Genomic DNA, 56,227 nt, shown 5'->3' on the forward strand with positions numbered 1-56,227 from the left:
AATACCTGCTGCGTGGCAATATCTCGCGGGCCCACCCCGAGTACCGCTACGCCCTGCAACAACTTGGCGGCTATGCACAGGCGTTTGCCGATGACAACGTGCTTGGTGAATGGTTGCGCGACCAACCGGTAGCTCTGAAGCTCGGCCGCGTGTTGTTCACCCACGCAGGCATTTCGCCGGAGGTGGTGAATTCCGGCCTTTCGGTCGACGCACTGAACCATGCGATGCGCGATTACTGGCGTACCGCCGGCTCGGCTGCCGAAAACCATTCCGCTGCACTGGACGCAGTACTGGGGCTCGAAGGCGTCACCCAGTATCGGGGTTATTTCCGCGCATCCAAGGACAAGTACCCGGCCGCGACACAGGCGGAGGTGGAGCAGATGCTCACGCACTACGAGGCCGAACGGATTGTCGTCGGCCACACCCTGGTCGAAAAGGTCACGTACCCGTACGACGGACGGGTTGTCGCCGTCGATGTCAATGATCCGGATGCGCAATCCGAAGTACTGGTGTTCAGCCATGGCGAGCCGCGCGCCGTCGACATCGGCATCCCGCGTGGGTTGCAACCGGACGCCTCCAGGCGACTGCGCGGGTTCAGCCTGTTCGACGCAGGCGATCGCCACCTGCTGGCATCGATGTATCGCGCCAACCGTGCACTGTCGCGCATCCCTTATCCGTATTGACGCGTGTAGCGAGCACGCCTCAATCCGGTAACAATGGCTCGATACCCCCACAGGAAGCACTCCATGATCCAGCGTTTCGATACCGGTCCCCGCATGTCCAAAATAATCATCCACAACGGCGTGGCCTATCTCTCCGGGCAGGTGCCCAAGGACGCCAGCGCCGACATCACCGGGCAGACCGAACAGGTGCTGCAGGCCATCGATGATCTGTTGCAGCAGGCTGCGACCGACAAGGCGCACATACTGCGTGCGGACATCTACTTGGCGGACATGGCCGATTTCGGTGCCATGAACGAAGCCTGGGAGAAGTGGGTACCGCAAGGCGCGACGCCAGCGCGTGCCACGGTGCAAGCCGGGCTCGCCAGGCCGAACCTGAAAATCGAGATCGTGATCATCGCCGCGGTGCCGTGATCAAGCGGATCCACACTGTCATTATTCACGGCCGCGTCGCGGTCGCGCCGCCACCAACCCAGGGCAACTCCAATGGCCATGTCGGAAAGTGATATCCAGGCAGGCTGGATCTACCAGACCAGCCACCAACAGCAACGATTGGTGCTCGGCTGGGACCGTGACGGTCGCGTCGTCTACTGCTCCAAGGGCAAGGACGCGGAGGCGCCGTTCCAGAACTGCCACGTCCGCATCACCACCCGGAAGTTCGCCCAGCGCGCCATTGGAAAGCTGCGCCAGGTCGACGACGTGCAGCCTTATATCGTGGCCAACAAGGCGACCACCGTGGTGGTGCCGCCCGCGCGCCCACGCCCCGGCAACGTCAACCCGGGCGTGTGAACAGGCGTTCGGGGCTATGACAGGACATCGCAAGCATCGATAGAACGCCTGCCGAGTGTATGTAAAAATTACTTGACATGCTTTCGAGGCAAGCCTAGGCTCTCGCATGTAATGTTTCTTTGACATTACGCGTTCGCCTCACTGGAGCCTAGTCATGAGCATCACGTTCCGCGAAAAGAGCCTGTGGCTCTTGCTGGTCAGCCTTTGCGCCGCGTTTGGCATCTACTTCGCATTCGCTCTGCCGAATCCGTCGCCGCAGGTCAAGCCCACGGAGATTGCGGCGTTCATTGGCATAATTGTTGTGCTCGTTGTCGTTCAAATCATTGGCCACGCCCTGCTCGGAATTGCGAGCCGTCGCGAACTCGCAGCGAACATACAGACCGACGAAAGGGACGCATGGGTTCGTCTCAAGGGTACCCAGCTGGGTTCCTACGTGTTGGCGGTTGGCGTTTTCTTCTCGCTCTGCGTGGGGGTGTTCGTAAGGGGCAACTTCGCCTTCGTCCATGTGTTGCTGGCGTTCTGGGTCCTGGCACAAGCTACGGAGTACGCGACCCAGCTGGTTTTGTACCGGCGGAGCTGACCCATGGGAAAAAAGACACGCAAGCTCAGCAACAAACTGCGCGAGCTGCGGCAGAGTCATGACGATATGACGCAATTGGACCTCGCAAACCGCGTAGGCATCACGCGCCAGACGGTCATCTCCATTGAGGCAAATCGCTACTCACCGTCCTTGGAGGTGGCATTCATGATCGCTCGAACTTTGGGGCTAGGAATCGAAGATGTGTTTCAGTTTGACGGCGATGCGGGCGAACATTTCGCTGCAGCCGACCGCCATCCCACTACGCGGGCTCCCGGCGGCTGAGACCAGGCGTTAGGCCTCATCTCACTTTGGTAGCAACCATGAAAAACAATCAGTTTTCTATCATTGGCTTAGTTTGTTTTGCTGCCGTAGCAACAGCATGCTCGGCCTCTGAGCCGAAATCTATTTCTGAATGGACTGTTCGACCTTCTTCTGAATTATCAATACCTCGTGCAGCTCATCAAACCACAGCCATATCCCCGACTCTAGTGCTGGTGACTGGCGGATGCAGCGGTAGTGGATGCACTCCGGTTGAACGGTCTGCCGAACTGGTTCATATCGAGACTGGGCGTTCTGAAGTTACGCAACCTATGAACGAAGCCCGAGTTGCACACGCTGCAGCGTTACTCAAGGATGGCAGAGTCTTAGTTGCCGGAGGATGGACTGGCGACATGGCAACCGCTTCCGCCGAAGTGTTCGATCCACAACATCGTTCTTTCTCGCCCGTTCAAGCAATGGCAACAGCAAGAATGGACGCTACTGCGACACCGCTACTCAACGGGCCCGTACTGGTCACCGGCGGCGCAAGCGCTACCAATCTTCCTATTTCGCATGCAGAGGTTTTTGACCAGACACAAAACCGATTTGTCGCAGTAGGCGCCATGCATGAGGCCAGAGCGCGTCATGCTGCTGTCCGCATGCAAGACGGACGCGTGTTGGTTGTTGGCGGTCAACGTGGACGCAACCTCGCGACCAACTCGGCTGAGATCTACGACCCGGCCACAGAAGCATTCACTCTGTCAGGATCCATGCGACTGCCAAGGTGCAAACATGCAGCTGTTCTACTTAAAGATGGCCGTGTGATGGTAATCGCGGGATCCAGTGATTGCGATGATCGCCACCGCCTCGCACAAACGGAAATCTATGACCCAAGCACAGGGCAGTTCACCGCCGGGCCACCCCTATTGAACCCTCGGTACAAGATAGTTGATGCCACCACTGTACTGCCTTCCGGGGAAGTTGTTGTAGCGGGCGATGCAACCGACGTTGAGATATGGACACCTGGAACACCCGCATTCATAAAGGCAGGCGAAAGTATCGACAATGGTCTTGCCTTCAGTACCGCAACCCATTTACCCAATGGGAGTGTGCTCATACTAGGTGGCTACGACAACGACATTCGCCCGACCGCACAGGCATGGGTCATCAGTCGCACCAGAGCAGCGGATGATCCCAATTGATGCTTAACAATTCATTCAAGCCGAAACCGCTTCGCGGTTCGGCTTAACTCAGGCGCTAGGTAGCAGGGGAAAGCATGTCGCGAACTGATGCACGACGCAGGCTGATATTTGCTTTTTCACCACTCGCACTTGTCGCTATCTGTGCTTCCATTCAGCTCATAGCGGGACGCTACGTCGGTGTATGGGCATGGGTTCCAACCATGCTTGGCTTCTGGCTGGTCATTGCGTTTCTGCTGCACAATTACCCAGGCTCGCGGCCGCGGCAGAGATTTCAGCGCGCTTCTGGTTCACGGTTTTGGTCAATTCTCGCACTGTTGGCTGGCTTGCTCTCCTTGCATGGCTTTCTAGGCAGCTGGACCCTACTGGACAACACCCAGCTAATTGCCGCATGGCTTGTATTCGCTTTAATCAATCCGTGGCTCGAGGAGTCATACTGGCGTGGTCTGCTCATTGACTCCACGGCTTCGTGGGGCAAACTCGCTAGCTTGCTGTATTCATCGGTATGGTTCGCTGCGAGTCACCCGCTCGTCTGGGGGATCTACTCACTCCCACTTCGCAAGCCCGAGGCAGTTGGGGCACTCTTGCTCGTTGGGCTAATCTGGGGCTTGGCGTATCAGCGCACTGGCAGTTTGCGTTGGTGCGTGGCCGGGCACATCCTAGCCAACCTGCTCGGGCTTGCCGCACTCGTTCTGCTCAATATATATGATCCAACCATTAGGTAGCGAGCTGCTGCCTAACAATTCGTTCAAGTCGGGTTAACTCATTTAGGGCTTATCGGGGGCGCCGCTGGTGCTGCACTTACTTTTTTAACCCGCGGTGCCTAACGCCTGAGTTAAGCCATAGACGGAACTCTACGTTACTGCGTGTGTGCCGACGCTGACGCAATCCCGACTGGCATCCATTGCGGGTCAAATGTCCACCGAAGAGCAATCGGGGTTGCCAGCTCCGCATTATTTCCATGCACAGCTCCCAAGGTTAGCTGAGAGCGCCAACGTAGCGCGGGCGGCGCGTGGATTTTCAATACTTCTACCGCGCGTCGGAACGCATCCTTCATCTTGTCATTCTCGTTGCTGCCGAGGCTGAGGAACAGATCGTTCTTCAACGATGGGCTTTCCTGCAAGAAGTGATCGAGCCGTATCACCATTTCACTATCATCGCGCCACAAGGCCGGACTATTTGCAAAGTATGCATTGAATAGCGGTGGATTTTCTGTAAGCGCGTACACGACGAAAAGGCCACCCCGCGAGTTTCCCGCAAGTATCCGTGTGGATGAGGTGCGATAGCTTCTGTCGATTTCCGGTATAAGCTCGCCCCTCACAAATGCAAGGAATTTATCAGCGCGTCCTTCGGGGCTATTTTTGTCATCAAGGTCTTGCTGCATTCCAGGAGGCGTGTAGTCGCGCTGCCGTCCTTTGCCGCTGATGTTTGGAATGCCGACAACGATAACTTCCGGTGTTACGCCAATCCGTGCCATCAAGGCGGCCGATGCTGCGGTGTGCAGATCCTCCGAGGATCCATCGAGAACATAGATCACCGGGTAACGCTGTTTGGGCGCGTGATTATAAGATTCTGGCAAGTGCACCAAGTATTGGCGCTGCTCTCCAAGCGTATCCGATGAGATGGTCTCTTGCTCAACCGACGCATCAAATACTGGGCGTTCAAATACATACAAACTCGCAAACCAAGTGATGACCGCGGTAAGAACCGCCGTTAACGGCAAGGCCGCAAATATCCATTTCTTCATGAGCTTGTGTCTCGATATTGCGAATGACGGAGCAAGCCTAGTGCCGGCTAAAGTTAGTTGGCTACCAGCGTGCGACAAAATGGCCGAGCGGATGGATAAAGCGGTGAATACGGCGACGAAGGGTCGTGCTGCCTAACAAATCATCCAAGCCGACGCCGCTTCGCGCCGCGGCTTAATTCAGCAACTGTCTTGTGATTAGTCGGGTCAAGCCATAATCAGACCCTCCGCACGCCGCTCCAGCGATAGCCCGTGGCTGCAGCCGACGGTCGGCGCAATGGCTTGTGCACTTTGCGTCCAGCCCTCGTCGACCCTAGGCTGGCAGGAATCCCCCTGCCGGTTTGCCTGCCATGTCCCACCAGCCCACTCCCACGTTGCTCTCGTTGGCCCTGTCCGCACTGCTCGCCGTCGGCCTTCCCGGCTGCTCGGCCGAGCAACCGGCAACCGACGCCACCACAGACGCTGCCAACACGGACACCGCAGGTGCCGGGGCAGCCGCCCAGACCGATGCCAAGGCCCCGGTGTTGGGCCGCTTCGGCTTTGATGCCGCTGGCATGGACCGCGAGGTAGCGCCGGGCGACGACTTCTTCGAGTTCGCCAACGGCACCTGGGTCGACACCACCGAAATCCCGGCCGACCGTTCCAGCTTCAACAGTTTCACCCGCATCCTGATCGACAACGAGAAGAACGTCCGCAAGATCATCGAGGACGCCGCCGCCGACACCGCGGCCACGGGTGAAACCCGCAAGATCGGCGACACCTACACCGCGTTCATGGACCAGGCCGGAATCGAGGCCAAGGGCGTCTCGGCGATCCAGCCCCGGTTGGACGCGATCGCCGCGATCAGCGACAAGCTCGCGCTTGCGACCGAGCTGGGCAGCCAGCTGCGCGCCGATGTCGACCTGCTCAACGCCACCGATTACTACACCGACCGACTGTTCGGCCTGTGGGTATCGCAGGACATCCACCAGCCCGATCGCACCGCGCCCTACCTGGTGCAGGGCGGACTGGGCATGCCCGACCGCAGTTTCTACCTGGGCGATGGCCGCATGGTCGAGCTGCGCAAGGCGTACCAGGCGCACGTCGCCAAGGTGCTGGAGCTCGCCGGGATTGATGAGGCCGCCGCCAAGGCTGAGCAAATTGTCGCGCTGGAGACCGCGATTGCCCGCGCGCACGCCACCCGGGAGCAATCCAACGACGTCGAGGCCGGCGCCAATGCCTGGACCACTGCCGACTTCACTGCCAAGGCGCCGGGCCTGGACTGGGAGGCGTTCCTGCAGGCCGCCGACCTGGGCGAGCAACACGACTTCATCGTCTGGCAGCCGGACGCGGTTGCCGGCATCTCGGCGCTGGTGGCCTCGCAGCCGCTGGACACCTGGAAGGACTACCTCGCGTTCCATGCGCTCGACCGGAATGCCGCTTACCTGCCCAAGGCCTTCGGCGACGCGCACTTCGCGTTCCACGGCAAAACCCTCAATGGCACGCCGGAGCAACGCGCGCGCTGGAAGCGCGGCATCAGCGTCACCAACGATGCACTCGGCGAGGCGGTCGGCAAGCAGTATGTCGAACGCCATGTCAGCGCCGCGACCAAGACCCGCGCCGAGGCGATGGTCGCCAACATCATCGCCGCGTTCGGCAAGCGCATCGACGCGCTGGAATGGATGAGCCCGCAGACCAAGGCCGAAGCCCGCGCCAAGGTCGCCGGCCTCACCGTCGCAGTCGGCTACCCGGACACCTGGCGCGACTACACCGCGCTGGAGGTGAAGCCCGACGACGCGCTGGGCAACGCACAACGCGCAGGCCAGTTCGAGTACCAACGCAACCTGGCCAAGCTCGGCCAAGCGGTCAACCACGACGAGTGGTACATGCTGCCGCAGACGGTCAATGCGCTGAACGTGCCGCTTGAAAACCGGCTGATCTTCCCGGCCGCGATCCTGCAGCCGCCGTTCTTCGATCCCAATGCCGACGACGCGGTGAACTACGGCGCAATCGGTGCGGTCATCGGCCATGAGATCAGCCACAGCTTCGACAATCTTGGCGCGCTGTTCGACAAGGACGGCAAGCTGCACAACTGGTGGACTCCGGACGACCTGGCCCGCTTCGACGACGCCGGGCAGGCACTGGCGCAGCAGTTCAGCCAGTACCAGGCGTTCGACGATCTGTCGGTCAATGGCAAGCTGACCCTGGGCGAGAACATCGCCGATGTCGCCGGCCTGGCCACCGCCTACGACGCTTACCACCTGTCACTGGATGGCAAGCCGCCGCAGACGCTGGAAGGCTTCAGCCCCGACCAGCGGTTCTTCCTCGGCTTCGCGCAAGCCTGGCGCGGCAAGTACCGCGAGCCGGCGTTGCGCAACGCCATCCTCACCGACGTCCACGCCCCCGGCCGATTCCGCACCCAGACCGTGCGCAACCTGGATGCGTGGTACCCGGCGTTCGAGGTCGAACCAGGCCAGGCGCTGTATCTGGCGCCGCAGGACCGGGTAAAGATCTGGTGATCGGAAGAAACCAGATGAACTTCGCCAGAAAACTGCTTGCCCGTTTCAAGGGCAATGCGCGTGCGGCCTTCGTCGCCGGACACGCTGCCCAGGCTTCCCGCGCGGGCAGCGTCGAGCCAGCCGCCGCCCGCGCATCGGTCACCCCCGGGCTGGCAGGGACATTCACCAGCCACTCGTTCACCAGCGACGCCGGCACCCTTGACTACAAGTTGTACATCCCCAGTGGTCACCTCGGCGCCAATGGTCCACCGGCGCCGCTGGTGGTGATGCTGCATGGTTGCAGCCAGTCGCCCGATGATTTCGCGGCAGGCACACAGATGAACCGGCTCGCCGATGTGCATGGCTTCCTGGTCGCCTATCCGGAACAGTCGGCCGCGGCGAACATGAACCGGTGCTGGAACTGGTTCCAGCCCGAGCACCAGAAATACGGCCGCGGCGAACCGTCACTGATCGTCGGCATCACCGAACAGGTCGCATCAGACCATCACGTCGATCCGGAACGGATCTTCGTCGCCGGCCTGTCCGCGGGCGGCGCCATGGCCGTGATCCTGGGCGAGTGCTATCCCGACATCTTCGCCGCGGTTGGCGTGCATTCCGGCCTGGCGTTCGGCGCCGCCGATGGCTTGATGTCCGCGTTGTCTGCGATGAAGTCCGGCGCCAGCGGGTCGCGCAGCGGTTCAGCCGTGCAACGCGATGCGCACCGACCGGTACCGACGATCGTGTTCCAGGGCGACGCCGACCACACCGTGGCCCCAAGCAACGCCGATCTGATCGTCCGCGACGCGACCGCATCCGCCATCGAGCCGCTGACCGCGACCACCGAGAAAGCCCTGATTCCCACTGGGCGCTCCTACACCCGCGAGGTGTTCAGCGATCCCGCCGGGCATCCACAGGTCGAGTACTGGCGCATACACGACGCCGACCATGCATGGAGTGGCGGCAGTCCGCAGGGTAGCTATACCGATCCCGCCGGGCCCGATGCCTCGGCGGAGATGGTGCGGTTCTTCCTCCAGCAGGGCTGAGATGGCCTGAATAAATAGATTCGGAAGAACACGCTTTTCACGTCGTCAAACCTATGGATGGGAGACTGGGTTGCGCTCCCTAGATCTTGAAATCGTCATAGGCGACTTGCTCCTCGGCAATGCCCAAACGGGTCAGCAGGCTTCGGGTGGCAGCAAGCATCGCCGGGGGCCCGCAAAGGTAGAACTCGCAGGACTTCAGATCAGGATGCTTTTGCAACAGCCCTTCATCGGTGGCTTCGTGCACCAACCCCCTGATCAAGCCTGCGCCATGCTCTGCGGCTTCGGACAGCACCAGGTGCCATGTGAAGTTTGCATGCTTCCTGGCCAGCGTCTCCATCTCCTCGACATAAGGCGCCTCCCGCATGTTGCGCGCGCCGTACCAGAAATGGATGCGCTCTTCCGCGCCGGCTTCAAGCAGCGAGTGCACCATCGCCCGCAGGGGCGCCATCCCGGCCCCGCCGCCAATGAATACCTTCTCCTTGGCGCCTGGCTTTATCGCGAAGTCGCCGAATGGACCGCTGAAGCAGACATGGTCGCCCGGCTTCAGTGAGTAGAGATAGGTCGATCCCTTACCGGCGGGCTGTCGCCTCTTGTCCTGTCGCCCGGGGCTGAACCGCGCAAGCAGAGTCACATTCCCGGCCGTCTTTTCCATTGGAAGAGACAGTGAATACGAACGGCGAACCGGTTCCTTGCAGACCAGATTTTCGGGCAGGTTCAAACCGGACCAGTCCTCACGATGGTGCTCCGGATGATCCAGGTTGTTCCGTTGCAGGCGGTAACCGGGAACATGGACCTGCAGATACGCGCCAGGCTGGAACTCCGGTCCCAGCGGCACCTCCGGCGCCAGTACGAACTCACGCAGGAAGGGAGTCACTGCCGTGACGCTGACCACCTTGGCGACGCGTTCGGTCCATAGTGCGGCGCCCCCGGCCACCTCGATCTGGCCGTCCGATTTCACCGGCAGGTTGCAGGCCAGCCGATAGCCAGACCTGAGACGGCTCTCATCAATATGCATTCGATCGGCACTGGTCGGAGGCGGTGCATGGCCACGCACACGCACCACGCACAGCCCGCAACTCTGGCCACCCCCACAGTTGGAGGGCAGCTGCAGTCCGTTGCGTCCCAGCGCGAGGTACACCGTGTCACCGGAGTGCGATTCCACGGAGCGCAACTTGCTCCCGTCGGCGCCGTACACCGTCAGCTCGCGCCGTGGCCGCCAACGGGCCGGAATGAACTCGCCAAGACGGAAGCTGGCGATGAACAGCCAGATGCCGGACAACGCAAGCCACAGCCCGCCCGCACCAGCCATCACGATGAGCGGGTTATTGAAATCCTGCTGCCTCGTGTAATCCATGAAGTGCAGCATCATGGCGAAATCAAACAATCGCCACGTGTCATTCCGTCGCTCCAGGATGGCTCCGTCCTGGCCTGACAGATACAACGTGGTCGCATCATCATCGGAGAACGCAACGCGCCATATGGGCCTGGTGTGACCACGGACCTCCCAGGTGACTTCCGGCATGAGTTCCGGCAACGCGGCGTGTCCATCACCCACGTAATCCCGGGCGGCAATGGCGGCGACATCCGCCGCCGTCACCGGCACCGGGCTTCCGTCCCGGATATCCGCAAGCCAGCTGCTGGTGCCGTCGCTCAGGCGATAGACCGGCTGCGCGGCCAGCCAGTGGGACTCGACCACCTGGACCGGACGATTTTCCCCGGCGACGATGATTGCCGGGGAGATCGCCGCTTCCGGCCACGGTCGCGACTGGGCCGCGGGTGCCAGATGGTGCAGGTTGTTCACGGTCGCGGTGTCCAGCAGGCTCATGACTAGCGCGCTTGCGGTCCAGATCACGAATTGCAGACCGATGATCAGGCCGACCCACTTATGCAGTTTCTGGATCCAGGGAGTCATGCCGCCGACCTCCTGCGAAAACTGTAGAACAGCAACCACACACCGCTGAGCATGAACAGGAGCCCCACGGATGCAGCAACGCGAAGCAACGTGTTGTTGACGTCCGAGCGCTGCTCATAGTCCATGATGTGGAGCATCCAGAGGAAGTCGAACACCCGCCAATAGGTGTGCCGGGTGGCCAGCAGTTCTCCCGTCTGTGGCGAGAAGTACAAAGCGGTGTTGCCGCTGTCTCCGAACTTCGCCTGCCACATCGGCACCGGTCGAGTACCCACCTCTTGCGGCGCCTTGTCGAGCAACTGCAGCGATTCCAGCAATCCATCGCCCTGATAGGTCGACAGCGCCAGTTGCCGCGCCTTTTCCTCGTCAATCGGACCGAGCAACCGGCCAGTGCCTGCATCGACCAGGTCCACGCCTCCGGCATGGTTGACCTCGTAGACCGACTCGCCAAAAAGCTGCTTGAGACGAAAGCCGTTCATCGCCGGGTACCGCGCGGCAATGACGGCGGGATCGATCAGGGTGCTCTGTTTCGGGAGCGGCTGGACCGCCACGTGATTGAGGTGGTCGCCATGGATGAAGTCGATCGACATGGCGGTCATGTACAGCCCGCCTATCGACCACAGCAGCGCCTGCACGCCGATGACCAAGGCGATCCACTTGTGGGCCCGACGGGCCCAGAATGCGGGTTTCATAGTTGATTCCTGACGGATGCCGCGAAGAAGGGAACGTCACCCTCTCCGGCTTGTTCGCCGGAGAGGGCTGAGCTGATCACCAGCGGTAGGTGAACTTCGCGTTCCAGCGACGACCGAGCAGGTCGTAGCTCATCGTGTCGGTGTTCGCATCGGTGTAGCTCTGGATGAACGGAGCCTGCTTGTCCCAGAGATTGTCGACGCCAAAAACGATGTCGGAAGACTTGTTGAACGAATACTTTGCCTGCGCGTTGTGATAGCTCACGCTCGGCGCATGGTCTCCGATATCTCCCTTCGAGGCGTTGATGTCATCCGCCTTGCCGATGTACTGGATGCTGTAGGAACCCGACCACGGCCCCTGCTCCAGGGTCAGCGAGCCGAACGAGCGCCACTGGGTATAGCTGCCGCGACCCCCGGTGATTTTTCCGGCGTACTGGATCTCTTCCGCGGAGGGAAACGGACGCACGTCGTAATTCTTCAGGTAGGACGTATCCAGGCTGAAGCTCGCCCGCAAACCCGCCAGGTCGAACTGGTAAAGGGCCCCCATATCGATGCCTGAAACACGCTCACTGGCCGCGTTCACCGGCTGGGCAGACAGGTAGTTGATCTCGCCGGTGAGCGGATTGCGGGTGAAGTTGGACGCGCTGCAAAACTGATGGGCAAGCCCGAGCGTGTTGTAACAAACTGCCAATTTGGTGGATCCGGGAATTCCCTGGATCGCGTTGTCAATCTTGATGTTGAAGTAGTCCAGCGTAAGGGTGAGGTCGTCCACGAATGTGGGCATCCAGACCGCACCAACCGTCAGCGTTTCCGCATCCTCCGGTTTCAGATTGGGATTGCCGCCAACCGTGGTCTGGATCGCTTTGCCCAGTTGCGTATAGCCCGCTGGCACGCCCGATGCTTGGCAATTTTGATAAACCACCGAGGAGGAAGGCAGGCTGGCCCATCCGCTGCAGGGATCGGTGGTAGTCAGGCCCCCTTCCGAAACGCCGCCAAACAGCTCCGGCACATTGGGAATTCGAAACGCCGTTGAATAGTTCGCGCGCATTTTCAGCGATGGCACGAGCTCCCAGTCCAGACCGACCTTGTAGTTGGTGTCTGCTCCGAAGATGTCGTAATCGGAGTAGCGAAACGCCGTGTTCAACGTCACAGACTGCGCGAGGAACTTGTCCTGGAGGAGCGGGATCGCGATCTCCACGAATGCCTCTTTCGCGGTGTACTCACCAGCGATTGGATCCTGCCGGTTGGTGTTGGCCATGCCAAGCACGGTCAGCGGATCCGGGTCGCGCCACCCGCTTTCGCGGCGGACTTCCACGCCAGTCGCCATGCCCACCCAACCGGCAGGCAGCTCGAACAGCTGGCCGCTCACGTTCGCGGTGAAGCTCTTCTGCTCGTTTCCACCTACGTCGCGCGAGGTGTACAGAATGTAGTCGAGCACCTCTTGGGAGACATCGCCGTACCCCAGGTAATCACCGCACGGGACGGCTGCACCCGGTGCATTGCTGCACAAGGACGTGTCCATGGTGTTGTCGAAGCGATCCAGGTTGGCGACGCCGGTGGAACCGTCGTCGCCCGTGTTGCGGCCCCAATTGATCGCCATCGACCAGTCCCAGTAGGTCCCGATGCCACCCTCCACGCCGAGTACCGTGCGAAACGTGTTCACGTCCTGATAGAACTCGCGGTTGCCGCCTTCTTTCAGGCTGCGCCGCTGCAACAGGATGTCCTGTCCGGTGGGGTTGGTCGGATGATTTGCTGAGATATTGATTGGGCGGTAGATCCCGAGCGTGCCGGGCGTCGCCAACTGATCTGACTGGCGGTTGGTGTACATCAGCTCGGCAAAGCCCCGGACATTGTCCGTAAGTGCGTAGTCGCCGAACGCGCTGAAGCTCAGGCGCTTGATCGGATTGACGGCATTGAGCGCCGGATAGGAGTTCTGGTTGTGCTTCTCCGGCGAATAGGCCTCGTAGAAGTCACCGTCACCGTTGGGGTCCTGGTTGAAGTTGATACGCGTGCCATCGGGCAACAGCGCACGACCACCGATGGTGCTCGAGCTGCCCACGCATTCGAGCTTCCCGTTGACTTCGCCCAAGCCGCACGGGGCGCGGTCGGCCATGTTGACCGCGCCACTCTCGGAATAGTTGATAGCAGCCATCAACGAGCCTCGATCCGAGTTCACACCCCACGCCACATCCACGGCGCCTTCTTCGCCGTCCTGCTGGAACGTTTGGCCATAGCTGACGGATGCTTCGACTCCTTCGAAATTCTTCTTGGTAATGATGTTCACCACGCCAGCCACGGCGTCGGCACCGTAAATGGCGGACGCGCCGTCCTTGAGCACTTCGATGCGCTCGATCAGCGCCACCGGAATAATGTTGAGGTCGACCGAGCTGTTGGCTCCGGTGCCGCCATTCACGATCCGGCGGCCGTTCAACAGGACCAGCGTGCGGTTAATGCCCAATCCACGCAGATTGACCTGCGTCGTCCCGTAACCGTTGCCGGCCCAGTACGCGTTGGTCTGGCTGCCGGCAAATCCGGCCGATGCAGGCAAACGCTGCAACAGGGTTTCGACGGAAATGGCACCCGAGCGTTCGATGGTCTCGGCATCGATGACTGTTACCGGGCCGACGCCCGAAATCGCCGCACGCTTGATGTGGCTACCGGTGACCGTGACGGCATCCAGTGTGGTCGCTGATGATGGCTTCCCTTCGTCTGCGGACTGGGCGGATGCGGTGGCGACGATGCCGGCGGACAGCAACGCGCCGACCGCCAGCGCGAGATGATTGCGCTTACAGAACATGGTGAACTCCCAAACGGTAATTTTCAGAACTTGTCGGCAAAAGGTTGGGGCGGCGTTGAGAACCAGGACCCGCAACAAAGAGGCCGCCACGAAGGCAGCCGGACAAGATCAACCAATGGGAGGTCGAAAGAGCGAGGACGATGCACCTTGAGCGACCGTTGTCAGGTTGCCAGAGACCTGCACGAAACCGATCCAGAAGGCGTCGGTCGAGATACCTCTGGCCAGTGCCAGGGTAACGAAGCCGCAAGCACACTCACACCCGTTATCGCTGCAACCGCAGTCTTCGTGCGAAGCGTCGGAAGGAGTGGTCGAGGTGCTGTCTTCACAGTCCGACACGGCAACCGCGTCCGGTGCGTGATCTGCCCCTTCATGCCCCGCGCTGGGGACATAAGCGTCGGCATGGTGGACAGCAGCGACCGCCATCGTGCTCTTTTGCCACGCCATTGCACTGCCGTCGAGGCAGAACGCCAAGACGACCATGCAACGAAGCAGTAGCGAAAAATTGCGCATCGGAAGTAGCGGAACCTCAGTTGTCTATACCACCAAGTACCACGACCCAAGAGAGGGTGTCAACCAAACTCCACATGAAGTCTCCAAATCCGTGCGATTGGTTTCTACGTGTCTTCCACAAGATGTATAGACATGCCATGCTGAGTTCATGGAAAAGCCACAACCCGAATACGCAAAGCTGAAGCAGTACATCCTCGGCCAGATAACGAGCGGTGTCTGGCCACCACACAGTCGGATCCCGAGCGAAAACGACCTGGTGCTCCAGTTCGGTGTTTCACGGATGACCGTGAACCGCGCGATCCGCGAGCTCAGCGATTCCGATGTGGTCATCCGGGTGCAGGGAGTCGGGACGTTTGTCGCCGTCCCGAAAGTCGAGTCGCCGATGTTCGAAGTCCGGTCGATCCGCGACGAGATCCGCGCGCGCGGGCAGCTCCATGTGGTCAGCGTTCTGGTGCGCGAAACCATCGAAGCACGGGCACCGTTGGCGCGGGAATTTTCCTTGCCGGCAGGCACTGAACTGTTTCATTCGCGGCTACTTCACCTCGCGGACGGCAAGCCCCTCCAGCTCGAGGATCGCTTCGTCAATCCCGCCAGCGCGCCGGAGTACCTGGAGGTCGATTTCACGCTCGAGACCCCGCACGAATACCTGACCCGCACGGCACCGCTGGAGCGGACCGAACACACGATCGAAGCCGAGCTGGCCAACAAGGGCACCGCCAAATTGCTGCAGATCAGCGCCGGCGATCCGCTGCTGACCTTGAGCCGGCGGACCTGGTCGCGCGGGCGGGTGGCCAGTTTCGTACGTCTTGCGCATCCCGCTGCCAACTACCGCTTCGTTGGCACTTTCCACGTGGGCAACGCGCCCCATTCGTGATGGAGTTATCGATGGATACTGGTCTCAGCCCGGCTGTCTCGGGCCCGCGCACTGTGCGCAGTCCCCGGGGCACCACGCTGTCCTGCAAGTCATGGTTGACGGAAGCGGCCTACCGGATGCTCCAGAACAACCTGGACCCTGAAGTCGCCGAGCGTCCCGACGAGCTCGTGGTCTACGGCGGCATCGGCAAGGCGGCACGTGATTGGCCCAGCTTCGACCGCATCCTGTCCTCTCTGCGGGCACTGGAAGCCGACGAGACCCTGCTGGTCCAGTCGGGCAAACCGGTAGGCGTATTCCGGACCCATTCCGACGCGCCACGAGTCCTGCTGGCCAACTCCAACCTGGTCCCGTATTGGGCGAACTGGGACCACTTCAATGAGCTCGATCGCAAGGGACTGATGATGTACGGCCAGATGACGGCCGGCTCGTGGATCTACATCGGGTCCCAGGGAATCGTGCAGGGAACCTACGAGACTTTTGTCGAACTGGGACGTCAGCACTACGAAGGAGACTGGTCGGGAAAATGGATCCTCACCGCTGGCTTGGGGGGGATGGGCGGTGCCCAACCACTGGCGGCGACCCTGGCCGGCGCGAGCTGCATCGTGATCGAGTGCGAGGAGGCGCGGATCGATTTTCGATTGCGCACCCGTTACCTGGACCGAAAGGCCCATTCCATCGAGGAGGCGCTGGAGATCGTCGAAAACGCCACGTCGCCGGTGTCGGTGGGTCTGCTCGGCAACGCAGCGGAACTGCTGCCCCGCTTTGTCGAACTTGCCCGGCTAGGGCGAGCCACACCGGCGGCGGTCACGGACCAGACCTCGGCGCACGATCTGATCAACGGATACCTTCCCTCCAACTGGTCGACGGCGCAGTGGCAGGCCGCACGCACCGATGCTTCCGCGCACAAGGCATTGCAATCAGCCGCCGCCGCTTCGTGCGCCGAACACGTGCGCGCAATGCTCGATTTCCACCGCATGGGCGTGCCCACGATCGACTACGGCAACAACATCCGCCAGGTCGCCCTGGAGCAAGGGGTCTCGGACGCGTTCGACTTCCCGGGCTTCGTCCCGGCCTGCATCCGGCCGCTGTTTTGCCAAGGCAAGGGACCCTTTCGCTGGGTGGCGTTGTCGGGGGACCCCGAAGACATCTATCGCACGGATGCCAAGGTCAAGGAGTTGTTCCCCGACGATGCCCACCTGCACCACTGGCTCGACCAGGCGCGTGAGCGCATCGCATTCCAGGGCTTGCCGGCACGCATCTGCTGGCTCGGCCTGGGACAGCGCCATATCGCCGCCCTGGCGTTCAACGAGATGGTGCGCACCGGCGAATTGAAGGCTCCCGTGGTGATCGGCCGGGACCATCTCGACTGCGGCTCGGTGGCCAGTCCGAACCGGGAAACCGAAGCGATGCGCGATGGCTCCGACGCGGTCTCCGACTGGCCGCTGCTCAACGCGATGCTGGCGGTTTCGGGAGGCGCTACATGGGTGAGCCTGCACCATGGCGGCGGCGTCGGCATGGGCTTTTCCCAGCACTCCGGCGTGGTGATCGTCTGCGACGGGACCGAGGAGGCCGACAAGCGGCTGGCCCGTGTGTTGTGGAACGACCCCGCCACCGGCGTCATGCGCCATGCCGATGCCGGCTACGACGAGGCACTGACGTGCGCCCGGGACAACCACCTCAACCTGCCATCGATCACGGGATGACCAACGCATGCCCATGCTGACCCCCGGACAGATTCCGCTGTCCCAGTTGCGTTCCATCGCCCTGCAGTTTGCTCCGGTTTCCCTTCCGCCGACGGCAAAGAGCCGGGTCGACGAGGCGGCCCGCACGGTCGCGGCCATCGTCGCCGCCGGCGCGCCGGCCTACGGGATCAATACCGGATTTGGCCTGCTTGCCAGCATCCACATTCCGCCCGACCAGCTGGAACAACTGCAGACCAACCTCGTGCGCTCGCATGCCGTCGGCGTCGGGCGCTTGCTTGACGACGACACCGTCCGCCTGATCCTCGCGCTGAAAATCGCCTCGCTGGCGCGCGGGCATTCCGGGGTGCGCTGGGAACTGCTGGAAAGCATGGTTGGGCTGTACAACGCGCAGGTCTGGCCATGCATCCCGGCCCAGGGCTCGGTCGGCGCCTCCGGGGATCTGGCCCCGCTGGCCCATCTGACCCTGGCCCTGATGGGCGAGGGATCGGTCCGCATCGACGGCGAAGTCGTGCCCGCCGATGAGGGTTTGCGCCGCGCCGGTTTGACACCGATCCGGCTGGGCGCCAAAGAGGGCCTGGCGCTTCTCAACGGCACCCAGGTGTCCACCGCCATCGCGTTGGTCGCCCTGTTCCAGGCGGAACAGGCGTTCGCCGCCGCGGTGCTGGCCGGCGCCTTGACGGTCGATGCCGCCCGCGGCTCGGACACGCCATTCGATGAGCGCATCCACGCGTTGCGCGGCCAGCCCGGTCAGATCCACGTCGCCCGCCTGTACCGCGACCTGCTCCATGACAGCGCCATCCGTGAGTCCCATCGAACCGGTGACTCCCGCGTGCAGGATCCTTACAGCCTGCGCTGCCAGCCGCAGGTGATGGGCGCGTGCTGGGATCTGTTGAAGCAATCGGCGAACACCTTGTTGATCGAGGCCAATGCGGTTTCCGACAATCCGCTGCTGTTTCCGGACACCGGCGAAGTCCTGTCCGGCGGAAATTTCCACGCCGAGCCGGTCGCCTTTGCGGCCGACCAGATCGCCATCGCGACTTCCGAGATCGGCGCGCTTTCAGAGCGCCGCATCGCACTTCTGGTTGACGCCCACCTGTCGGGCCTGCCGGCATTTCTGGTCGAAAACCCGGGCATCAACTCCGGTTTCATGATTGCCCATGTGACCGCGGCAGCACTGGCCAGCGAAAACAAGACCCTGGCGCACCCCGCCAGCATCGACTCGATCCCGACATCGGCCAATCAGGAAGACCACGTCAGCATGGCCACGTTCGCGGCCCGCAAGGCGGGCGATGTGGCGATCAACGTGCGCCGCATCGTCGCCATCGAACTGCTGGCGGCATGCCAGGGAATCGACTTCCTGCGCCCGCTGCGCTCCTCTGTCCGGCTAGAACAGGCGTTCGACCTGATACGCACGGTCGTCCCCCGGTATGACGAGGACCGCTACTTCGCCCCCGAGATCGCGGCGGCGGACACGCTGATTGCCAGCGGCCAGCTCGCTGAGCTGGTACGCACCGAGTTTCCGGACGAGCTGGGCTGATGGACTTATGAACTGATGGAAAGCTGGCACGGTCGCATCGATGACGAAGCGGACCCCGAGACCTTCCGCTGGCACCAAGTCGTGCGTCCAATGGAACGCCACGCCGCCCCGGGCGTCGCTCTGCTGGGATTTGCCAGCGACGAAGGCGTGCGCAGGAACAACGGCCGGACCGGCGCGGCACAAGGCCCATCGGCATTGCGACAGGCCCTGACCAACCTGCCTGTCACCCACTCGCGCCCTCTGTATGACGCAGGTGACATCGCCTGCACCGACGGCGATCTCGAAAGCGCGCAACAGCGCTACGCCGACCGCATGACTGAACTGCTCGCGGATGGCCACTTCCCGGTCGGCATGGGCGGTGGGCACGAGATCGCTTTCGCCAGCTATCTGGGATTGGCGAACAGCCGCGATCCCGGTCGCATCGCCATCGTCAACCTGGATGCGCACTTCGACTTGCGCGACAGCCCGATCGCCACCTCCGGAACCCCGTTCCGCCAGGCCATCCAGCACGCCGAAAAGCATGGCATCGCGCTGGATTACTTCTGCCTCGGGGTCAGCAACGCCGCCAACACACGTCGCCTGTTCCACACCGCACGGGAGACCGGCACGCGGTTCCTGATGGATCAGGACATGACAGCGGCCAACTCCGCCGCGCAGGTCGAACAACTCCTGCAGTGGCTACAACCGGCCGACTCGATCTATCTGACCCTTTGCCTCGATGTCCTCCCGCACGCGGTGGCGCCCGGCGTCAGCGCTTCCAACGCCCGGGGCGTGGCCATGGAGGTGCTGGAACCGTTCATCGCCGCCATTGTGGGAACGGGCCGGGTGAAGGTCTGCGATATCGCGGAACTGTGCCCGCCACTGGACCGGGACAATGCCACGGCCCGGGTCGCTGCCCGCCTGATACACGGACTGGTGCAGTGAATACCCATTCACCGGCGGCTTCGCTGAGTGTTCTGCGATCCTCCCAGACCGCCGTCGACCGGCGGTTCATGAAATACCCAGCAACGCCAGCGTGTTCTGGTTAAAGTAACCGACCATGTCGCTCCAGCACCTACTACTGCGTGTCCTGCTCTGCATCGCCCTGATCCTCAATGGATCGGGACTCGCGGTGGCGGCGACACAGATGCAGGTGCAACATGCGGCCACGGTCGCTTCGACGACGCCGGATTCAGCGTCCACTCCGGACGAGCACACGACCTGCGCAGAGCACTCGGCACCGGCAACTGCTGCGACCGAGGCACCGCTTGGAGACCACCCTGCCACGGCGGATTGCTGCACAGGTACGGCATGCGATGTCGCCTGCCCGGCAGGGTTGCTGGCGACGCTGACGGTACCGGTGCAGGAGTGGCGAATGGCGCCGCACGTCCTGGCAGCTCGGCCGGCCCTGGCCGACCATCCGGCCCCCGCGCTTCACAACCGATACCGACCTCCGATCCGTTGAGTCCGGGTGCCCTTGTCCGGCGCCCGCTTCTGCCTGCCTGACGACGCGCTATCTATCGATGCCGACGCGGCAGATGCCGAGATGTTCCGCCCTCCAGCGGAGCTCCGACTTCCCCGAATTCACGGAGTGTTTCCATGTCCACCGATTCTTCCGGGCTCCCCCCGGCGGCGCCCTCCCGACGTCGTTTTGTCACCGGGCTGGCCGCTGGCGGCCTCGCTGCCGGCATGGGGCTTTGGCGCTTGCCGGCGCTTGCCGCCAGCGGCGCTGCCCAGACCCTGCAGACCCTGAGCGGCACCGACTTCGACCTGTCCATTGGCGGCTCGATGGTCGATTTCACCGGCCGCGCCCGCCCGGCCGTCACCGTCAATGGCACGTTGCCGGCGCCGCTGCTGCGCTGGCGCGAAGGCGACACCGTGACCGTACGCGTGGCCAACCGCCTGCGCGATGCGTATTCGTCGATCCACTGGCACGGCATTTTGCTGCCGGCCAACATGGACGGCGTGCCCGGCCTGAGCTTCGACGGCATCGCGCCGGGCGAAACGTTCACCTACCAATTCCAGCTGCAGCAGTCCGGCACCTACTGGTACCACAGCCACTCGATGTTCCAGGAGCAGGCCGGGCTGTACGGCCCGATCATCGTCGAGCCGCGCGCGCCGGCCCCCTACCACTACGACCGCGAGCACGTGGTGCTGCTGTCGGACTGGACCGACATGGATCCGACCGCGCTGTTCCGGCGCATGAAGAAGAACGCCAGCTACGACAACTACTACCAGCCCACCGTCGGCGACTTCGTGCGTGATGCGCGCAGTGAAGGTCTGTCGGCCACGCTGCGGGACCGGATGATGTGGGGGCAGATGCGGATGACGCCGTCCGACATTTCCGACATCAACGGCCACACCTACACCTTCCTGATGAACGGCACCGCGCCGGCCGGCAACTGGACCGGCCTGTTCCGTCCGGGCGAGAAGGTCCTGCTGCGCTTCATCAACGGCTCGGCAATGACCTATTTCGACGTGCGCATCCCGGGCCTGAAGATGACCGTGGTCGCCGCCGACGGGCAGTACATCCACCCCGTCACCGTCGACGAGTTCCGCATCGCTGTGGCCGAGACTTTCGATGTACTGGTCGAGCCTTCGGGAGCGGATGCCTTTGCGATCTTCGCCCAGGACATGGGCCGTACCGGCTACGCGCGCGGCACCCTCGCAGTGCGCCAGGGCCTGCAACCACCGGTGCCGCCGCTGGACCCGCGCCCGTTGCTGACCATGGACGACATGGGGCATGGCGGCATGGACCACGGCAGCATGGGTCACGGCAGCGCGGGTGATGCCGACACAGGGCATGCGGCCATGGGGCACGCCGGCCACGACATGCAGGCGATGTCCGGCATGGACCACTCGGCGGGCGGCATGCAGCAACACCCCGCCAGTGAAACCGGCAACCCGCTGGTCGACATGCAGGCGATGTCGCTGGCACCGAAACTGGACGACCCCGGCATGGGGCTGCGCGACAACGGCCGCACGGTACTGACCTACGCCGCGATGAAGAGCCTGTTCGACGATCCGGACGGCCGCGAGCCCAGCCGCGAGGTCGAGCTGCACCTGACCGGCCACATGGAGAAGTTCGCCTGGTCGTTCAACGGCCAGAAATTCGCCGATGTCGAACCGCTCCGCCTCAACTACGGCGAGCGCATGCGCATCGTGCTGGTCAACGACACCATGATGGGCCACCCGATCCACCTGCACGGCATGTGGAGCGACCTGGAGGACGAGAACGGCGACTTCCATCTGCGCAAGCACACCGTCGATATCCCGCCGGGCACCAAACGCAGCTATCGCGTCCGCGCCGACGCCCTCGGCCGCTGGGCCTTCCACTGCCACCTGCTGTACCACATGGAAGCGGGAATGATGCGCGAAGTGAGGGTCGAGGAATGAGTCGGTCTCTTTTCACCTCCACCACGGTGATGGCGCTCGCGCTGGGTCTGGCTCTGCATGGCACTGCCGCTGCCCAGGATCATCACGACCACGCCGAGCCGACGCCGGTTGACCATTCGGCAATGAACCACGGCGACGATGCCAGTCAAAAGGACATCGACCACGCGGCCATGGATCATGCCGCGATGGGGCATGGCAGCACGGATCAATCCCCACATCACCCGGCCACTGCATCACCTGCCAAGACTTCCGATCACTCGGGCATGGACCATGGCGCGATGGACCACTCGACCATGGATCACGCCGCGATGGGGCATGGCGCGCCACCACAGACGGAACCGATCACGCCGATTCCCACGGTAACCGATGCCGACCGTGCGGCCGCATTCCCGGTGCTGACGCTGCCGATGAATCATGCGCCCGAGATCAACCGCTACGTGGCGTTCAACCGTCTGGAAGCCTGGGATGCCCAGCCAGGCACGGGACAACTCTGGGAAGCTCAGGTCTGGGTGGGCAGCGACCTCAACCGGCTGTGGCTGCGCACCGAGGGCGAGCGCATCGGCGGCAAGACCGAAGCGGCCGAACTGGAAGCCTTCTACGGACGCAGCGTGTCGACCTGGTGGGACGTCCTGGCGGGCATCAAGCACGATTTCAACCCGGGTGGCTCGCAGACCTGGGCGGCCTTCGGAGTGCAGGGCCTGGCACCCTACAAGTTCGAGGTCTCGGCCACCGCCTACGTCGGCGAGTCGGGCCAGACGGCGGCCAACGTGGAGGTCGAGTACGAATTGCTGCTGACCAACCGGCTGATCCTCCAGCCACTGGTCGAGGTAACGGCCTTCGGCAAGGATGACCCGGCACGAGGAACCGGTTCCGGGTTGAGCACTGTGGAGGCCGGTATACGCCTGCGTTACGAGATCGACCGGAAATTCGCCCCGTATATCGGCGTGGTCCACGAACGCGTGTTCGGCAACACCACGGACTTCCGTCGCAGCGAGGGCGAGGACACCCGCGATACCCGCCTGGTGGCAGGCGTGCGGATCTGGTTCTAGCCGCGGCGAACAACCACTGCAGCCTCCACCCACGAGCCTTCACCTATCACGATACAAGTGAGAAACACCCATGAAACGCAACCGACTCGTATTGACCATCATCGCGCTAGCCTCTGCGCATGCTCTCACCGCATGCGCGCAAGCGCCCGACAACAACACTGTGCCGGCATCGTCGCCGACACTGTTCACCCACTCCGCATCGGACGTCTCCGCGCAAAGTCCGGTGCCCGCCCAGTCAGCCCTGCCGTTGATGGTCGTCAGCAAGAGCCCCAATTGCGGCTGTTGCCAGTTGTGGGTGGAGCACATGGAACACGCCGGATTCACGGTCCAGGTCGTGAATACCCACAACGTGAATGCGATCAAGGAGCGGGTGGGCGTTCCGTATGGCAAGGGCTCCTGCCATACCGCGGAAGTGGACGGCTATTTCGTCGAAGGCCATGTCCCGGCGGATGACATCAAGCGGCTGCTGACGGAGCGGCCGGAAGGCAAGGGGCTGGTCGTGCCCGGCATGCCGGCCGGCTCACCGGGAATGGAGCTGCCCGACGGCCGCGTCCAGCCCTATGTCGTCGAACTCGTCGCCCACGACGGCAGCACGTCCGCGTTCGCCCACCACGCGGATTGACACGCTCAGTCGATTGCAGCGCGCTGCCTCGGCGGTCCCTGACCGGAGTCCGCCGCAGGCTCGTGCTCGCGGTCGAAACAATGGCGACCGGCCGCGTGATTCCACTCGACCCCGCCCCGTGGCTGACCGACTGCAGTGCGGGCGGTGTCGGTGCTGAAGTTCGCGCAGAGACGATAACCGCGCTCACCGGTGACCTGGTAGTCGTACGTCGCGCCGTCCACCGGGTCGCGCGGGACCTGCTGTCCCGGCAGGCTTGCCAGGGTAGCGATATCCGGTGGCAGTGCGTCGTGCTGCCGTGCATACAAATCGACCAGTTGGACGATTTGCTGCAGGTCCTGCACCCGCTTGCTGTCCAGAGTCACCTCGCGCTGCGCCGAGGGTGAGCGCATCACCGTGATCGCCGCCCCCACGGTCAACACAACGACGACGGTGGCGACGATCGCCAACCAGCGACCCGCCCGCGGCTGCCCGCTACCCACTTGCTGGCCCGCACTCATGACGGCTTCTCCTCGCGGCGCAGATCCAGCAGGTAATAGCCGAAGATGGTGCCGGAAATCACGCCCACCACCAGCACCTTGAGCACGAAGCGCACCGACAGCTCTCCGCTCAGCAGGCTGTAGACCAGGGTGATCAGGTCGCCGATCAGGATCCCGGCCGCGAGAAACAAGGTCAGGTAGGTCAGCCAGCGACGCACCAGCGACTGCCGGTTGACCGGGCTGCGCGCCAGCTCCTTGCCCAGGTGGCGCGCGACAAACAGGAACACCGGGAACGCGATCACCAGCGATGCCACCGACCAGCGCATGGACTGGTCAATCTGGCGAACCGCGTAGCCCGAATCGGCCGGATCCGGGAACGCCCGGTTGATAAAGTCGAACAGCAGCCCACCCAGGTGATACGCCGACACGTACAGCGTCGCGAACAGGACCAGGTAGAGGAACGCTTCGCGCGCCGAGAGATACGGTCGCGGCCGCGGTACCGGCACCGGAAACTCGACATCGGCATACGCAGCCAATGCGCTGTGCGACTGCTCCGGCGGCCATCCGGCCGAAGTGAGGGCGGCCTCGATCGCATCCCTGGACTCCCCCTTGGCGAGGGCGTCGCGTACGAACAGCTCCAGATCGTGCGTTGCGTTGGCCAAGGTGATCTCCTGAAGTCAGTGGTGTCCAGCCGTGCAAACTAGCAGGGTAGTCCGCGCGGAGTCGACAACCAGACACGATTACCCCCGCTTCGTCGCCGTAGTTCCGGTTTCGTCGCAATCCTTGCCGCTCCCACAGCCGGGCTCGCTATGCTCCGACCCAGTTCAAAGCCGTGCGGGAATCACCGTGATCAGAAGCACCTTCTTCGTCCTCCGCCTTGCCATCGTCTGGATGCTGGCGATCTTCCTGTTCGCAGGACTGTGGTCCGAACTGCCGCTGATTGGCTGGCTGGAGTGGCCGATCGTGCTGGGCGGCATGGTCATCATGGCGTTGGTGGTCACCGGCGCGATCTCGCACCTGGGGCGGGTACGGCTGATCGCCGGGCACATTGACAAGGCCACGCTCGGCAACCGCCAGCGACGGCAGGTCGAGATCCCGCTGGAAGCCGGAGAAGCCTTTGACCTGGTCGATGCGGCGATCCGGGAGTTGCCGCGCATCCAGAGCGTCGAAAGCGCGCGCGACAGCCTGCAGGTCCGGGCCAAGGTCAAACGTCCCGACATCTACGGCGAACGTCCACTGGGACGCTGGAATCCGATGTTGTGGTTCGGCATCCCACGCAACCAGATCCTTGCGACCGTCACCCCTGGCGACGACAGCGGCAGCGTGACCCTGATCTGCGAGCCGGAAAGTCCCGCCTGGAGCGACTGGTTCCTGGTCGACGACGGCACCAACTTCGAAAACGCCGAGGCGATCACCCGCGCCATCACCCGCCGCATCGCCGAGGGCCGTCGCAACGAGCAGGCCGCCGCCGCCCAGACCTCGACCGAGAAGGAACTGACCGTCGCCAAGCTCAGCCTGTTGCATGCACAGGTCGAGCCGCACTTCCTCTACAACACGCTGGCCAGCGCGCAGTTGCTGACCCGCAGCGACCCGCCGGCGGCAGACGACATGCTGGGCCATCTCATCCAGTACCTGCGTCATTCGCTGCCGCGCACCGATGACGAGCTGTCGACCCTGGGTGCGGAGCTGGAACGCGCATTGGCCTACCTGGAGATCCTCAGGATCCGCATGGGCGCGCGCCTGTCGGTGCAGGTCGACGTACCCGAGAACCTGCGCGCCACGCCATTGCCACCGATGATGCTGCAAACCCTGGTGGAGAACGCCATCAAGCACGGGCTGGAGCCACGGACCGGCGGCGGCACGGTGTGGATCCGCGCACGCCGCAGCGAGGAATCGGTGGCGGTGACCGTGGCCGACGACGGCGACGGTTTCAACACCAAAACCAGTGGCACCGGCATCGGCCTGAAGAACGTGCGCGAACGCCTGCGCCTGATCTACGACACCAACGCAGCGTTGACGGTGATTGCCAACTTCCCCGCCGGCGTCGCCGCGACCCTGACCGTCCCTGCCGGCACCGCACAGGACTCCCGCCATGTCTGATCCGGGCGCCACCGGTACCTGCATCGTTGCCGAAGACGAAGCGCTGCTGCGCCAGTCACTGCTCGACCAGCTCCGCCACGCATGGCCGCAACTGCAGGTGCTGGCCGAATGCGAGGACGGCGCCAGCGCGCTGGAGGCCCTGGCAGAGCACCGGCCCGACGTCGCCTTTCTCGACATCCGCATGCCGGGTCTCAGCGGCCTGGAGGTCGCGACGGCCGCCTCGGAAGTCAGCCCTGACACCCAGATCGTGTTTGTCACTGCATACGACCAGTACGCCATCGACGCCTTCGAGCGCGGGGCGATTGACTACCTGCTCAAACCCATCACCCCGGCGCGGCTGGCCGCCACCGTCACCCGCTTGCAGGCGCGCACCGGCAACAACGACGCCGCCACGCTGGCCGCACTGGTGGAACGGCTGGGCCCGGTCCGCCCGCGCGACGACCTGCCCCCGCCATTGACCTGGATCACCGCCAGCGCCGGCCGCGAGACCCGTCTGATCCTGGTCGATGACGTCGCCTACTTCCGCGCCGACCACAAGTACACGACGGTGATGACTGCCGAGGGCGAAGCCCTGTTGCGCACGCCGATCAAGGAACTGCTCACGGTGCTGGACACGACCACGTTCAAGCAGATCCACCGCTCCACCATCGTCAACCTGAAGGCCATCGCCGGGATCGTCCGCGATGACAGCGGCCGCGGCGTCGTCCGCCTCAAATCGCGGCCCGAGACCCTGGCCGTCAGCGCACCGTTCATGACCCTGTTCCGGCATATGTGATCGCTGCCGACCGCCACTCACGAGTCGCCGCTGCCAACCCGGCATCCGGCTCACCGAACCTTCATGCTTTCGCGAGGTGATTTATGAAACTTATGGCCTTGGTCTATTTCGTGCTGTCGTTGTTCGGCTGCGACATCGGCAGCAGTACGTATGTCACCCGCGCCACCGTCGACGGCACCGACACTCTCTATAGCCAGGCCACCACCCAGGCCGGCGTGGCGCGTTTCGAATGCCTGCGCAGCGCCAGCGGTGCGTGCCACTACACCGTGTTCCCGCGGGAGTGTCCGCCAGCGTCCGGGCCGACGAGTCCGCAGCTCGAGCGCTGCGAATCCAAGCCAATCGAGCGCTTCACCGTCGCAAAAGGCGAGAGCCGCCAGATCGCAGGCCTGCAGGGTTTCCGGTTGTGCGTGAGTGCCGGAGACGAAGTCCCCGAGCTGGGTTGCGACCCGCCCAAAGCGATCGCGAAGCAATGACCGGACAACGAAACCTCGTCCCTTTGGTCATGCCTTCACCGGAGGCCGCACCATCCAATCCGGCCAACGATCGCATCACGTCATTCCATGACATCAGCTTCTGGCGATTGTGCTGGTGTTCCCTGTTACTGCTCATCGTGCCATTCGGGTTGTTCGCCCAGGAAGCAACGGGGGTCGGTCTGGCACCATTCCACGCACCCGACCCGGTCAACGGCGTCCAGATGCCCGGCTTCGTGTTCTACCCTTCGGAACAGCCGGTCGAAACAACCACGGCTGTCGGTCCCTACAACGTCGCCGCCGCGTTCGATGCACCGCCATTGTCAGGGGCGAAGCCGCTGGTAGTGATTTCGCACGGCAACGGGGGATCCAACCTCGGGCATCACGATCTTGCGAGCTACCTGGCCGGCCACGGCTTCATCGTCGCCACCCTTGAACACCCCAAGGACAACTTCCACGACCAGAGCGGAGTCGGCACCTCGTCGGTGCTGGTCGGCCGGCCGATCCAGATAGCGGCATTGATCACCGTGCTGCTGGAAGACCCGCGCTGGGGCCAGCTGATCGACACCGATCGCATCGGGGTGGCGGGGTTCTCGGCAGGCGGCTACACCAGCTTGCTGATGGTGGGCGCCGTACCGCGATTCGAGCGTTTCATCAGCTATTGCAACAGACACCCCACCGACCGCGCCATATGCGATGCGGCAGATCGGATCAAGGCAAAGACCGCCAGCAAATCACGGACCATCGCCGACTTCATGCAAACCCAGCAAAACGACCTGAAGCGATGGGGCGACACCAAGGATCCGCGCGTCAAGGCGGCTTTCGTCATGGCGCCGTTGAGCCTGATCTTCGACAATTCCGGGATCGCGGCGATTGACCGTCCGGTATTCCTCTACTACGCCCAGAACGACCGCGTGCTGCTGCCATCGGAGAACGCGCTGCACATCAAACCGCTGATCCGCACGCTGACTGACAGCTCCATGGTGCCGGGGGCGGATCATTGGGTGTTCATGTCGCCCTGCTCGCCCGAACTGGCCAGGGATGCCGCCGAAATCTGTAGCGACCCTCCGGGCGTCGACCGCGACAAGGTGCATCGGCAAACCAACGCCGACGCGCTGGCGTTCTTCCGGCTGACCCTCAATGCCGGCAGTGACTGAGGGTCGTTGCCCATCGCGAACGGGCTATCGCGTCCGAATCCGGCGCGCAACGCCCCGGCCGCTCCACTAACCTGCCCGTCCACCCTCACCTGGACGCCGCCATGGCTTACCGCATTATCGGGCTCTCGCCCGCCCCGTTTGAACACCTGTTCGGACTGCCCGACCTGCAGTTGGCAGAGCATGGCGCCCAACGCTGGATCGCGGACGCGGACTCCCGTCTACCCGACCGGGTGGAGATCCGCGATGCCGCGCAGGGCGAATCGCTGATCCTGGTCAACTACGAACATCAGCCCGCTGCCACCCCGTACCGCGCGGCTCACGCGATCTTCGTGCGTGAAGGCGCCTCGACCGCTTACGACCGTACCAACGTCGTTCCCGACGCTCTGCTTACGCGGATGCTGTCGCTGCGCGCGTTCGACGCGGCCCACATGATGGTGGCGGCCGAACTGGTCGATGGGCGGGACACCGAGTCCTCCATAGCGCGGCTGTTCGCTGACCCACAGGTGAGCTATCTCCAGGCCCATTACGCCACCCGGGGATGCTATGCCGCCCGGATCGAGCGAGTACCCGCCGTTGCCTGATAGCCCTGCCCGTTCCAGCGCGCCGCAGCCCATGCCTCGCGGCGGGCCGCGTCGTGGAACGTCCAGGCGACGAACCGGTTGATCCTATTAGCGCGTCACCTGCTGACCACCATGGTTCTCCTTCATTCGCCGCTCAACAGGCTTCATTAATCCGAATTGATGACATAGGATTACCCCAGGATCAGGAAGACGATGGGTGGCATCTTTCCGGGGAGGGAAATGCGCCTGCGCCGATAGCGGCAACTCATCCGTGTCCGACTGTGCGATCGCCAATACATCACCAGGGGAAATCACGCGATGAAACTGCGCTCGGTACTGCTGGCCGCTCTGGCCTTGGCTGCAACTGTTGTATTCCAGGCGCAGGGCGCTGCGGAAGAAAACCCGATTGGTGAACTTCCGTGGCAACTCGGCCCCGCCAAGGCGACCATCGCCAATCGCGCAACCATCGCCTTACCCGATAGGTATGCCTTCCTTGGCGCAGGAGACACCAGAAAACTCAACGTCCTGCTGGAGAACCCAGCAAGCGGAGTCGACGAGTACACCATCGCGCCGGACGACCTGAGCTGGATTGCATTCTTCAATTTCAGCGAAACCGGCTACATCGAAGACAACGAATCGCTGGATCCCGACGAGATTCTGATCTCGATCCGCGAGGGAACCAAACACGGGAATATTGAGCGTCGCAAGAATGGCTGGGACACGATGCAGATTCTCGGCTGGAGCTTCAAACCCCAGTACGACGAACAGCTCAAGACGCTCGAATGGGCCGTTCTGGCCGAAATGGAAGGGTCTGGCAACCAGATCGTGAACTACAACACCCGGCTGCTGGGTCGTCGCGGCGTCATGGAGGTCGTGTTGGTTGCCAGTCCCGACGACCTGCACGCCTCGATTGCCGAGTTCAAACAGCTCCTGCCTGGCTATCACTACAACGTCGGCGAGAGGTATGCGGAGTACCAGCCCGGCGACCGGGTGGCTGCCTACGGCCTCGCCGCCCTCATCACCGGAGGCGCTGCCGCAGTCGCATCAAAGAAAGGTTTTTTCGCCGCTATTGCCGTGTTTCTTGCCAAGGCCTGGAAGCTGGTGATTGTGGCCTTCATCGGGATCGGCGCCGCTCTGCGCAAGATTTTCGCCGGCAAGTCGGACAAGCAGTCGTAAAGGCCCATCGCCTTGGAGGTCATTCTCGTGCTGGGCGCCTTCGCGCTCTACTTGCAGGACTCGATGATGCTCCTGCATTACGACGAGGCGACCTTCCTGCAGACAAGGAAAGGCTGGACCACCTCGATCGGGGCTGATGCGCAGCTGGTCGGCCGCCACCTGTTTGTACCCAATCCGCTGACGCCTACGCGTGCGGTATTCCGTACCAGCTGGCTGGACCAGGCTCACGCCCAAGACAAGGAGCACTGGCCGGCCTTGCGTCATTTCCTCGCGGCACTCGAATCATTCAAACCGGTGTGCCACGCCATGTTCACGCTGCTCTTCGTCGTGCTGCCGTTGCTGCTGTGGTGGTATCCCCACCCACTGGCACTGCTCGCCCTGTTGGCCCTGATGTACCTATGCGCCAGTTTGCTGGCCTGGCAGATGTGGCGCTATCGCAGGGTGTTGGGACTGGACCGGCGGAGCGTACTGGCGTGGGGATTCGAGGCTCTGGCGTGCCCGCCGCTTGCCATCAACCTGGTGCGCAAGATCTGCCTGCATCGCGGCCTCCATGCGGACCCGATCCGGGCGGAAACGCACCTGTGCTCGCCGATCGAATCACGCCTCCTGCGTAACCAGATCGACAAACGCCTGACCGACGCCCTCTCACTGAGCAGCGAGGACGATCCGCACTACCCCGCATTGCACACCTATCGTCAACGGTTTGAAGGAAAGCAGTCATGACTGGTGCCGAAAGCGTGGTGATCATCCTGGCCGGCATACTGGGCTACTGGCTGGTTGCCGTACTCGTCCCATACCTGCGACGGGACGCGTCGCCCGATGAGCCGGTGATCCCGGCCGAGCCGGACAATGACCCAACCCGTCCTTGGCATGAAGTCCTCGGCGTCGATCTGCAGGCCGACCGGCAAGAGATTTCTGCGGCCTACAAAAGACAGATGAGCCAATACCATCCGGACAAAGTCCAACAACTCGCCCCTGAAATCCGAGCTCTTGCCGAGCAACGATCGAAAGAGATCAATCAAGCGTTCGACACGGCAATCAGACTGCGGAAGTGACTGCCTGATACAGATCCACGCCAATCGAGCGCTTCGCTATCGCAAAAGGCGAGAGCTGCCAGAGGCGATGGTTAAGCTATGACGTCTCGCCTCGCTGCTTGCAGGGACCTGATAGGGTCTTGACCCTTCGAATCACCAAGGACGACAGCCCGATGAAACCCCTCATGATGATTTGTGCCGGCACGGTGCTGGCGCTTGCGGGTTGCGCAGCAACTCCCTCAAACAACGCGGCGGTCTTGGAGATCGGCGACGAGGAAATCCAGAACTACTGGATCCCGACAAGCGAAATCGTCTCGACACGGCTGGAAATGGCGGACGTCAGGGTCAGGGCACGTTCCGGTGCACCGCGCGCGATGGCGCATACCGTCGAGGTCACCTACGTCATCGGCGCCGATGGCAAGGTTCGGGGCGCACGCGTGGTTTCCACCGAGCCGGCAAGCGCCAACGGGCAATGGGCGGTCGCCGGAGTGTCTGCCAGCTCATACGAACCCGCGCCCGGCAACAGCGCTCGCGTCCCCGTCCGCATGACCCACACGATGACGATGACCCTGCTGGACGCGCCGCCCGCCACCCATTGAGCGCAAGTGCCTAACCGCGCGGCGCTTTCCAGCGCGCCGCCGCCCATGCCTCGCGGCGGGCCGCGTCGTGGAACGTCCAGGCGACGAACCGGCTTTGCTTGCTGCCCTGCGCCATCGCTACCTCACGCACTTCCTGTGCGCCGGCCTTCCGGAGTTGGCGGCGCACGTCGGCCAGATGCTCGGACTTCGCCACCAGGCTGCTGAACCACAACACCTGCTGCGCGATGGCGGCGCTCTCGCGGATCATCCGACGGATGAAGGAGGCTTCGCCGCCGGTGCACCACAACTCGGTCGCCTGGCCGCCGAAGTTCAAGGACGGGCCGTCGCGTCCCGGCGCCGGTTTGCCGAGCTGCTGCCACTTGCGCCGGCTGCCGCTCGCGGCCTCCTTCGCGGAGGCGTGGAATGGCGGGTTGCACAGGGTCAGATCGAACCACTCATCGGGACGCAACAAGCCGGCGAATACCTCACCTCGCCCGGGCTGGTGACGCAACTCGATGGCCTCGTCCAGACCGGGATTCGCCTGCACGATGGCGGCGGCCGAGCGCAATGCGATGGCATCGACCTCCGAGCCGACAAACCGCCAGCCGTACTCGCCGTGGCCCAGCAGCGGGTAGATGCAGTTGGCGCCCACGCCGATGTCCAGCGCGTATACCGCCGAGCCGCGCGGGACGACGCCGCCATTGGCCTCGGCCAGCAGATCCGCCAACCCGTGCAGGTAATCGGCCCTGCCCGGGATTGGCGGACACAGGTAGCCGTCGGGGATGTCCCAGTGCGCGATGCCGTACTGGGTCTTCAGCAGGGCGCGGTTCAAGGCGCGCACCGCTTGCGGATTGCCGAAGTCCAGGCTCGTCTCGCCCGCGGGCGTGGTGATCAGGAAGGCTGACAACTCCGGGCACCCGGCCGTCAACAGCGCGAAATCATACCGACCTTGATGGCGATTGCGCGGGTGCAGCCCGACCGCTGCCGATCCGGAACCCGGAAGCGGCTTCAATCGTCTCTCCCGCTGTCACGAGTGATCCTGCGAACACGCTTGAAAAGGCAGTCGCGACGCCCGCACTCACGTTCTCGATAGTCGGGGTGTCCGGCTGGTTCAATTGCAGCGTTCACTGCTCGTGCTCCCCAGGCGCTGCGTCGGCCCCCACCGCGGCGCCGAGCCGGAAGCGACAGGCTTCGCCGCCACGCACCAGGCATTCCAGGTGCTGCACCTGGTGCCCACTGGCTGCCTCCATGAAAGCGATGTCGAAACGGCACACCTCCGGATGATTGCGGGCCAGTTCGTGGAATACGCAGTTGTAGGCTTCGACCTGCATTTCGCCGTCGCGGCGGATTGCCTGCGCCTCGTAGCCCAGCGCGTCCAGTTGCTGTGCCAAGGTCTTCGCAGCGTCACCCGTGTCGTTGGCGGTGTCGGTAGCCGCAGCCTGGTGACCAAGCTCGCGTCCCATCGCCACCAGCATCGTTTGCACCTGCGCGGGCCCGGCGTCGGTGTACAACCGCTCCAGCACTTTGGTTGCGATCAAACCGTAATTGCGCGGGAACAACTCGCGCCCCGCCATCGTCAAAAGGTACCGCGCCTGAGGGCGACCGCCGCTCGCTCGCGCCACGCCGTGGCACACGAATCCACCCGCCAGCAACGCAGTGAGGTGTTGCCTCACTGCGTTGTGACTGATGCGCAGCGGCTTGCACAGCTCTTCGACCCCGAGGCCCTGCCCGGCCGGCAACAAGGCGCGCAACAGCTTTTGCTGGGTGGCGCCGAACCGGTGCAGGCCGCTCATGACTCAGCTCACCTTGTCCGGGAACTGTTTGGCAATCGCGCCCGCCAGCGCATCGGCGATTACGTCCATGTGCGCCTGCATGGCGACCCAGGTCTGTGCTTCGGCATCCATGTCGCCGGCCATGATCTCCCGGGTCTGCGCGTCGTGATGGGCGGCGTGGGCGAGCAGCAGCCCGTTAACCGCGTCGACCGGCAGGTTCGGATTGGCGCCGGCCAGGAACGTGGCGATCTCGCCAGCGTTGGCGACCAGGTCATCCATCGCCGCGCTCGCCCCGGCGGTATCACCTTGGAGGTTGGCGTCGGACAGCGCCTTGACGCCACCCCAGTGGCCACCGAGCAGGCGCAGCATTTCTTCACCGGCGGCGGCCCCATAGAAACCCGCCACCGCGTCGGAGAGTGCCTTGGCATTGTCGACGACCGCATTCGCAGCGAGGTCTGCGGCGGCGGCATCATCGGCTTTCACGGCGAGCGCATAGTTGCGCGTCGCGACCACGTGGCCGTGCCACAACCCGCGCAGGGCCGCTTGCAGCTGCGGCGCTGCGGGCGCGGCCTCGGCCTGCGTCGCGGTGGTTGCCGCCAACGCGGCGGGTGTCGTCGTTGCGTGCTCGTGCGCCTGGACAGGTGAACCGGCGCACGCGAAGCCGGCCAAGGCGAGGGAAACAACGGTCGAGAGCAGTAAGGGTTTCATGGTCAAGGCTTCCAGTGTCTGGCCGCAGGAGTACGGCAACACAAAGCGTGCCCGGTTTTCACAGTAACTCAATTTGAATATGTGTAAAGCTCATGCAGCGTCGAAATTGCTGCATCTTGCTGGGGTGAAACGGCTGGCACCACACCTGCAAGAGGCAGCGAACGTAGCAACGTGTCTTCAGGCGTCGCGGCGCGGAAGCGTCCAGTCCGGCCGGATGAAGTGGCAGGTGTAGCCCTCGGGATAACGCTCCAGGTAGTCCTGATGCTCGGGTTCGGCTTCCCAGAAGTCGCCTACCGGCTCGACCTTGGTGACCACCTTGCCGGGCCACAGGCCGGAAGCATCGACGTCGGCGATGGTGTCCTCGGCAACCCGCCGCTGCTCGTCGGAGGTGGTGAAGATCGCCGAGCGATAGGAACTGCCCAGGTCATTGCCCTGCCGGTCCGTCGTGGACGGGTCGTGGATCTGGAAGAAGAACTCCAGCACCTCGCGATAGCTCAGCTTCGACGGGTCGAAGGTGATCTCGATCGATTCGGCATGGCTGCCGTGGTTGCGATAGGTCGCGTTGGGCACATCGCCGCCGCTGTAACCGACCCGCGTGGAGATCACGCCGTCATAGCTGCGAATCAGGTCCTGCATGCCCCAGAAGCAACCGCCCGCCAGGACGGCACGTTCGGTACTCATTTCACGTCCTCCACCTGGTCCAGCCAGGCCTCGTAACCCGCCGCCGCCATGTCATCGCGGTGGATGAACCGCAGCGATGCGGAGTTGATGCAGTAGCGCAGCCCGCCATGGTCCGACGGGCCATCGGGGAACACGTGCCCCAGGTGGCTGTCGCCGTGCTTGGAGCGCACTTCGATGCGGGTCATGCCGTGGCTGTCGTCGTGCACCTCGTTGACGTGGGCCGGCTCGATCGGCTTGGTGAAGCTGGGCCAGCCACAATCGGAGTGGAACTTGTCGGACGAGGCGAACAATGGCTCGCCTGACACGATATCCACATAGATGCCCGGCGCCCGGTTGTCCAGGTACTCGCCCGTACCGGGCCGCTCGGTGCCACTTTGCTGGGTGACCCGATATTGCTCCGGCGAAAGCTTCGACAGGGCATCGGGGTTCTTGCTGTACACACTCATGAGCTTCTCCTGCAAGCAACTCCCGGGCGCAGGCCGACAGGCGCGTCGGTTGCGGGGGAACGCTACCTAGATGGTGGTCGTCCGCACCAATTCCAACACCCGATTTGCGTGGGCGCAAATACCCCCACGCCGATATTCTGCGACGATGGAGCCAGGGCCTCCTGCACGCCTGCGCCACGGGCCCGTAATCCGGAGGCTTGACCATGACCAACAGTTTTGGCGCCCAAGACACGCTCACCGTTGGGGATGACAAATACGAGATCTTCCGGCTGGACGCGGTGGAAGGTTCCCACCGGCTGCCCTACAGCCTGAAAGTATTGCTGGAGAACCTGCTGCGCAACGAGGATGGCCGCCTGGTCACCGCGGAGCAGGTCACTGCGCTCGCTGCTTGGGACCCACAGGCAACCAGTGACACCGAGATCCAGTACACCCCCGCGCGTGTGCTGTTGCAGGATTTCACCGGGGTGCCGTGCGTGGTCGACCTGGTGGCGATGCGTGATGCGATGGCATCGTTTGGCGGCGACCCGCAGAAGATCAACCCGCTGATCCCGTCCGAGCTGGTCATCGACCACTCGGTGATCGTCGATGCCTTCGGGTCGACGGACGCATTCCAGATCAATGCCGAGCTCGAGTTCGAGCGCAACCAGGAGCGCTACCAGCTGCTGCGGTGGGCACAACAGGCGTTTGACGATTTCCTGGTGGTCCCGCCCGACACCGGCATCTGCCACCAGGTGAACCTCGAGTACCTGTCGCGCGTGGTCTTCACCCGGCCCGACAAGGGCGCCGGCGGCTTGACCCAGGCGTATCCCGACACGCTGGTGGGCACCGACTCGCACACACCGATGGTGAACGGCCTGGGCGTGCTGGGCTGGGGCGTTGGCGGCATCGAAGCGGAGGCGGCGATGCTCGGCCAGCCAATGAGCATGCTGATCCCGCCCGTACTCGGGTTCAAGCTCAGCGGCGCCCTGCGCGAGGGGGTGACGGCGACCGACCTGGTGCTCACGGTTGCGGAAACCCTGCGCAAAACCGGCGTGGTCGGCAAGTTCGTCGAGTTCTACGGCCCGGGCGTGGCCAACATCCCGCTGGCGAACCGGGCGACGCTGGGCAACATGAGCCCGGAATACGGCTCGACCTGCGCGATCTTCCCGATCGACGAAGAAACGCTGAGCTACCTGCGCCTCACCGGTCGCAGCAAGCAGCAGGTGGCGCTGGTCGAGGCCTACGCGCGGGAACAGGGCCTGTGGCACGACCCCGAGCACGAAGCCGTCTACTCCCAGACCATCGAGTTCGACCTCGCCAGCGTCGAGCCATCCATCGCCGGGCCCAAGCGGCCGCAGGACCGTATCGCGCTATCGAACGCACGCGGCGCCATCAACGCCATCCTGCACGAAGGTTCGAAAGTACCCCAGCAACTCACCGGACTGGATGAGGCGTCTTCCGAATCTTTCCCGGCCAGCGACCCGGTCGCTTACGGTAGCCACCAGGAGCGCAGCAAACCGCCGGTCGACCGCTCCGGGTACGAAGAGCCGCGCGAGTGGTTGTCCAACCCGTCCACGGTGACGATCCCGGACGGCAAACCCGGCGCCGATACCCTCACCATCGACAACGGCCATGTGGTGATTGCCGCGATCACCAGCTGCACCAATACCTCCAACCCGTGGGTCATGATCGGCGCCGGCCTGCTGGCAAAGAAGGCGGTCGAGCGCGGGCTCAGCGTCAAGCCCTGGGTGAAGACGTCGCTCGCACCCGGCTCCCGGGTGGTCACCGACTACTTTGAAAAAGCCGGTCTCACCCCGTTCCTGGACCAACTGGGCTTCGACCTGGTGGGCTACGGCTGCACCACTTGCATTGGCAACTCCGGCCCCCTCATTCCCGCGGTCAGCCAGGCGGTTGCACAGAACGACCTCTCGGTGAGCGCCGTGCTGTCAGGCAACCGGAACTTCGAGGGCCGCATCCACGCCGAGACCGAGATGAACTTCCTGGCCTCGCCGCCGCTGGTGGTCGCCTATGCCTTGGCCGGCACCATGAACATCAACCTGCTGACCGATTCGCTGGGCACCGGAAGCGATGGCCAGCCGGTGTACCTGAAGGACGTCTGGCCATCGAGCCAGGAAATCGCGGCGGTGGTCGACAACGTCGTGCAAGCCCAGATGTTCGCAGACGGTTACGCCAACGTGTTTGACGGCGACGACAACTGGCAGGGGCTGGAGGTCCCGACCGCCAACATGTTCGCGTGGTCCGATACCTCCACCTACGTGCGCCGGCCGCCGTACTTCGATGGCATGCCGCGCCGGCCGCAAGCGCTCACCGATATCACCGGCGCCCGCGTGCTGGCCCTGCTTGGCGACTCGGTCACCACCGACCACATCTCGCCGGCAGGCGCCATCAAGCGCGATTCGCCGGCGGGGCAGTACCTCATGGAGCAGGGCGTGGAGCCCAAGGACTTCAACTCCTACGGTTCCCGGCGCGGCAACCACGAGGTGATGATCCGCGGCACCTTCGCCAACATCCGCCTGCGCAACCAGCTGGTGCCCGGGGTAGAAGGTGGATTCACCCGCCACCTGCCCGACGGCGGGCAGCTGAGCATCTTTGATGCGTCGACGAAGTACCAGGCGGACGGCGTGCCGCTGATCGTCATCGCCGGCGCCGAGTACGGATCGGGCTCATCGCGGGACTGGGCGGCCAAGGGCACCCTGCTGCTGGGGGTCAAGGCGGTGCTGACGACCTCGTTCGAGCGCATCCACCGCTCCAACCTGATCGGCATGGGGGTGCTGCCGCTGCAGTTCTCCGCGGGCGACAGCGCCGAAAGCCTGGGTCTTACCGGCGCGGAGACCTACTCGATCACCGGCCTTGCCGGCAGGGACGTGCCCAACACCGTCACCGTGCGCGTGGAACCGGATGCCGGAAGCGGCGATGCCCGCGAGTTCACCGCGACCGTGCGCATCGATACACCGGCCGAGGCCGCGTACTTCCAGCACGGCGGCATCCTGCAATACGTACTGCGCCAGCTTCTGGGGAACAGCGAGTAGCCGCGCGACCCTTACAGCAACCACTCGATCGGCAGCACCGACATCACCGCCACCGCTGCACGATCGAGAAAACCGGTACCCGGCTCCTCGTCGTGCACGATTTGGCGGCCGTCGTGCATTTCCACCCACTGCAACTCGCCATCGTCGCCAATGCGGAGGCGATAGGCATTGGCCGGAACCTGCCGCGAAAACAGGTCCGCGATCTGGCCGGCCAGCACCGGACTGTCGATCACGAAACCCATCTCGGTGTTGAGCCGGTCCGAGCGCGGATCGAAGTTGAACGAACCGATGAAAACGTGCAAACCATCCAGCGAAAATGTCTTGGCATGCAGGCTGGAGGCGGAACTGCCCGGCAGGCCGCGATCCCTGAGCTGGGATGACACCGTCTTGCGCTTCATCTCCCACAGGGTGACCCCGGCCTCCAGCAGCGGCTTGCGGCGCTTGGCATAACCGGAATGCACCGCGGCGACGTCGGTTGCCTCCAATGAGTTGGTGAAGACGCTGACCTCGACACCCCGCCCGACCAGACCCGCGAAATAATCGACCCCGTCCGCACCGGGCACAAAGTAGGGCGACACCAGGTACAGCTCGTGCATCGGCGTACCGATCGCCTCACCCAGGCGCGTGGTCAGCAGGCCATCATCTTCGGCGCGCCCGAGCCCCTTGGCCGGGTCGTCGCTGACCAGCCGCGTCGGCGCCCATTCGATCGGCAAACGTGCGGCCAGCAAGTCGCTCATGAAAGCAGACGCGGCGATTGCCTCCAGGTACTCCCGCGCCGCCGGGTCGCGCGCCACCAACGCGGCGTCACGGCTGAGCTCGTCGAGCAGGGCCAGATCGGCCGTCGCCAGGATGCGATCGGCCGGGTAGGACGAGGCACTGGCCCAGTAGCGATCAAAATCACGCGACACATCGTCGACCACCGGCCCGATCGCAAGCACGTCCAGGTCGGCGAACAGCAGCTCGCCGCCCACATCGAAGTACTCGTCGCCCACGTTGCGACCGCCGATGATCGTGGCCTGGTTGTCGGCGGTGAACGACTTGTTGTGCATGCGCCGGTTCAGGCGTGCGAAATCCGTGAGGTAACCCAGCCAGCGCCAATCCCGGTTGACGAAAGGATTGAACAACCGCACCTCGATCTGCGGATGCGCGTCCAGCGCGGCCAGCCGCTGGTCGAGACCAACGGTGTTGTTGTCGTCCAGCAACAGGCGCACGCGCACGCCACGGTCGGCAGCGCGATGGGCCGACTCGAACAACAACGTGCCTGACAGGTCGTCATGCCAGATGTAGTACTGGATATCGAGCGTGCGCTCGGCCGCATCCGCCAGCAGGAAGCGCGCGGCGAACGCATCGCGCCCCTCGATCAACGGCACGACGCCGGAAGTCCCGGGATGGGCCTCGACGCGGGAGGCGATGGCACGCCCCAAGCGGGTATCGGCCGTGTCCGTCAAGGTGGTCGAGACACTGCGCCCGCCAAGGCCTGGAAGCTCTTCGTGGCCCCATAGTAGGACGCTGATGACCAGAAGCACCGCCGCCGCCAGGAACCAACGCACAACGGGCTTTCGCGAAGGTCTCGTGGTCTGGGCCGTCATCGCAGCCTATGCCCACTGCCCGTGTGGACGATCCTTTGCTGTCGTCTCATGTCGCTCTGCTCACGTGTTCAATGGCCCAGCCTCTGCGCCAGGTCAGGCGCTGGGTAAAACAGGAAGGCCTTGCCCGATTTGTCCTTCAACATCAGGCCCAGTTCGGCCAGTCCGATCAGGTCGGCGCGTGCGGTCGGATAGGTCACCCGGTGCGCCGCCTGATGCCCGGCAATTTCGTAGCGGCTGTCCGGATGGCGGATGGCATGGAGCAACAAGGCCCGCTGGCGATGGTTGAGTTCGGCACCCAGCGGAGAACCGGGGCGCAACAGCGCTTCGGCCTGCATGCGCTCGCGGCCCTTGCGCGCGAGGTAGGCGCGCAATCCATCGACAGCGGCGATCACGACATCCAGTTGGTGGGCGACGAAATAAGTCATGTCGGTGCCATCGCTCTCGGTGTGCAGGTAGGCGCGCACGTACTGCTGCGGTGCCCGCTTCAACACGCTGGAAATCGATACGTATTCGCTCAGCCAGTAGCCCGAGCGCAGCATCGACCAGTAGAACAACGCTCGCGCGGTTCGGCCATTGCCGTCGCAGAACGGGTGGTCGTAACCGACCTGGAAGTGGATGGCGATGGCTCGCACAATCGGGTGCAGGAACTCGCCCCGGTCACCGTCGTTGGCGAAGTCGCATAGCGCCTGCAGCCGCTGCGGCAATTCCACTGCCGGTGGCGGCACGTGCAGCGTGATCGTCGGATCGCCCCGATCCTGCACCACCACGTTGTCAGCGGCGGTACGCAGCCTTCCCGCCTGCTCCGGATCATCCAGCGCATCGCGCATCAGCAGGCGGTGCATCTCAAGGATGCCGTCCACGCTCAAAGGCCGGTCTCGCAAACGCCGCAACGACTGCATCATCGCGTAGTTGTTGAAAATCATCTGCTCGCTGCGGTCACGCGGCGTGCGTCCGGTACTGAGCATTTCCTTGGCGATCCGCCGGGTGGTCGACGCCCCCTCCAGTTGCGAGGAAGTCATCGCCTCTTCGATCAGCGAACGCATCAGGTACTGCTTGCGTGCCGACTCGTCGTCGATCATGCCGGCACTTTGAATGGCGCCAGCGGCTTCGCGGTCCAAGAAATGCAACTTGCGCTGCATGGCGCCCGTGATCGAGACGGTGAACGGCCTTCCCTGCCTGTCACGCAAAGGAAGGTTCCGCTCCAGCCCCTGGCGGGCCAATTTTATCGCCGCCCACCAGGTTTCGGATGTCATTTCAGCCGGCGGCTTCAGGTGCCGAAGGTGATCCCAATGCTCGTATGCCCCGTCCACCTCGGGTCCCACCCCGTGAGCCAGCACCTGCTCCAGGCGGAGTTCGCCCCGTTTGGACAATTCATCGAGTTGCGGCGCCGCCACCGGCAATTTCATCGAGCACCTATAAATTTGATATAAATTTCATCGTCATTTATACCAGATTTATAGGAGGCCTCCGTTCAGGTGCCTTTCGAGGCTTCAGGCCGGCCGGGTTCCGCGCGAGCGGTGAGAAGCGCGAGGACTGCCGCAGCCAGCAACACCGCGGCGCTCACCACGAACGTGGTCGCATAGCCACTGGTGTCGAACAGCACACCGCCGACCGTCGAGCCCAGCGCGATCGACAGCTGGATCACCGCCACCATCAACCCGCCACCGGCCTCGGCGTCGTCCGGCAGTGTCCTGGCCACCCACGACCACCAGCCCACGGGCGCGGCCGTGGCCAGCAGGCCCCAGAGGCCGAACAGCACCGCCACGCCGGCGAGCCAGCCGCCGAACGCGACCAGCGCCACGGCGGTCACGGCCATCAGCAGTGGAATCACCACCAGCGTGCGATAGAAATCCATCTTCAGGAGCGTGCCGATGACCGCGGTGCCGATGAGGCCCGCGACGCCGATGATCAGCAGGATGAACGACAGCGTGGCCACGTCCACCAGCGTCACCATCTCGAGGAACGGCCGCACGTAGGTGAACAGCACGAACTGCCCCATGAAGAAGGCGCCGACCGCCAGCATGCCGAGGGTGACCAGCCGGCGCCTGAGCAACCTGAAGACGTTGCCGGAGCCCGCCGTGCGCGGGCCGGGCGGCATCGACGGCAGGCTGATCCATTGCCAGACAAGCGCGATCAACGCCACCGGGACCAGGCACAGAAACGCACCGCGCCAACCGACGGCCCCGCCAAGCCACGCACCCACTGGCGCGGCCACTACCACCGCCAGCGCGTTGCCGCCATTGAAGATGGCCAGCGCCCTGGGCACCTCGTCGCTCGGCACCAGCCGCATCGCCACCGCCGCCGACAGGGCCCAGAACCCGCCCACGACCACACCGATCAGCGCACGTCCGATCATGTAGGTCAGGTAGTCGGGCGCCAATCCAACGACCAGGCCCGAAGCGCACATCAGCCCGGTCAACACCAGCAGCAGGGTCTTGCGGTTCATGGTGCCGGCGAGCGTCGAGATGGACAGGCTGGTCAGCACCGCAAAGGCGCCGGAGATGGCGATCCCGTAGCCTGCCCAGCCTTCACTGATCCGCAGATCGGTGGCGATCGGCGTCAGCAGGCTGACGGGCATGAACTCCGAGGCGATGAGCGCGAACACGCACATCGTCATCGCGAAGACGCCGCTCCAGTAAGCGGGTTCCGCCCCGGCCTGCTGCGCCGCGGACGTGTCGCTGGCGGGGTTGCCGGGGTTGGCGGGATCGGCGGATGTCATGGCGTGACGGAATAACGGATCCACAAGGTGCCGCGCTCCTGATACTGCCGGCTCGCCTCCCTGAATTCCGGAAGATCCATGATGTCCCGATTGCCATCGATGGATGTGTGCGTATGGATGACGACGTATGGCTTGTCCATGTCCACTCCTCGCAGGTTGAGACCGAACAGTCTGCGACAGATGCAATGTGACGATTAGATACCTTGACTTCATTGCACCTATTAGCTGAACTTACTAATAGACCTGTGGAGCTGCCGCCGTGGCTAGGCGCAACCTCGAGGGGCGTGCGTCCGACAGGCTGCTAGAGGCGGATGAAGTCGAGCAACGGGCTGAAGTCGTGTTCATCGGCGGCGCGCACCGCCGCCAGATAGCGCGCACGCGCGTCGGCCACTGGCAATGACGCGCCCCAACTCAGTGCGGGCGCACCCTTGGCGCGCAGGAAAAGGTCGGCCATCGCGCGCGACGTGCGGCCGTTGCCGTTTGGGAACGGATGGATGAAGGTCAGGCGGTGATGCAGCCGCGCGGCCTGCTCGTCGAGCGGATAGCTCCCGTATTCCTGCCAGCCGGCGACCTCGTCGAAGAGCTGTCGCACCGCCATCGTGATGCGCACAGGATCGATTCCGATGTTCCGCTCGGTCGTCCGGTACTCGCCGGCCCACGTCCACACCTGGCCGAACAACCGGGCATGCAGCTCGCGAAGGAACAGGTCCGACGCGACCTCGGCACCTGGCCGGACCTGCGACTCGGCCAACTTCATGCCGGCGATGATATTCATGGCCTCCGCGGCATTGAGGTCGGCCCGCGTCGCGACGAACGATGGCTTCAGCCCTTGGGCCTCGTCGGGGTCGAGCGGCGTCTGCCCATCCTCTTCCGGGTCCATCCAGGACCGCATCGCATCGGGCGGTGTGCTCAAGTCGGATCCCAAAGGCGCTCGTCGGGGAACTGCTGCTCGATCTCGCGCACGAGCTGGCTCGGCAGGTCGTCGAGCGATACCGCCTGGTTCTCCATCGCCATCGTGTGCAGCGCCCGGCTCTTGAGCCACGAGGCCGCCAGCTGCATCCGCCGCTCGATGACGGTCTGCTCCAGCGGGCGCCGTGGCACGAGGGCGACCACGAGCTCGCAGTCGAGCGCCTCGGCGGCGCGCGCGAGCGACTCGATGGTGAGCTTGCCCTGCGCCTCGCCACGCTCGAGCTGCATCACCCGTTTCTCGCCCACGCCCATCCGCCGGCCGAGCTCGCGGCGCGGCATGCCCAAGGCCTCGCGGATCGCGCGGATCCAGCCGCCGCGGGGCGCGGCGCGGGTGGACAGATTCAGGGGTCTAAGGGCGGCGAAGCGCTCGTCCAGCCGCTTTCTCGCCAGCTGTCGCATGGGACGGGTCGTGGTCATGGATCCTCCGCTATACAGATATGGCGGTTCAATGGTCACTACAGGAATAAAAAAGTTCCGCTTCGGTGGAGATAAAATGAACATTAATATAGCATATGAGCTCCTTGGGATGTCATAAATATGTAGCCTGGTGACCCCGTTTTTCTGACCCCGTTTTTCTATTAGCTCCACTCATCAATAGACCGGTGGAGCCGCGGCCATGGCCAAACGCAACCTCAAGCCAGGGCGCTGGCATCGTCCAGGCTGGCGATATCGGTCGCAGTCAGCGTCAGTCGGGTGGCGCGGATCAGGCCGTCAACCTGCTCGACGCTGGTGGCGCTGGCGATCGGCGCGGTCACGCCTTCACGCGCGATCAGCCACGCCAGCGCGACTTCCGCCGCCTTGGCATTCCGCGCCTTGGCCACCGCGTCGAGCGCCGCGAGGATGCGCAGGCCGCGCGCATCGAGGTACTTCTCGACGCCGCCGCCGCGCACGCTCTTGCCCAGGTCGTCCTTGCTGCGGTACTTTCCGGTCAGGAACCCCGACGCCAGGCTGAAGTAGGTGATAACCCCCAGCTGTTCGGCCATGGCCACATCGCGCAGCTCGCCGTCGTAGCCCGCGCGATCGTAGAGGTTGTACTCGGGCTGCAACACGTCGTAGCGCGGCAGGCCAGCGTTGCCGGCAACATCCAGGGCTTCCCGCAGCTGCGCCGCACTGTGGTTGGAGGCACCGATGGCGCGCACCTTGCCCTGCTTGATGAGGGTTTCGTAGGCGCGTAGGGATTCTTCCACGGGCGTCTGCTCATCGGGATAGTGGCTGAGGTACAGATCGATGCGATCGGTCTGCAGCCGGCGCAGCGAGTCCTCTGCGGCGCCCACGATGCGCTTGGCCGACAGGCCGCTGCGATCCGGCCCCAGCGGCGAGCCGACCTTGGTGATGAGCACGACCTTGTCGCGGCGCGAAATATCGGCCTTGAACCACTGCCCAATGATGGTTTCCGATTCACCGCCCTCGTTGCCCGGCACCCAGGCCGAATACGCATCGGCGGTATCGATGGCGTTGAGTCCCGCACCGATGAAGCGATCCAGCATGGCGAACGACGTGTCCTTGTCGGCTGTCCAGCCGAACACGTTGCCGCCAAAGACCAGCGGGGCGATCTGCAGGCCGGTCTTGCCCAGGGTGCGTTTGGCCGGGGGAGTGGCGTTGCTTTGAGTTGTCATGATCCGGTTGTTCCTGTTGTGCGGAGAGGCTGGCCGGCGGCGCCGGTGACTGCGATGGTCATGGGGATTCGCTCCGTTGATGGGGGGATGCGACCAGTGTAGGACTTACACCAATTCCTCTTGGCCGCCTCCCCCTCGCGCGAGGGGCTCAAGCACGTCACCAGCCGCTGGGGCGTGCTGGTGCTGGAGACCCGCGTCCGCCGCTTCGCCTATGAAGTGATCCCGCCGCGCGTGGAATACCGGCTGACGCCGCTGGGCCGGGAGGCCGCGGAGAAAGTCAGGGCGCTTGCGGACTGGATCGAAGGGAGCCTGCGCCGGATCCTGCAGGCGCAGGAGCAGCGGAACCGGGAACGCGCGCAGGCGTAAGACAGCATGCAAGCGCGCACCTCCGGCACTACGAACAAAGGCGGCGAACAAAGGGGCCAGAGGAAATATCGGATTCAAACAGATATCTCCTCTGGCCCCTTTGTTAGTGCCATCCACTCTCTTGCTGCGAGAAGATGACCGGGAGCACCACCGATCAGCCTGGCGCAAGGTCCGCCTTCGGCCAGCAGCGCGCGTTCGCCAACGCCAACTAATCCGACTCGCGACGCGGGTTCGGCTTGAATGAGCTGTTAGCCGGCAGCGCCTTACTCATCCTTGAGTTTGCTATTGGGATGCCCGTGACAACTACCGTCTGGCGCTCATCCACTAGAAATCCGTGCTTGGTGAAGAACCCCTCTGCGGAAAGGCTCACAAGAGCGGACAGCTGCGACAACTCGCGCTCGGCCGCAACTTCATGGACATGCTGGATAAGTGCGCTTCCGATGCCTCGTCCAGAAGAGTCTCCTGATACGAAAAAGTGATCAATGTAGCCAGACGCCTGGAGATCCGCGTAGCCAACTACTCGACCTTCAATTGTCGCAACGAACGGACGCAGGGCCGTGATCTTGCTTATCCACTTCTGCTGGTCGTAGGCAGCAGGCGCCCAGGCATCGAGTTGTTCTTTCGTATAGAAGTCGCAGGCAAGCGTATGAACGGACGACATGAATACACGCCGAAGTTCCATTTCCTCGCCCGGAATGAAATCGCGGATAAGCATGCTCTACTGGCTAACACCTTATGTCTTGAGTTTCCCCTAGCCTAAGCGCCGAGAGCCCGGCGTGCGCGCCCGATAACGCCTCGGTGTCAGACCACCGTAATTCAGCAGGGGCCGTACGCCGGATCTCGCGCCCTGCGCCCGAACAGTTGATCGAGGTTTCCCTCGAACCGATAAGCGTGGGCCTCAGGCGCGATGCTCTCGACCGGCCAACTGTAACGGAGAACGGACATGACGGCAGTAGGGATCGATGTGGGTAAAGGCGCTTTGGATATTGGTGTGGATGGACAGACCGGCGTCGCCCGGTTTCCCAACACCCGAGCCGGGATTGCCAAGATCATCAAGCGCCTGGTGGCGTTGGGTGCGTCCAGGATCGTGGTGGAAGCCACCGGCGGTTACGAAGAGCCGCTGTTGGACGCCTGCTGCGATGCCGGGCTGTGGATTGCACGGGTGAATCCGCGCCAGGCCCGCGACTTCGCGCGTGCCACTGGCGAGCTGGCCAAGACCGATGCCATTGATGCGCGTTTGTTGGCGTTGATGGCCCGGATGTTCGCAGATCGCCTCCGCCGGTACGTCGCCCCGCCGCCGTGGCAGCGCGAGTTGCGCGACTGGCTGCGCCGACGGGGCCAGGTGGTCACCCTGCTACAAGCCCAGAAGCAACAGGCGGCGATGGCATCGCCATCGGTTCGTAAGCTGGCCACTCGCACCATCGCCGCATTGGTCCGCGAGCTGGCGGCGATCGAGCGCACCATGAAGGCACTGATCCAACAACACGCCACGCCCGCGCTGCGCTCCAGCAAGGGACTCGGTCCCGTGTTCCAGGCGACCGCGCTGGCGCTGCTGCCCGAGCTTGGTCATCTTGATCGCCGGCAGATCGCCAAACTCGCCGGCGTGGCACCGATGAACCGTGACAGCGGGCAGGGCCAGGGCAAGCGTCGCATCCGTGGCGGGCGCGCCCCGGTACGCGTTGCGCTCTACATGGCCACGCTGTCGGCCGTGCGCTGGGATCCGATGATGAAGGCGCACTACCAGCAACTGCGTGCACGCGGAAAGTTGGGCAAGGTCGCGCTGGTGTCCTGCATGCGCAAGCTGCTCGGCATCATCAATGCCAGGCGGCGCGATGAGCTGCGTGCGGAGGGTCTAATTATGGCTTGACCCGACTAATCACAAGACAGTTGCTGAGTTAAGCCGACCTGCGTAGCGGAGCCAACAACATGGCAAGCTTTACCTGCCATGTTGTTGGTGTAGCGAAGCGGGTTCGGCTTGAACGAATTGTTAGAGCCCTGCGAGCCACGGCTTCAGTGACGGAGAGACTACCGTAAATGCTCCGCTCCAATTGTCGCCGGGGCCATGGCCATTCGGGTCGAATTTGAGCACGCGGCAGTTCGGGTCTGCCAAGTCCAAGCGGTAGTGGATAGCGCAGCCGACATGCAAGAGAGGCAGCAGTGCTACTGGCCAAGTCCAGGTCGGATCTTCGGGGTCTGGTGTGCGCCAAGTGCGATACAGGTTAAGCGCTGTGTCGCCAAGATCAGTGATGTGCCCAGAACTGATGCCGAGTAGCCCGTACTTCGGCCCAAAGCCGCCGTTGCCGCGGGCAGCGTACAGCTGCAGCAAAACAGCCGGAAGTTTGTGGCCCAGTTCGCTTTCAGCAGCGTCGATCTCTCTTAAGTAAACCCGACCCCGTTCTTGCAGGTGAGACGGCCCGCACACGTCGCAGCTAGTTATCCGCGCGAACATGTGTCGCCAGAAAGACTCCCGTTACCGAATCCTTTTCGGACATGACATGCGTCGGGGTTCCTTGTGCGACAACATGTCCGCCGTCGCGACCGGCGCCTGGACCCATGTCGATAATCCAGTCGGCGCGCGCGACGACATCGAGGTTGTGCTCGATCGCGATCACGCTCGAGCCGTTGTCTACGAGCCGGTCCATCAGGGCGATCAGCCGGGCGACATCGGACATATGGAGGCCGGTAGTTGGCTCGTCGAGGACGTAGGTCTGGCCGCTGTTCTGGAGTTCGGTCGCCAACTTGATCCGCTGACGTTCGCCACCCGACAGCGTGCTGAGCGGTTGGCCGAGCGTAAGATAGCCCAGGCCCACTTCGACGACGCCCTCGAGCGGATCGCGTACATCGGGCTGGTCGTCGAAGAACGCGATCGCGCCTTCTGCAGTCAAATTCATCACCGCATCAATCGCCATGCCGCCGTATGTCAGCGCGAGTACGTCGTCGCGGAAGCGCCTACCGTGGCATGTCTCGCAAACGCTGGTGATCGAATCCATGAACGCGAGGTCGAGGGTGACTTCGCCAAGACCACGGCATGCCGGGCAGGCGCCCGTCGAGTTTGCGCTGAACAACGAGGCGCTGACGCCGTTCTCCCCAGCGAACAGGGCCCGGATCGGATCGAGCACGCCCGTATAGGTCGCCATGTTCGATCGAATCGAGCCCGTGAGCGCCCCTTGATCAACACAGACGATATCGGGGTGTTGGCGTATCAGCACGCCGTTTATCAGGCTGGTCTTGCCCGATCCAGCGACGCCTGTGACCACCGTCAGAACACCGCGCGGAATGTCCACGTCGATCGCCGCCAGATTGTTGAGTCTGGCCTTGCGGATGCGGAACGCGCCATCAGGCATTCGCACCTCGGTCTTCAAGGTAACACCGCCGCGCAGGAACCGGCCAGTCAGCGTTTTCGCCTTGGCGAGCGCAGCCACGGTTCCCTCGAAAACCACCGTGCCTCCGTGCGTTCCTGCACCCGGCCCCATGTCGACCACATGGTCGGCGATGGCGATGACGTCCGGGTCGTGCTCGACCACCAGCACCGTGTTGCCTTTGTCGCGCAGCCCGACGATCAACCTATTGAGCTGATGCACGTCGCGCGGATGGAGGCCGATGCTCGGTTCGTCGAGGATATAGGTCATGTCGGACAGACTGCTGCCGAGATGACGGACCATCTTCACGCGCTGCGATTCGCCGCCCGACAGCGTCGAGGTCTGCCGGTCGAGGCTGAGGTAGCCGAGCCCGATCGCGACAAGACTTTCTAGATGTGCGACGGTCGCCGCCACGATCGTCACAGCCCGCGGATCGCCGATGACGCGGACAACCGGGATCAGGTCCGCGACCGACAGCGCCGCAAACTGGCCGATGTGGCGGCCTGCGATCCTCGAGCTGAGGATTCTGCGATTGAGCCGATAGCCCTTGCACTCCGGGCAGCGGCCGCGCGTCGCGACCCGCGCTACCGCCTCGCGCTCATCGGGTTTCAACTGCTCTGGCGACTTCTTAAGGTACCCTCGGGTGAAGCGATCGACGACGCCTTCATACTTCGAACTGTTGTACCAGTCGGCGGGCGGATCCTTCAGCACCATCGGCGCTTGGTGCATCAGCAGCCGCCATTCGGCTTTGGTGTAGCGGGCGAGTCGCTTGTCGTTGTCGAATAGTCCCGAATTGACGTAGCGTTTCCACCGCGCGCCACCGACATTGAAGCCGAGGAAGGTGAGCGCGCCCTGGTTCAGCGACTTGGTGCGATCGACCAGTTCTTCCCCGTCGACGGCCACAACGGTGCCGAGGCCCAGACAGGTCGGGCACATCCCTTCAGGATGGTTGAACGAAAAGACCGAAGATTCGCCCACGGGAGGCGATCCGATCCGCGAGAACAGCAACCGCAGCAAAGCATAGATGTCGGTCGCGGTGCCAACGGTCGAACGCGCATTGCCGCCGATCCGTTTCTGATCGACGATGATCGCCGGCGACAGGTTTTCCAGCGCATCCACATCGGGCTGACCGTAATGCGGCAAGCGGTTGCGAACGAAGGCGGGAAAGGTCTCGTTCAACTGACGTTGCGATTCAGCGGCAATCGTGTCGAAGACCAACGAAGACTTGCCCGACCCCGAGACGCCGGTGAACACAGTGATCAGCTTCTTCGGGATATCAATACTGACATTGCGCAGATTGTTCTCACGCGCACGGACGACCCGCATGACGTCGTTTCGATTTGGACGAGGAGCCGTCATCTAGCGTCGCGCGCGGTGCTTGGCTGCATCTGAATGCCGCTTGTCGTAGAACTGGTCAACCACGTACATCCAGCGCGTCCGCTTGACTGAACTGTCAGGTTGTACGTTACACAAGTGAGGCTCTTGGGCACCAGCAAGGGCAACGACCGCACCTTTGCTCACTTCGTATTACAAGTTGTGTAATGCAACGCTGGAGTTAAGCGGCGGCGTAGCCGTCCGTTATTGCTAGTACCCGAGACGAACGGCTTTGATTTCGGTAAACGCTGACAAGCCAACATGGCCATTTTCTCGGCCATAGCCCGATTGCTTGAAGCCCCCGAAGGGCAGCGTCGCTTCTCCGCCGCCCCCGTTCACGATCACTTGGCCGGATTCCAGCAGCCGGATAAGGGTGTGGGCTGTTCGCATGTCGCGGGTCCAGAGTTTGGCCGACAAGCCGTACTGGGTGTCATTGGCCAATCCGGCGACGGCTTCCAGTGGCGCCCCGTCGTCGAAAGCATTGACCACTAGAACGGGCGCGAAGATTTCCTCGCGCGATGCGCGCATGCCCTGCACGGTGTCTACAAGAATCGTTGGTTCGAAAAAATAGCCGGGCCCAGTGCGAGCCCGTCCGCCACGCATGGCCCGGGCGCCAGCCGCGACGCTGTGCTGGACGATGTCAAGGGCCCGGGCACGCTGCTGCGCTGAAATCATCGGCCCCATGTCACTCGAAGCGTCATAGCCCGGCCCGATACGCAACACATCCATTGCCTGCCGGAGCCGTTCGAGAAAAGGCTCATAGACCGAGCGCTGCACGAAGACGCGGGAGCCGGCTGCACAGTACTGGCCGCTTTTGAAAGTGATCTCGGCAACGATTGCCCGCGCGGCCTTGTCCAGGTCCGCGTCGGCGAACACCAGCACCGGCGACTTTCCGCCGAGTTCCAGCACCACTCGCTTGAGATTGCTGTGCGCGGCCGCCGCCATGATCGATTTGCCGACGGAAGTTGAGCCGGTGAAGCTGATCATGTTGACGTCGGGGTGTTCCGCGAGCGCCTGGCCTGCCGATGCGCCGATACCGGTGACAATATTGACTACGCCGTCCGGGATGCCTACTTGGTGGCACAGTTCGCCGAGCCGCAAGGCCGTCAATGGCGCCAATTCTGCAGGCTTGACGACGGTCGTGCATCCTGCGGCCAACGCGGCGGCAACTTTTTGCAACACCATGAGGAAGGGCGCGTTCCATGGCGTGATGATGGCGGCGACGCCGATCGGCTCGCGCAGGAAATAGTCCATCGCTGGCACACCCGTCGGTTGCATTGATACCTCGCCAGCCACCTTGGTGGCCCATCCGGCGTAATCGCGCAAGGAGCGGATGCCCAACGGCAAATCGCCGCCTTCAATTGAGCGTACGGTATGACCCGCGTCCAGCGACTCCATCAGGGAGAGCTCCACCTGCTCTTGTTCAATGGAATCGGCGAGGGCGAAGAGCATCGCGGCGCGGCGGGAAGCGGGCAAGCGCGACCAGGGTCCCTGGCGAAAAGCCGCGCGCGCGGCCGCCACGGCATCGTCGATGTCCCTGTCGTCACCTGCCGCCACCGCGGCGAGCTGGCTACCATCGGCCGGGTCGTCCACTTGTAAGATCTTCCGCGAGCGCGACTGTCTCCAGCGCCCACCGATGAGGATCTGCGGCGTCTGCGCGGCAAGCTTGGCGCGCAATGCCGCCCGTGCCTCACTGATGTCTATCGATTCGATTTCGCCCATGACATGCCCAACAGACAGTTGACCTGATCAACATTTGACCCAAATCGGTTGATAAAGTCAACTAGCTACTTAACCGCAGCAGAGCCTTTCACCACCCGGCGCAGAAGCCGGCTGAGTTGCGTTCGTTCCTTCGCCGTTACTCCCCCGACCATTGAAGCGGCCACCTCCGATCGCAGGTGCTCTGCTTGTTCGTAAGATACCGAACCCTCGGGCGTAATGCGCAGACGCCCGCGCCTCAGGTCCGGTTCGTTTGGCAGGCGCGCGATGTCGCCTCGTTCCAGCAGCACTTTGACAACACGCGCGATCTGCGCCTTGTCACGGCCGCTCTCGCGAACGATGTCGCTCTGGGTGCACCCGGGGTGGCGCGAAACAAAGCGCAGCGTCCGCGCCTCCATTGCGGCCAACCCGATCCCGGCGTCCTTCAAGGCACGCTGCATGCCTGCGGTTGCCTGATGTGCAATCGCATTGATTAAATCCAGTATCTCGATGTCTTGATCAAGCGGCATGTCATTCCTATCAAGGCGCGGGGCGTTCAGGGTGTTGGTCCAGCGAACTCGTGCGCCGCCCTTCTAAACCCCATTGCTCAGTAACGTGGTTAGGCTGACTTTACAGTGATTGCACCAAGCCTTTACCCGTCAGATGGGCGTTGACGGCCGCCAGGAGCGGAGGGGCGAGCGCATGCGCCTATTGCAACGACGCTATGAATGGAGCGTCCGTGGCTTGAGCTTGGCCGCGAATAGCGAACATGTGTTTCCTGATGCCTAGTGAACGCACATGTCTCCAGTGGACCTGCCACGCGTGACGTGATTGGCGCAGCCGCCAAACCGATCGGACGCTTCCCTGGAGCATTGCCCCAGAACCTTGGCGTTGAACTCCGTACCGAAGAACGGGGTCGGGTTGAGTTACCGGCCCTTACTGCACGAAAGAAGTAAACCCGACCCCGTTCTTGGGGCGACAGCAAGTGCCATTCCCTGTACGTTTTCAGTCTTCATGAGGCGGGCAGCTTCAGCGTCAATCGCCGCCGTCCCAGGCGGCGTCGACTCCGGCGGAGAAGTTGCGCAGCTGGTAAGCATGACCAAGACAAATAGTGAAATTATCAGTCTCATGCGGATAGCCCTAACGCCTGAGCTCAGCCGCCGACAGACCGCATAGCGGGATGGCGGTCGGCTGCAGCGATTTGTTGGGCGCCACTTCGAGCAACTGTGGCATCTTGTGCTGACATTAACCCAAAAGTCGCTGCTACTTTACCAAAGCAGCGCCCGTGCGTTGATTTGCTAATTCCGCTTCGAAATTTTCGCGTGCCTCTTTCGCGTAGCCGCGACATCCTGTGGGGTCAGACCAATGCATTCACATCGCCTTGTTTGCGATTGGCCACGCGTGCCCAGAAATGTACCGCGCCGGGATGCGGATTGAGCGCGATATCGCAAGGCAACGTCGCAACCATCGCGAAGCTGTGCTCGAAATCCTTGACGATGTCCCGGTACTTTGAATTCTCAACCAATTTGTAGCCGGGCGCCGACAGGCTACCGATGTCCACCATGTGCAGACAGCGCTTGTCCTCGCACGACATCCACGTCAAGGTCATATTGCCCTTGGTGTGCCCGGGTGTTGCATGTGCGGTCAACATCAGGTCACCAAGCTGCAAATGCTCGCCGTCTTTCATCGTGCGCACCACATTCACCGGCGGGAATGGAAACTTGTCGCCGTATTCCGGGTCGCCGCGACCACCGCGTTCTAGCGCTGACGTATCCGCGGCACTCGCAATGACCTGTGCGCCCGTGTCATGCGCGAGTTGCGCGATGCCGCCCGCGTGATCGAAATGCGCGTGTGTATTGAGGAGAGAGTTCCTACGCAAAAGTGGACACTCTTTGGTTAGGCAGCCAAGGCTTCGAACTCGACGGGAGAGCGATAGCCCAGTGCTGAGTGTAAGCGCTTGCTGTTGTAGAAATCGATGTAGCTGCGCACGGCAGCTCTGAGCTTGGTCTCGCTGGTGAAGTTCTGGCGGTGGTACATGTCGGACTTCATGGATTTGTTCCACGATTCCATGTGCGCGTTATCGGTCATGCGATGCGGGCGGTTCACGCTCTGCACCAACCCGGCGCTGGCCAGCGCCTGCTTGAAATCGCTGGCCAGAAACTCCACACCGCGATCACTGTGCAACAGCGTGCCGGCGGGCGGCTTGCGTTGGCGCAAGGCGGCGGCCAGCGCCCGACGGGTGAGGCGAGCCGTTCGGTCCGAGCCCAGCGACCAGCCCAGCAACCGTCGCGAGTAGCGGTCCATGACCGTGGCCAGGTAGCGCCACGTGCTCGACACTTTCAAGTACGTCACGTCCGTGACCCACACCTGATCGAGTCGATCCACCTTTAGCTCATGGACGTGATTGTCGACGCTGGAGAAGAAGCGATCCACACCCGGGCAGCGTCGATACAGGTCGGCCAAGCAGCCTCGCACGGCGTTGTCTCGCATCAATCGCTCGATCCGACGGCGTCCGACCGGCTCGCCCTCGTTTTGCAGTTCCCTGTGCACGCGCGGGCTGCCATAGGTCTGCCGACTGTCATCATGGATCTGGCGAATCTTCCCGAGCAGGCGCACATCCTCCAGGGTCCGTGGGCTGGCCGATCGCGCCATGCGTAGAACCCGCTCGTGCTGACGCCATACAGTCGGCACAACAACCTCACGGAGTGGAGGTCCTGCTGCTGCTTGATGAAAGCGAAGACGTCACCTTTCGACCGGAAGTGAATGCGATCGCTTTTTTTAAAAGGTCATGCTCGAGCTTCAGCCGCTCGTAGGCCTTCTTCACGCGGCGCAGCTCCTTGAGCTCTGCCGCCACGGCCTTATCCACCGCCACACCCTTCGTCATGATCACACCCTCGCGCGCCTGTTTGCGCCAACGAGACAGCATGAAAGGATGGATGTAAAGCGATGCAGCAACATCCTGTACCGCGACTCCGGGCAACTGGCTCAAACGGACGGCTGTCGCCTTGAAATCATCGGTATATCGGTAGGTGGTTCGCGGACCTGGTTTGGGCATGGTGAGGACTCCTGAAGTGGTAGTTCAGGGTGTCCACTAAAGCGTAGGAACTATCCTATCCGTTCGGCTTGAATGAATTGTTAGGCGCCAACCGACGTTGCGACCCTGGTGGGTGCCCACGCGCCAAGTGTGCGATCTAAAGTGACCCGATCGCAATCGCCACCAAGCACGTGAAGCCGATCAGAAACGCCGTAGTGCGCTGCCACGTCCTCGCTGCTCGATCCGTCGCCAGAACGTAGCCCGAGACAAGGACAAGTACCAGCAGGCCAGCCAGCGCCGCGACAAGCGTCCACGTGGCCGCGTGCCAGATAAGCGGATTTTCGGGAAACGTAAAGAGGACGCCAACTGCAGCCGTAGCGACGCCGACGGCGACCAGAATGAGTGAGCTTGTGGATACGAACTTGCGCATTGCTGCCCTTGGCGCCTAACGTTTGACATGAGCGGCAGCCGAAGGGCGCAGCCCTTTGGATGTCCGCTCGATGGAATGGTTGGGCGTCACTGGCGATCCAAGCAGCCACATAACTTCTTCATGATTGATCTACCAAACACATGGAAGGCACGGCGTTGCCCTTGAAGCGGGGCAATTGCACGTCCGAAAACGGCGAGACAGTTGGCTTGTGCGGGAACACAGTGGCGCTTCATCAACCGACGGAGAGAAAGTATGAGCGCACTGGCCAACAAAGTT

The 56,227-nt window shown here is 63.2% G+C and carries 58 protein-coding genes (2 of these 58 only partly in view); 30 read left to right on the forward strand and 28 right to left on the reverse strand.

Annotated features, from left to right (window positions below; genetic code table 11):
* The 7 genes from ACW7G1_RS12520 to ACW7G1_RS12550 all read left to right on the forward strand — a co-directional run.
* On the forward strand, positions 1-683 hold the 3' portion of the coding sequence (locus tag ACW7G1_RS12520; protein ID WP_456980082.1) for a metallophosphoesterase. Its footprint begins 646 nt before the window's first position; only the last 683 of its 1,329 coding nucleotides appear in the window; the start codon falls outside the window, past its left edge; it ends in the stop codon at positions 681-683.
* Positions 684-746: 63 nt separating this feature from the next.
* Entirely contained in the window at positions 747-1,094 is a 348-nt protein-coding gene (locus ACW7G1_RS12525; RefSeq protein ID WP_456980083.1) for a RidA family protein, read from the forward strand.
* Positions 1,095-1,172: 78 nt separating this feature from the next.
* On the forward strand, positions 1,173-1,469 hold the full coding sequence (locus ACW7G1_RS12530; RefSeq protein ID WP_456980084.1) for a hypothetical protein: 297 nt from the start codon (positions 1,173-1,175) through the stop codon (positions 1,467-1,469).
* Between the two features lie 154 nt (positions 1,470-1,623).
* On the forward strand, positions 1,624-2,049 hold the full coding sequence (locus tag ACW7G1_RS12535) for a hypothetical protein (protein ID WP_456980085.1): 426 nt from the start codon (positions 1,624-1,626) through the stop codon (positions 2,047-2,049).
* A gap of 3 nt (positions 2,050-2,052) precedes the next feature.
* On the forward strand, positions 2,053-2,331 hold the full coding sequence (locus ACW7G1_RS12540; RefSeq protein WP_456980086.1) for a helix-turn-helix transcriptional regulator: 279 nt from the start codon (positions 2,053-2,055) through the stop codon (positions 2,329-2,331).
* 38 nt (positions 2,332-2,369) lie between these two features.
* Complete coding sequence (locus tag ACW7G1_RS12545; protein ID WP_456980087.1) at positions 2,370-3,509, forward strand: hypothetical protein; 1,140 nt, start codon at positions 2,370-2,372, stop codon at positions 3,507-3,509.
* Positions 3,510-3,709: 200 nt separating this feature from the next.
* Positions 3,710-4,231: a CPBP family intramembrane glutamic endopeptidase gene (locus tag ACW7G1_RS12550; protein WP_456980153.1), complete on the forward strand. Its 522-nt coding sequence runs from the start codon at positions 3,710-3,712 to the stop codon at positions 4,229-4,231.
* 134 nt (positions 4,232-4,365) lie between these two features.
* On the opposite strand, the gene ACW7G1_RS12555 is transcribed toward ACW7G1_RS12550, so the two are convergent.
* Complete coding sequence (locus ACW7G1_RS12555; RefSeq protein WP_456980088.1) at positions 4,366-5,253, reverse strand: alpha/beta hydrolase; 888 nt, start codon at positions 5,251-5,253, stop codon at positions 4,366-4,368.
* A gap of 347 nt (positions 5,254-5,600) precedes the next feature.
* Between ACW7G1_RS12555 and ACW7G1_RS12560 the strand changes: the two genes are divergently transcribed.
* Entirely contained in the window at positions 5,601-7,748 is a 2,148-nt protein-coding gene (locus ACW7G1_RS12560; RefSeq protein WP_456980089.1) for a M13 family metallopeptidase, read from the forward strand.
* A gap of 14 nt (positions 7,749-7,762) precedes the next feature.
* Complete coding sequence (locus ACW7G1_RS12565) at positions 7,763-8,770, forward strand: extracellular catalytic domain type 1 short-chain-length polyhydroxyalkanoate depolymerase (protein WP_456980090.1); 1,008 nt, start codon at positions 7,763-7,765, stop codon at positions 8,768-8,770.
* Positions 8,771-8,849: 79 nt separating this feature from the next.
* Here the strand turns inward: ACW7G1_RS12565 and ACW7G1_RS12570 are convergent, their stop codons facing one another.
* The 4 genes from ACW7G1_RS12570 to ACW7G1_RS12585 all read right to left on the reverse strand — a co-directional run bounded on the left by ACW7G1_RS12570 (position 8,850) and on the right by ACW7G1_RS12585 (position 14,675).
* Complete coding sequence (locus ACW7G1_RS12570; RefSeq protein ID WP_456980091.1) at positions 8,850-10,682, reverse strand: 2Fe-2S iron-sulfur cluster-binding protein; 1,833 nt, start codon at positions 10,680-10,682, stop codon at positions 8,850-8,852.
* On the reverse strand, positions 10,679-11,371 hold the full coding sequence (locus ACW7G1_RS12575; RefSeq protein ID WP_456980092.1) for a PepSY domain-containing protein: 693 nt from the start codon (positions 11,369-11,371) through the stop codon (positions 10,679-10,681). Before ACW7G1_RS12575 ends, ACW7G1_RS12570 begins: the two co-directional genes overlap by 4 nt.
* A 76-nt stretch (positions 11,372-11,447) precedes the next feature.
* On the reverse strand, positions 11,448-14,255 hold the full coding sequence (locus ACW7G1_RS12580; RefSeq protein WP_456980093.1) for a TonB-dependent receptor: 2,808 nt from the start codon (positions 14,253-14,255) through the stop codon (positions 11,448-11,450).
* 18 nt (positions 14,256-14,273) lie between these two features.
* A complete protein-coding gene (locus ACW7G1_RS12585) occupies positions 14,274-14,675 on the reverse strand; it encodes a CopL family metal-binding regulatory protein (protein WP_456980094.1) in 402 nt (133 codons plus the stop codon).
* Between the two features lie 148 nt (positions 14,676-14,823).
* Between ACW7G1_RS12585 and hutC the strand changes: the two genes are divergently transcribed.
* From hutC to ACW7G1_RS12625, 8 genes are all read left to right on the forward strand, one after another.
* Complete coding sequence (hutC, locus tag ACW7G1_RS12590) at positions 14,824-15,549, forward strand: histidine utilization repressor (RefSeq protein WP_456980095.1); 726 nt, start codon at positions 14,824-14,826, stop codon at positions 15,547-15,549.
* Positions 15,550-15,560: 11 nt separating this feature from the next.
* Entirely contained in the window at positions 15,561-17,252 is a 1,692-nt protein-coding gene (gene hutU, locus ACW7G1_RS12595; RefSeq protein WP_456980096.1) for a urocanate hydratase, read from the forward strand.
* Between the two features lie 7 nt (positions 17,253-17,259).
* Positions 17,260-18,789, forward strand: a complete 1,530-nt coding sequence (gene hutH / locus ACW7G1_RS12600; RefSeq protein WP_456980097.1) for a histidine ammonia-lyase — start codon at positions 17,260-17,262, stop codon at positions 18,787-18,789.
* 15 nt (positions 18,790-18,804) lie between these two features.
* A complete protein-coding gene (gene hutG, locus ACW7G1_RS12605) occupies positions 18,805-19,713 on the forward strand; it encodes a formimidoylglutamase (RefSeq protein WP_456980098.1) in 909 nt (302 codons plus the stop codon).
* 115 nt (positions 19,714-19,828) lie between these two features.
* Positions 19,829-20,233 carry a CopL family metal-binding regulatory protein gene (locus ACW7G1_RS12610; RefSeq protein ID WP_456980099.1) on the forward strand — a complete coding sequence of 135 codons (405 nt, stop codon included), beginning with the start codon at positions 19,829-19,831 and terminating at the stop codon, positions 20,231-20,233.
* A gap of 134 nt (positions 20,234-20,367) precedes the next feature.
* Positions 20,368-22,164 carry a copper resistance system multicopper oxidase gene (locus tag ACW7G1_RS12615; RefSeq protein WP_456980100.1) on the forward strand — a complete coding sequence of 599 codons (1,797 nt, stop codon included), beginning with the start codon at positions 20,368-20,370 and terminating at the stop codon, positions 22,162-22,164.
* A complete protein-coding gene (locus tag ACW7G1_RS12620) occupies positions 22,161-23,213 on the forward strand; it encodes a copper resistance protein B (RefSeq protein ID WP_456980101.1) in 1,053 nt (350 codons plus the stop codon). The genes ACW7G1_RS12615 and ACW7G1_RS12620 overlap by 4 nt, the downstream gene beginning before the upstream one ends.
* Positions 23,214-23,283: 70 nt before the next feature.
* Entirely contained in the window at positions 23,284-23,835 is a 552-nt protein-coding gene (locus ACW7G1_RS12625; RefSeq protein ID WP_456980102.1) for a DUF411 domain-containing protein, read from the forward strand.
* A gap of 5 nt (positions 23,836-23,840) precedes the next feature.
* Here the strand turns inward: ACW7G1_RS12625 and ACW7G1_RS12630 are convergent, their stop codons facing one another.
* Together ACW7G1_RS12630 and ACW7G1_RS12635 are read right to left on the reverse strand one after the other, a co-directional pair.
* Entirely contained in the window at positions 23,841-24,332 is a 492-nt protein-coding gene (locus ACW7G1_RS12630; protein ID WP_456980103.1) for a hypothetical protein, read from the reverse strand.
* A complete protein-coding gene (locus ACW7G1_RS12635; protein WP_456980104.1) occupies positions 24,329-24,973 on the reverse strand; it encodes a DUF5671 domain-containing protein in 645 nt (214 codons plus the stop codon). Before ACW7G1_RS12635 ends, ACW7G1_RS12630 begins: the two co-directional genes overlap by 4 nt.
* A gap of 184 nt (positions 24,974-25,157) precedes the next feature.
* On the opposite strand from ACW7G1_RS12635, the gene ACW7G1_RS12640 reads away from it, so the two are divergent.
* The 9 genes from ACW7G1_RS12640 (at position 25,158) to ACW7G1_RS12680 (ending at position 32,182) form a co-directional block, all read left to right on the forward strand.
* Entirely contained in the window at positions 25,158-26,411 is a 1,254-nt protein-coding gene (locus tag ACW7G1_RS12640) for a sensor histidine kinase (protein ID WP_456980105.1), read from the forward strand.
* Positions 26,404-27,186, forward strand: a complete 783-nt coding sequence (locus tag ACW7G1_RS12645) for a LytR/AlgR family response regulator transcription factor (protein ID WP_456980106.1) — start codon at positions 26,404-26,406, stop codon at positions 27,184-27,186. Before ACW7G1_RS12640 ends, ACW7G1_RS12645 begins: the two co-directional genes overlap by 8 nt.
* 83 nt (positions 27,187-27,269) lie before the next feature.
* Positions 27,270-27,659: a hypothetical protein gene (locus ACW7G1_RS12650; protein ID WP_456980107.1), complete on the forward strand. Its 390-nt coding sequence runs from the start codon at positions 27,270-27,272 to the stop codon at positions 27,657-27,659.
* 29 nt (positions 27,660-27,688) lie between these two features.
* Positions 27,689-28,813, forward strand: a complete 1,125-nt coding sequence (locus tag ACW7G1_RS12655) for an alpha/beta hydrolase family protein (RefSeq protein WP_456980108.1) — start codon at positions 27,689-27,691, stop codon at positions 28,811-28,813.
* 101 nt (positions 28,814-28,914) lie between these two features.
* Entirely contained in the window at positions 28,915-29,394 is a 480-nt protein-coding gene (locus ACW7G1_RS12660; RefSeq protein WP_456980109.1) for a DUF1203 domain-containing protein, read from the forward strand.
* A gap of 297 nt (positions 29,395-29,691) precedes the next feature.
* Entirely contained in the window at positions 29,692-30,549 is an 858-nt protein-coding gene (locus tag ACW7G1_RS12665) for a DUF2167 domain-containing protein (protein WP_456980110.1), read from the forward strand.
* A gap of 12 nt (positions 30,550-30,561) precedes the next feature.
* Positions 30,562-31,272: a hypothetical protein gene (locus tag ACW7G1_RS12670; RefSeq protein ID WP_456980111.1), complete on the forward strand. Its 711-nt coding sequence runs from the start codon at positions 30,562-30,564 to the stop codon at positions 31,270-31,272.
* Positions 31,269-31,604: a J domain-containing protein gene (locus ACW7G1_RS12675; protein ID WP_456980112.1), complete on the forward strand. Its 336-nt coding sequence runs from the start codon at positions 31,269-31,271 to the stop codon at positions 31,602-31,604. Before ACW7G1_RS12670 ends, ACW7G1_RS12675 begins: the two co-directional genes overlap by 4 nt.
* 164 nt (positions 31,605-31,768) lie before the next feature.
* Positions 31,769-32,182, forward strand: coding sequence for a hypothetical protein (locus ACW7G1_RS12680; RefSeq protein ID WP_456980113.1), 414 nt, complete (start codon positions 31,769-31,771; stop codon positions 32,180-32,182).
* A gap of 10 nt (positions 32,183-32,192) precedes the next feature.
* On the opposite strand, the gene rlmF is transcribed toward ACW7G1_RS12680, so the two are convergent.
* From rlmF to msrB, 5 genes are all read right to left on the reverse strand, one after another.
* Positions 32,193-33,173 carry a 23S rRNA (adenine(1618)-N(6))-methyltransferase RlmF gene (gene rlmF / locus ACW7G1_RS12685; RefSeq protein WP_456980114.1) on the reverse strand — a complete coding sequence of 327 codons (981 nt, stop codon included), beginning with the start codon at positions 33,171-33,173 and terminating at the stop codon, positions 32,193-32,195.
* Positions 33,174-33,285: 112 nt separating this feature from the next.
* Positions 33,286-33,954: a helix-turn-helix transcriptional regulator gene (locus tag ACW7G1_RS12690; protein ID WP_456980115.1), complete on the reverse strand. Its 669-nt coding sequence runs from the start codon at positions 33,952-33,954 to the stop codon at positions 33,286-33,288.
* A 3-nt stretch (positions 33,955-33,957) separates the two neighbouring features.
* Entirely contained in the window at positions 33,958-34,641 is a 684-nt protein-coding gene (locus ACW7G1_RS12695; protein WP_456980116.1) for a hypothetical protein, read from the reverse strand.
* Positions 34,642-34,818: 177 nt separating this feature from the next.
* Positions 34,819-35,322: a peptide-methionine (S)-S-oxide reductase MsrA gene (msrA, locus tag ACW7G1_RS12700; protein WP_456980117.1), complete on the reverse strand. Its 504-nt coding sequence runs from the start codon at positions 35,320-35,322 to the stop codon at positions 34,819-34,821.
* Positions 35,319-35,768: a peptide-methionine (R)-S-oxide reductase MsrB gene (msrB, locus tag ACW7G1_RS12705; protein ID WP_456980118.1), complete on the reverse strand. Its 450-nt coding sequence runs from the start codon at positions 35,766-35,768 to the stop codon at positions 35,319-35,321. The genes msrA and msrB overlap by 4 nt, the downstream gene beginning before the upstream one ends.
* 203 nt (positions 35,769-35,971) lie before the next feature.
* On the opposite strand from msrB, the gene ACW7G1_RS12710 reads away from it, so the two are divergent.
* Positions 35,972-38,797 (forward strand): aconitate hydratase, encoded by a 2,826-nt coding sequence (locus tag ACW7G1_RS12710; protein ID WP_456980119.1) that lies wholly within the window; start codon positions 35,972-35,974, stop codon positions 38,795-38,797.
* An 11-nt stretch (positions 38,798-38,808) separates the two neighbouring features.
* On the opposite strand, the gene ACW7G1_RS12715 is transcribed toward ACW7G1_RS12710, so the two are convergent.
* The 7 genes from ACW7G1_RS12715 to ACW7G1_RS12745 all read right to left on the reverse strand — a co-directional run bounded on the left by ACW7G1_RS12715 (position 38,809) and on the right by ACW7G1_RS12745 (position 45,690).
* Complete coding sequence (locus ACW7G1_RS12715) at positions 38,809-40,347, reverse strand: phospholipase D family protein (RefSeq protein WP_456980120.1); 1,539 nt, start codon at positions 40,345-40,347, stop codon at positions 38,809-38,811.
* Positions 40,348-40,454: 107 nt separating this feature from the next.
* The gene (locus ACW7G1_RS12720; RefSeq protein ID WP_456980121.1) at positions 40,455-41,525 is read right to left on the reverse strand and encodes a Fic family protein; all 1,071 of its coding nucleotides are present in this window, start codon (positions 41,523-41,525) and stop codon (positions 40,455-40,457) included.
* Positions 41,526-41,857: 332 nt separating this feature from the next.
* Positions 41,858-43,105 carry an MFS transporter gene (locus ACW7G1_RS12725; RefSeq protein ID WP_456980122.1) on the reverse strand — a complete coding sequence of 416 codons (1,248 nt, stop codon included), beginning with the start codon at positions 43,103-43,105 and terminating at the stop codon, positions 41,858-41,860.
* Positions 43,102-43,245: a hypothetical protein gene (locus ACW7G1_RS12730; protein WP_456980123.1), complete on the reverse strand. Its 144-nt coding sequence runs from the start codon at positions 43,243-43,245 to the stop codon at positions 43,102-43,104. The genes ACW7G1_RS12725 and ACW7G1_RS12730 overlap by 4 nt, the downstream gene beginning before the upstream one ends.
* Positions 43,246-43,406: 161 nt before the next feature.
* Positions 43,407-44,018 carry a mobile mystery protein B gene (locus tag ACW7G1_RS12735; RefSeq protein WP_456980124.1) on the reverse strand — a complete coding sequence of 204 codons (612 nt, stop codon included), beginning with the start codon at positions 44,016-44,018 and terminating at the stop codon, positions 43,407-43,409.
* Positions 44,015-44,491 carry a mobile mystery protein A gene (locus ACW7G1_RS12740; RefSeq protein WP_456980125.1) on the reverse strand — a complete coding sequence of 159 codons (477 nt, stop codon included), beginning with the start codon at positions 44,489-44,491 and terminating at the stop codon, positions 44,015-44,017. The genes ACW7G1_RS12735 and ACW7G1_RS12740 overlap by 4 nt, the downstream gene beginning before the upstream one ends.
* 215 nt (positions 44,492-44,706) lie before the next feature.
* Positions 44,707-45,690 carry an aldo/keto reductase gene (locus ACW7G1_RS12745; protein ID WP_456980126.1) on the reverse strand — a complete coding sequence of 328 codons (984 nt, stop codon included), beginning with the start codon at positions 45,688-45,690 and terminating at the stop codon, positions 44,707-44,709.
* 120 nt (positions 45,691-45,810) lie between these two features.
* Here ACW7G1_RS12745 and ACW7G1_RS12750 point away from each other — a divergent pair, with 120 nt between their 5' ends.
* Complete coding sequence (locus tag ACW7G1_RS12750) at positions 45,811-46,056, forward strand: winged helix-turn-helix transcriptional regulator (RefSeq protein ID WP_456980127.1); 246 nt, start codon at positions 45,811-45,813, stop codon at positions 46,054-46,056.
* Positions 46,057-46,264: 208 nt separating this feature from the next.
* Here ACW7G1_RS12750 and ACW7G1_RS12755 read toward each other — a convergent pair whose 3' ends face one another.
* Positions 46,265-46,771: a GNAT family N-acetyltransferase gene (locus ACW7G1_RS12755; RefSeq protein ID WP_456980128.1), complete on the reverse strand. Its 507-nt coding sequence runs from the start codon at positions 46,769-46,771 to the stop codon at positions 46,265-46,267.
* Positions 46,772-46,999: 228 nt separating this feature from the next.
* Here ACW7G1_RS12755 and ACW7G1_RS12760 point away from each other — a divergent pair, with 228 nt between their 5' ends.
* Positions 47,000-47,923 (forward strand): IS110 family RNA-guided transposase, encoded by a 924-nt coding sequence (locus ACW7G1_RS12760; RefSeq protein WP_456980129.1) that lies wholly within the window; start codon positions 47,000-47,002, stop codon positions 47,921-47,923.
* 120 nt (positions 47,924-48,043) lie between these two features.
* On the opposite strand, the gene ACW7G1_RS12765 is transcribed toward ACW7G1_RS12760, so the two are convergent.
* From ACW7G1_RS12765 to ACW7G1_RS12800, 8 genes are all read right to left on the reverse strand, one after another.
* Positions 48,044-48,505, reverse strand: coding sequence for an SMI1/KNR4 family protein (locus ACW7G1_RS12765; RefSeq protein WP_456980130.1), 462 nt, complete (start codon positions 48,503-48,505; stop codon positions 48,044-48,046).
* Positions 48,486-50,741 carry an ATP-binding cassette domain-containing protein gene (locus ACW7G1_RS12770; protein WP_456980131.1) on the reverse strand — a complete coding sequence of 752 codons (2,256 nt, stop codon included), beginning with the start codon at positions 50,739-50,741 and terminating at the stop codon, positions 48,486-48,488. Before ACW7G1_RS12770 ends, ACW7G1_RS12765 begins: the two co-directional genes overlap by 20 nt.
* A 258-nt stretch (positions 50,742-50,999) precedes the next feature.
* Positions 51,000-52,511 carry an aldehyde dehydrogenase family protein gene (locus ACW7G1_RS12775; RefSeq protein WP_456980132.1) on the reverse strand — a complete coding sequence of 504 codons (1,512 nt, stop codon included), beginning with the start codon at positions 52,509-52,511 and terminating at the stop codon, positions 51,000-51,002.
* Between the two features lie 65 nt (positions 52,512-52,576).
* Positions 52,577-53,017, reverse strand: a complete 441-nt coding sequence (locus tag ACW7G1_RS12780) for a MarR family winged helix-turn-helix transcriptional regulator (protein ID WP_456980133.1) — start codon at positions 53,015-53,017, stop codon at positions 52,577-52,579.
* A gap of 827 nt (positions 53,018-53,844) precedes the next feature.
* On the reverse strand, positions 53,845-54,366 hold the full coding sequence (locus tag ACW7G1_RS12785; RefSeq protein WP_456980134.1) for an MBL fold metallo-hydrolase: 522 nt from the start codon (positions 54,364-54,366) through the stop codon (positions 53,845-53,847).
* 17 nt (positions 54,367-54,383) lie between these two features.
* The gene (locus ACW7G1_RS12790; RefSeq protein ID WP_456980135.1) at positions 54,384-55,139 is read right to left on the reverse strand and encodes an IS3 family transposase; all 756 of its coding nucleotides are present in this window, start codon (positions 55,137-55,139) and stop codon (positions 54,384-54,386) included.
* Positions 55,140-55,185: 46 nt separating this feature from the next.
* Entirely contained in the window at positions 55,186-55,542 is a 357-nt protein-coding gene (locus ACW7G1_RS12795) for a transposase (RefSeq protein ID WP_456980136.1), read from the reverse strand.
* Between the two features lie 136 nt (positions 55,543-55,678).
* Positions 55,679-55,951 carry a hypothetical protein gene (locus ACW7G1_RS12800; RefSeq protein ID WP_456980137.1) on the reverse strand — a complete coding sequence of 91 codons (273 nt, stop codon included), beginning with the start codon at positions 55,949-55,951 and terminating at the stop codon, positions 55,679-55,681.
* A 252-nt stretch (positions 55,952-56,203) separates the two neighbouring features.
* Between ACW7G1_RS12800 and ACW7G1_RS12805 the strand changes: the two genes are divergently transcribed.
* On the forward strand, positions 56,204-56,227 hold part of the coding region annotated (locus ACW7G1_RS12805; protein ID WP_456980138.1) for an SDR family oxidoreductase (this coding region is incomplete at its 3' end). Its footprint extends 619 nt past the window's final position; 24 of 643 annotated nt are visible.

The sequence above is a fragment of the Lysobacter sp. A378 genome, assembly GCF_054052125.1.

Excerpts from the sequence above, each read along its gene's own strand:
- hutG (WP_456980098.1), top strand. The coding sequence starts at position 18,805 with ATGGAAAGCTGGCACGGTCGCATCGATGACGAAGCGGACCCCGAGACC.
- ACW7G1_RS12540 (WP_456980086.1), top strand. The coding sequence starts at position 2,053 with ATGGGAAAAAAGACACGCAAGCTCAGCAACAAACTGCGCGAGCTGCGG.
- ACW7G1_RS12660 (WP_456980109.1), top strand. The coding sequence starts at position 28,915 with ATGGCTTACCGCATTATCGGGCTCTCGCCCGCCCCGTTTGAACACCTG.
- ACW7G1_RS12620 (WP_456980101.1), top strand. The coding sequence starts at position 22,161 with ATGAGTCGGTCTCTTTTCACCTCCACCACGGTGATGGCGCTCGCGCTG.
- ACW7G1_RS12800 (WP_456980137.1), bottom strand. The coding sequence starts at position 55,951 with ATGCGCAAGTTCGTATCCACAAGCTCACTCATTCTGGTCGCCGTCGGC.
- ACW7G1_RS12570 (WP_456980091.1), bottom strand. The coding sequence starts at position 10,682 with ATGACTCCCTGGATCCAGAAACTGCATAAGTGGGTCGGCCTGATCATC.
- ACW7G1_RS12680 (WP_456980113.1), top strand. The coding sequence starts at position 31,769 with ATGATGATTTGTGCCGGCACGGTGCTGGCGCTTGCGGGTTGCGCAGCA.
- ACW7G1_RS12575 (WP_456980092.1), bottom strand. The coding sequence starts at position 11,371 with ATGAAACCCGCATTCTGGGCCCGTCGGGCCCACAAGTGGATCGCCTTG.
- ACW7G1_RS12755 (WP_456980128.1), bottom strand. The coding sequence starts at position 46,771 with ATGCTTATCCGCGATTTCATTCCGGGCGAGGAAATGGAACTTCGGCGT.
- ACW7G1_RS12645 (WP_456980106.1), top strand. The coding sequence starts at position 26,404 with ATGTCTGATCCGGGCGCCACCGGTACCTGCATCGTTGCCGAAGACGAA.
- ACW7G1_RS12530 (WP_456980084.1), top strand. The coding sequence starts at position 1,173 with ATGTCGGAAAGTGATATCCAGGCAGGCTGGATCTACCAGACCAGCCAC.
- hutU (WP_456980096.1), top strand. The coding sequence starts at position 15,561 with ATGGATACTGGTCTCAGCCCGGCTGTCTCGGGCCCGCGCACTGTGCGC.
- msrB (WP_456980118.1), bottom strand. The coding sequence starts at position 35,768 with ATGAGTGTGTACAGCAAGAACCCCGATGCCCTGTCGAAGCTTTCGCCG.
- ACW7G1_RS12665 (WP_456980110.1), top strand. The coding sequence starts at position 29,692 with ATGAAACTGCGCTCGGTACTGCTGGCCGCTCTGGCCTTGGCTGCAACT.
- ACW7G1_RS12740 (WP_456980125.1), bottom strand. The coding sequence starts at position 44,491 with ATGACCACGACCCGTCCCATGCGACAGCTGGCGAGAAAGCGGCTGGAC.
- ACW7G1_RS12720 (WP_456980121.1), bottom strand. The coding sequence starts at position 41,525 with ATGCAGCGCAAGTTGCATTTCTTGGACCGCGAAGCCGCTGGCGCCATT.
- ACW7G1_RS12615 (WP_456980100.1), top strand. The coding sequence starts at position 20,368 with ATGTCCACCGATTCTTCCGGGCTCCCCCCGGCGGCGCCCTCCCGACGT.
- ACW7G1_RS12730 (WP_456980123.1), bottom strand. The coding sequence starts at position 43,245 with ATGGACAAGCCATACGTCGTCATCCATACGCACACATCCATCGATGGC.
- ACW7G1_RS12780 (WP_456980133.1), bottom strand. The coding sequence starts at position 53,017 with ATGCCGCTTGATCAAGACATCGAGATACTGGATTTAATCAATGCGATT.
- ACW7G1_RS12525 (WP_456980083.1), top strand. The coding sequence starts at position 747 with ATGATCCAGCGTTTCGATACCGGTCCCCGCATGTCCAAAATAATCATC.
- ACW7G1_RS12690 (WP_456980115.1), bottom strand. The coding sequence starts at position 33,954 with ATGAGCGGCCTGCACCGGTTCGGCGCCACCCAGCAAAAGCTGTTGCGC.
- ACW7G1_RS12560 (WP_456980089.1), top strand. The coding sequence starts at position 5,601 with ATGTCCCACCAGCCCACTCCCACGTTGCTCTCGTTGGCCCTGTCCGCA.
- ACW7G1_RS12585 (WP_456980094.1), bottom strand. The coding sequence starts at position 14,675 with ATGCGCAATTTTTCGCTACTGCTTCGTTGCATGGTCGTCTTGGCGTTC.
- ACW7G1_RS12770 (WP_456980131.1), bottom strand. The coding sequence starts at position 50,741 with ATGCGGGTCGTCCGTGCGCGTGAGAACAATCTGCGCAATGTCAGTATT.
- ACW7G1_RS12655 (WP_456980108.1), top strand. The coding sequence starts at position 27,689 with ATGCCTTCACCGGAGGCCGCACCATCCAATCCGGCCAACGATCGCATC.
- ACW7G1_RS12760 (WP_456980129.1), top strand. The coding sequence starts at position 47,000 with ATGACGGCAGTAGGGATCGATGTGGGTAAAGGCGCTTTGGATATTGGT.
- ACW7G1_RS12610 (WP_456980099.1), top strand. The coding sequence starts at position 19,829 with ATGTCGCTCCAGCACCTACTACTGCGTGTCCTGCTCTGCATCGCCCTG.
- hutH (WP_456980097.1), top strand. The coding sequence starts at position 17,260 with ATGCCCATGCTGACCCCCGGACAGATTCCGCTGTCCCAGTTGCGTTCC.
- hutC (WP_456980095.1), top strand. The coding sequence starts at position 14,824 with ATGGAAAAGCCACAACCCGAATACGCAAAGCTGAAGCAGTACATCCTC.
- ACW7G1_RS12565 (WP_456980090.1), top strand. The coding sequence starts at position 7,763 with ATGAACTTCGCCAGAAAACTGCTTGCCCGTTTCAAGGGCAATGCGCGT.
- ACW7G1_RS12790 (WP_456980135.1), bottom strand. The coding sequence starts at position 55,139 with ATGGCGCGATCGGCCAGCCCACGGACCCTGGAGGATGTGCGCCTGCTC.
- msrA (WP_456980117.1), bottom strand. The coding sequence starts at position 35,322 with ATGAGTACCGAACGTGCCGTCCTGGCGGGCGGTTGCTTCTGGGGCATG.
- ACW7G1_RS12695 (WP_456980116.1), bottom strand. The coding sequence starts at position 34,641 with ATGAAACCCTTACTGCTCTCGACCGTTGTTTCCCTCGCCTTGGCCGGC.
- ACW7G1_RS12630 (WP_456980103.1), bottom strand. The coding sequence starts at position 24,332 with ATGAGTGCGGGCCAGCAAGTGGGTAGCGGGCAGCCGCGGGCGGGTCGC.
- ACW7G1_RS12535 (WP_456980085.1), top strand. The coding sequence starts at position 1,624 with ATGAGCATCACGTTCCGCGAAAAGAGCCTGTGGCTCTTGCTGGTCAGC.
- ACW7G1_RS12795 (WP_456980136.1), bottom strand. The coding sequence starts at position 55,542 with ATGCCCAAACCAGGTCCGCGAACCACCTACCGATATACCGATGATTTC.
- ACW7G1_RS12765 (WP_456980130.1), bottom strand. The coding sequence starts at position 48,505 with ATGTTCGCGCGGATAACTAGCTGCGACGTGTGCGGGCCGTCTCACCTG.
- ACW7G1_RS12775 (WP_456980132.1), bottom strand. The coding sequence starts at position 52,511 with ATGGGCGAAATCGAATCGATAGACATCAGTGAGGCACGGGCGGCATTG.
- ACW7G1_RS12710 (WP_456980119.1), top strand. The coding sequence starts at position 35,972 with ATGACCAACAGTTTTGGCGCCCAAGACACGCTCACCGTTGGGGATGAC.
- ACW7G1_RS12650 (WP_456980107.1), top strand. The coding sequence starts at position 27,270 with ATGAAACTTATGGCCTTGGTCTATTTCGTGCTGTCGTTGTTCGGCTGC.
- ACW7G1_RS12625 (WP_456980102.1), top strand. The coding sequence starts at position 23,284 with ATGAAACGCAACCGACTCGTATTGACCATCATCGCGCTAGCCTCTGCG.
- ACW7G1_RS12745 (WP_456980126.1), bottom strand. The coding sequence starts at position 45,690 with ATGACAACTCAAAGCAACGCCACTCCCCCGGCCAAACGCACCCTGGGC.
- ACW7G1_RS12545 (WP_456980087.1), top strand. The coding sequence starts at position 2,370 with ATGAAAAACAATCAGTTTTCTATCATTGGCTTAGTTTGTTTTGCTGCC.
- ACW7G1_RS12675 (WP_456980112.1), top strand. The coding sequence starts at position 31,269 with ATGACTGGTGCCGAAAGCGTGGTGATCATCCTGGCCGGCATACTGGGC.
- ACW7G1_RS12725 (WP_456980122.1), bottom strand. The coding sequence starts at position 43,105 with ATGACATCCGCCGATCCCGCCAACCCCGGCAACCCCGCCAGCGACACG.
- ACW7G1_RS12555 (WP_456980088.1), bottom strand. The coding sequence starts at position 5,253 with ATGAAGAAATGGATATTTGCGGCCTTGCCGTTAACGGCGGTTCTTACC.
- ACW7G1_RS12550 (WP_456980153.1), top strand. The coding sequence starts at position 3,710 with ATGCTTGGCTTCTGGCTGGTCATTGCGTTTCTGCTGCACAATTACCCA.